Here is a 42336-nt window from a genome sequence, read left to right on the forward strand (position 1 = left end):
GGGAAGTGTAATCTACACGTCCGCACCGTCCAGGCCGCTTTCACTTAGGTGAAATGCTCTTTGGACGGATTCCTCCACCCGCTGTGAAAAGCACTTGATTTTTAACGAAAATTAAAATAGGCCGAATTCTTTTAATTTTAGCAATTTGACAGAAGTAGTAATAAATATTGTAGCAAAAAGTCATTTTGAACGGTAGTCCCGCACTTCAGTGGGGGAGATACTGCTAATTGATCATTGTTAATTGTAAAACTACTGCCTACTGTTTACTTTTTACTGATTACTGATCACTGAACACTACTCAAACCTTCCTATGTGCCAATACCACGGGTGGCTGCCCATTAAAGGGATTCTGCATTCTACCAATGGTCTTGGCGCCCAATCCTGCTGCTCTTATGACGCTCTTATCGCCAAAACGCTCCCTTATCTTATCCAAAGCGGCATAGAGATTCAGTGCCTCCTCGGTATCATCAAAGAGATTGATCTGATAATTTCCCTGTACTAGGTGGCTGAAACGGATACCAATTAATCGCACCAATAATCTTCGGTTATAGAGCGTATTGAACAGGCCTAGGATCTGAGGGATTAGAATATGGTCCGCACTGGTATATGGAATCTTTAATTGCTTGGAATAGGTGTTAAAATCTGAGTAACGAATCTTTACCGATATACAGGCGGTCAGTTTTTCCCCTCTCCGGAGTTGATAGGCCAGGTTTTCCGTCATGGCAATAAGAATACCGCGGAGCTTTGTTATATCTATGGTGTCTTTATCAAAAGTACGCTCGGTAGAGATGGATTTTCGTTCCGAATAGGGGATCACTGGGGTATTGTCCATGCCGTTGGCCCGTTTCCATATTACCCTTCCATTGGCTCCCAATACCCGCTGCATCACATCCATGGGCATCTCTTGGATGGTCTTTATTTGGCGCAGTCCCAAATTCCGTAGCGTTTGGTAGGTCTTATCGCCCACCATGGGGATCTTTCTAATGGATAAAGGTGCTAAAAATGGCTTTTCATTCCCATAATCTATTTTTAATTGATTGTTGGGCTTGGCCTCACCGGTCGCTATTTTTGAAACGACTTTGTTTATGGACAATCCGAAAGAAATGGGGAGTCCCGTTTCCTTGATGATTTTATGGCGGAGTTCCGAGGAGTATTGGTAAGCGCCAAAAAAACGGTCCATTCCCGTAAGATCGGCATAAAACTCATCGATGCTCGATTTTTCGAACAGGGGGACCTGTTCCTTGATAATCTCGGTTACAATATCCGATTGCTTGCTGTAATTGCCTGCGTTTCCCTTTATAATTACTGCTTCGGGACAGAGTTCCTTGGCCATTTTCATGGGCATTCCGGAATGTACGCCAAAGCCTCGGGTCTCGTAACTACAAGCAGCTACAACACCTCTATCGCTAGTGCCTCCGACTAATATGGGCCTATTATTGAGCCTACTGTCCTGGAGTCGTTCTACAGACACATAAAATGTATCCAAATCTAAATGGAGTATTGTTTTGTTCATAGCATATCAAAAAATAGGTATGCTAAATTATGGAATATTTCCAATAGAATGGATTTTATCCAAGTTTAATTTATCGGTAGTTTTAAGGAGTTGGAGTTATTTTAGCTCGGGAGTGGTTAGTTTTATGGGAGGACCGATGCTGTATCTAGGATGAATCTCAGTCGATTATGAGGAGCTTTGGGAGTACATAGTCCTACTGTGTTTACTGAATACAAGGAATTTAAATCAATAGTTAAGCCATTTTTTAAATTCGGAAACCTTGTTTTTGCTAATAATTATGGTTTTACTGGAGGCGGGATTCAATTTAATCTTCAGTTGATTATTACCATATTTAAATATCTCATAAATCCCCTTTACAGAAATTATATATTGTCTATTGGCCCTAAAGAAGTATAGGGGATCCAGGCCATTCATTAATTCGTCCAAGCTGGAGTTGCTGGAATGTTTCTGGCCGTCCAAACAAGTGATGGTGGTCAAGGAAAACTCGGTGTTGATAAAGGCTATATCATCTACCCGGATGGATATAAGCTTGTCTTTGGAATAGGTGAGTAGGCGATTCTTAATTTTGTTGGTGCCTTCTTCCAGACCATTCTGGCTATCTTTTTCTACATTTTTATTTAATTGATTCTTTAAATCGTACAAATCCGAATTCAACTTAGTAAGGCTCAATACCTCTTCGGCCAATTTTTCATTTTTAATTTCTAGGGCCTTTTCATAATAGCTTCCTAAGAATCGGACCATAACTAGGGCCAATAAGGAAATGGTTGCGCTAGCAAGCAGGTAGATCAGTAAGAGATTTAATTTGAGTTCCTCAAATTGCTCATGGATTCGGGCTACATTGGCATGTGCTGCAATGATCCAATCAGAATTTTTCACGGGGTACAGGAAAATAATCTCAGTGCCTATGGTTTTATTTGCTTCAGCATCTTTTTCACCCCCATGAGAGAAATTAGTAACCAGCTCATAAAATTCAGTCGTATGGATTGCGTTTCCTAAGGGTCTTGCATAGGAAGCTTCCAGTCTATTTTTTACACCTATTTCTTGGGGATCGGGATGACAGATACCCGTCCCGGACCAATCTAACATGGAGATAAATCCCTTTTCTAGATTACTACCTTCAATGCTTTTTTGAAGGTTTTGAATTACCACCTCCCTAGAAAGACCATGGCTTAATTGGTTAGACACCAAGGTAGCAATTTCCTGAGCCTCCCGTTTTCCTGAATCGATCTGAAATTGTAAAACCTGATAATTGCTTTCTTTTTCCATATAAACCATAGCAAAATAACCTATTAGGAACACCACCAAGGATATGGCGAGCAATGTAAAGAGATAGAGGTTGTCTTTTTTCAAAGGAGAGGTTGTCTTTTAAAGTTGATTTTTCCGTTTCAGACTATCTAATTTCCCCTTCACGAGGTTTTATTTGAAATTGGAAATTAGTCAGGTTAATTTGACCTTAATTAACTGAAACACACCACAAATTATGAAAAAATTCTATCTCTATTTTATCATAGCTAGCTTTTTATGTGCCAGTTGTAGCAATAACAGCGACGAAGACCCAGTTCCAATGGAACCAGAGCCCAAGGAAAATAGTGTGAAGTTGGCCACTAATGGGAGCTTCGGAAAAATTTTGACGGATTCTAAAGGTGTTTCCCTATATTTTTTTTCACGAGACACCAAGGACAATTCCGAATGTTTGGATGGATGTTTAAATGTTTGGCCCGTTTTCTATTCAGAAACAATAACGGTGGATGCCGGACTAGAATTATCGGATTTTAAGACCATAGACAGAACGGATGGCTCAAAACAGACTACTTATAAAGGATGGCCGTTATACTATTATTCTGGGGACAGTAATGCTGGGGATACTAATGGCGATGCCTTTAATAATGTTTGGTATATAGCAAAACCAGACTATTCGCTAATGTATGTGCAGTCACAATTGGTGGGCCACGATGGTAAAAATTATTTGGACGATTATACCGAGGGCGATGGGAATTCATTTTATATTACAGATATTTCTGGTAGAACCCTCTATATTTTCATCAATGATACCAAGGACACCAATAATTATACTAATGTGGATTTTTCCAATGACGGGGTGTGGCCTGTTGCCGAAATTGACTTGAATAATCTGCCCAGTATTTTAGAATCTTCAGATTTTGGATCCATCGATGTGTTTGGTAAAACCCAAATTACGTATAGAGGTTGGCCACTTTATTATTTTGGTCAAGACAGTGAACGTGGGGATAATAAAGGCATTAGTTTTCCAGCTCCGGGAATTTGGCCTATTGCCAATTTAAATACTCCGATGGCTCCAGAGGCGCAACCCGAGGAAAACAATATTAAAGTAGCCAATAATGCCACTTTTGGAAGTGTTTTAACCGATGCTAATGGAAAATCCCTGTATTTCTTTTCCTTGGATACCAAAGGTACTTCGGAATGTACGGGAGGATGTTTAAATGTCTGGCCGGTTTTTTATATAGAAGATTTAGTATTGGATGATGGATTGGATGCGGCCGATTTTACGACTATTGATCGATCGGATGGTTCCAAACAAACGGCCTATAAAGGTTGGCCTTTGTACTATTATGCCAGCGATACTGCTTCCGGGGATACCAATGGGGATGCCTTTAATAACGTTTGGTATATAGCAAAACCAGATTATTCCCTAATGTATGGACGATCGCAATTGGTGGGTCATGACGGGAAAAATTACCTGGACGATTACACGGAAGGGGATGGGGCCACTTCCTATATAACAGACAGTAAGGGTAATACGCTTTATATATTTATAAACGACACCAAGGATACCAATAGTTATACCAATCCTGATTTTTCCAATGATGGGGTTTGGCCTATAGCTCAAATTAATATAGAAATGATACCTAGTATTTTGGTTGCTGAAGATTTTGGATCTATAGATGTATATGGAAAAACCCAAGTAACCTATAAAGGTTGGCCGCTATATTATTTTGGTCAAGATAGTGAACGAGGGGACAACAAAGGGGTGAGTTTTCCTGTTCCAGGAGTATGGCCTATTGCCAATGTGGATACACCGGTAGCTCCATAGGTACCATAATATTAAGGCAATTATTTAGGGGGGCTTCCCGTTAAATGAGACATTATCTGTATTGATTTAGCTTAGAGGATCACGAACTAAACATTTTAAAATATCCCAGTTGTTAGTAGGGGACTAAAGGCTAAATACATCTGAAAACTTGGCATCATAAAAAATAAACAGATGAAACATATACTTTTACTAGGCGTTATGGTAATGACTATTTCCATTTTGGTATCTTGTGAATACAATTATGAAGTAGAGACACAGGAGATGGGAAGCAATGAATGCGATATTGTTGTGTCCTATTCAAATGTAATAAGGCCATTAATCGATAATAACTGTATGCCCTGCCACAGTGGGGATGGGAATGAACCCTTCGCACCCGATTTAAGAACCTATAATCAGGTAAACGGTATTGCAGGGTTGATAAAGGAAGTTACCCAAAGCAGGCGTATGCCAAAGGATGGAAGCCTATCCAATGAGGAGATTAACGCCATTAAATGTTGGGTAGACCAAGGTGCCGAAAACAACTAAAGATAGGGAAGATGTTGGGTAAAAAAGCATATTGGATCTTGAGCATTATTTTTATAGGCATTATTGCCATCGCGCTATCGTTTTATATGTATAACAAACCTCATATAAACATCCAAAAAACGGAAGCAGCCTATCGCTTAAGCGCCCAAGAACTAATAGGGGAATTTAAGAATGATGAATTGGAAGCCAACACAAAGTTTTCGGACCAACTGCTAGTGGTAGAGGGACAAATACATGAGATCTCTACCCTAAAGGGAAATAAGGTCCTAGCATTAAAACCTGCCAATTCCGCTTCTAGTGTAATCTGTCATATGTTGCCAGAGGAAAGTGAAAAGGTTTTGCAATTAAAAGAGGGACAAACAATAACGATAAAGGGCGTGTGTACAGGGTATTTATTAGATGTTATAATGGTAAGATGTATGTTAGTCCAATAAAAATATGAGAGGATTTTATTTTATTATTATTTATCTATGGATGTTAAACGGTCTTACCGCCCAGGGTAAATACCTTACCAAGGAAGGTTATGTGTCGTTTTTCTCCCATGCCATTGTGGAGGATATTAAGGCAGATAACAATCAAGTGCTAAGTATCGTGGACACCCAAACAGGGGAGATTGTAGTTCAGCTACTTATGCGCTCCTTTATGTTTGAGAAAGCATTGATGCAAGAACATTTTAACGAAAGCTATGTAGAGTCTTATAAATATCCAAAGGCTACCTTCTCGGGGGTCATCAAGAATATAGATGGCTTGGACGACCTAAATTTGGAAACGGAAATTGTGGGTACGCTAGCCTTGCATGGAAGGGAAAAAGAAATTAGTACCAAGGTAGCTATTCGTAAGAAGGGGGATTTGCTTATTTTAAGTGGGGATTTCTCTGTTGAGGTAGCCGATTTTGACATAAAGATTCCCGCAATTGTTGAAAATAACATCGCCAAAACCATTAAGGTAAGCTTTGATTTGCATCATAAACCATATCCATAAAATTATGAGGAACTTTCTATCAATCATTTTAATTGTAACGGTCGTATTTAACACCTTTTCTCAGGACTTGACTGCCATTTTGGAACAGGAAGCGTTGGACACCACCTTTCTTGTAGCGGGTACCTTTAACGGGACTAGATTGTTGAACGGTCATTCTGTGGAGACAAGAAAAGAAGGAATACTAGAGTTTTTGATCTCGCATCGCTTTGGGAGGGTAAACTCAGGAATTGATCAGTTTTTTGGTTTGGACGATTCCAATATCCGGTTTGGATTGGAGTACGCCTTAAATGACCGACTTACCCTAGCTGTTGGGAGAAGTTCTTTTGAGAAAACCTATGACGCCTATGCAAAGTATCGGTTACTGCAGCAAAAATCGGGCGAAAATCCCTTTCCTATTGGCTTAACTGTTCTGGGTACTGCCACGGCAAAAACCATTAAAGACTATCTGCCAGGTCAAAAGCCATCCTTTAGTGAGCGATTAACCTATACAGGACAACTCCTTTTTGCCCGAAAGTTTAATCAAAACCTATCGGTTCAGTTTGCCCCTACGTTTATACATTTTAATACCGCACCAGAATCCATAGACCCCAACGATATTATATCTCTAGGACTGGGGGCGCGAGTGAAAATTAGTAAACGGGTCTCCGTAAACGGAGAGTATTATTACAATATTAATCCGTTTAAATCCCAAGAGCTTAGAAATTCGATAGCCTTTGGGGTCGATATTGAAACTGGGGGACATATTTTTCAATTGATTTTGACCAATTCCGTCTCCATGATCGAAAAGGGGTTCCTTGCCGAAACGGCAGGGGATTTTCTAAAAGGGGATATCCACTTTGGATTTAATATATCTAGAGCATTTCAAATAAAAAAGAAGAATGAGCCCATTACATCCAAGTATTAGGATGATTAATTGTTTATACGCCCATCTCCTGGGCTAATGGAGAAATTTTGCTATGAAAAAAAAAGCCATCCTGTTACGTATGGCTTTTTTTAATCGTTCAACTTAGGCACAAGATACCGTTACAGAATGTGTGTGTCCATCTCCCGCGGTAGAGGTTACCGAAATGGCATTATTGTTCTTTAGCGCGGCAAAGTTGGCAGCGGTTAAGGTAACTGCATGGTCATGTCCAGAACTTCCCTGAATGGAGTAAACCTTTTGGCTTCCAGCATTGACATCCTCTTTGGAGACGGTTAAACTGTGCCCATGATTGGTGCCAATGGAGGTTCTGGTACCATTTTCCACACAATTCCCACTAGGGTTGGGGTTGGGGTTGGGATCTGGATTTGTTCCATCATCTGAACTGGAACATCCGATGAGCGAGTAGGCGGGTATTGCAATTAGTACCGCTCCTGCTGTTTTGCGAATAAATGTTTTTCTATCCATATTCATAACTTTTCTATACAAGATACTGAAAAAACGCGATAAAACCATGCTAAAACGGCTACAAATAAACTGGTTTTCAGATGTTTCTGTAATTGATATAGTATTGAATGTGGATGAAGTATTACGGGATGGTAAGTCCTACCCGATTACTTCATTTTTCGCATCAACCCTTCTTGGGTGACAGAGGCGATTAGTTTTCCCTTTCTATCAAAAATACTTCCCCTAGAGAACCCTCTGGCGTTACTGGCACTTGGACTATCCATCGTATATAAAAGCCAATCGGAAATATTAAAATCGCGATGGAACCATATGGCATGGTCTATACTTGCATAAAAAGTCTTGTCCGCTCTCAGTTTCTCCCGGTGGGGGAGGGAGGCAGTGGTAAGAATATTGTAGTCGGACATATAGGCCAACAGCTGCTGTTGCATAGGTACGCTAACGCTTATAGGGGCTGCGGTACGCATCCACATATGGTTGTAGGGAGGTCCATTTTTAGTGAGTAGGGCACTGAGTCTTTCTACTGGCTTAAACTCGAAAATTGAAGGGTGCGTAAGTTGGATAAACTTAAAGGTATAGGGGTCCATTTGCTCCATCTCCTCTAGCTGATCCAAACTGTTCAATAGTTTTTTGGGGGTTATTACATTGGGGATGGAAATCTGATGGTCTACACCCTCCTCCTTTACTTGAAAGGAAGCTGCCATATTAAAAATAGCTTTCCCATTTTGTTTGGCTACCACCCGTCTGGTGGCAAAACTACCCCCGTCCCTAAGGTTTTCTACCTCATAGGTTATGGGAATGCTGAGATCACCTCCCAAGATAAAATAGGCATGCATGGAATGAGCCATTTTATTCTCTGGTACCGATTGATAGGCAGCATGTAGGGATTGCCCTAATACTTGTCCGCCAAAAACCCTACCCCAAGGTGCCTGATAATTTTGTCCGACATAGGTAGTGTCATCTATACGCTCTAAGCTAAGTAAGTCTATTAAGTCTTCTATACTGTTCATAATTTAACGGTAACTACGGGTAACGTGTTTAAATTGGAATTAACACTGGTTTAAAAAGGTAATAAATAGCGAATTTTGTATATGATTGTTAATCGTTCATCACATCCCATTAGTCAATTTCAACAAGATTATTTTTGGTGCAAAAATCATACGCCAAGTTAATAAAAATAGTTGATTTTATTGGACATCCCTATGAAGTAGGTATAGCGGTTTAAGGTGCTGGAGCTGACATAAATTAGGGGTGGTTATTCCAGAAGAAGAAATGGATAAGGTTGTTCAGGAGGGCTTTTTTTAGCTGGAATCGACTTTCTTTTAATACATGAGCAGCAGCCCAAAGGCGCCACCAAACAAAACCGGCCTTCCATAATTGGAAGGCTGGTTATTACATCTATTTGTCCTTTTTATTTATACTGGCACAAGTGGACAATTGTACTAGTGATCACAACATGTACCTATAGAGGTGCTACTCGTCTTGGGCACATCGTACTTTGTGAGGACACCTCATTATTCATGGGATAGCGGAATAAATTGTGCCGATAAATCAGGGGTTTCCATATCCTTATCCAACGGGAACATGGGCCGCTTTATACGTTTATGGCCAAGACGCTCCAAATCTTGATCAACACCTCCAGGGGTTAATGCCATAATCCAATCGCCACGCATATTGTAGAGTTCGGGAACTAAATATCCAATCTTTACCACCACAATATCGGTATCCCTTGGATTTAAACCTAGATTGGTAAAGTCTTTTTCATAGTGATAGGGCTTGCGTTTTTTGGTTACTATTACGTGCATGCTGCCTACTTTTACTACCACTTCGGTTTCGGCATGTTTGTCGCCGTGCTCTATCGCAGTAATTTTTCCGTTTAAAAGCACTGGGGGTGCATACCGGTCGTCTATAGCTGCCCCGGCCGTAGCACTAATGGTTCCTCCAACACCTATTTCCATCGCTTTCTCAACAAAATCGGGTCCTGGGATAGAGGCATAAATCAATGAAACACCGTCTTCATTTTTAAATTCGTTTCGCTTTAGCAATTCCGCCAAGGTCCAAGTAACGTCACCGGCACCACCTGCGGTGGGATTATCGCCCATATCACTAATCATAAATGGGCGCTTATCGCTTTGTAGGGCTTTTTCCAAGGCTTCCTCCAAAGTGGTTGTCGGTGCAACAAAATCGAACTCCTTCCTTACATCCCACATGCTTTTTGCCAAGTATTCGGCACTTTCGGCCACCTCATTCTTATCGTCGCCCGTAACCATTACCACGGCATGATTTCTAGGTTCGTCTGCCCAAGCGTATCCCACCCAGATAGCGGCATCCACAACTCCCTCTTTTTTGGTTAAGGGATCTACTTTGGCGTATAAACTCTTTCCTGGTTCTATCCGCGTACTTGTTTTTTCGCCTGGTAGTAGGATGGGTACCGGAATCCAAGCTTTGTATTTAGGTTTTCCTTTTCCACTCTCCAAGCGGTCCAGTAAATTATCTACAGCTCGTTTTTTAGATTCTAAGGCATCTTCATGGGGAGCTAACCTATAACAAGTGATGAGGTCCGAATGGTGGGCTAATCGTTCAGAAACATTTCCATGTAAATCCATGGAAGTGGATATCACCGTTTCGGTTCCTACTACCTCTCTGATGCGCTTAATAAAATCTCCTTCGGGATCATCGACTCCCACTACGCTCATAGCGCCGTGTATATCAAAAAACAAACCGTCATAAGGGAGGTTTTCTTCGAGCATTTCTAAGGTTTTTGTTACCATTTCTTCATACGCTTCCCGGGTAGTAATACCTCCTGGAAGGGAACGGCCCCTTAAGGTAGGGAACCATTCTGCCCTTTCCCGATTTTCCTCGCCTTTGGCAAAAAATGGATACGAATTAAAGATAGTATCGCCAGTTACTGGGTGAAAGGCCTCTATATGAGATTGAGCAGGTGAAAAGGTGCTCGACTCAATAGCAATACCGGCTATAGCAATTCTAGGTAGTTGCTTTTCCTTTTCATTTTTACAGGCGACAAATAATAAAATTAATAAGAGATAATAGTAGTGTTTATTCATTGTTTTGGTTACTTAGGATTAAAATTATTTTTTGATGTAATGATTTTCGGAATCTTGGAACGGAGATCGACTCCTAAACGTATCTGTTTACTATTTGCAGGCCTCTAGTTACTACTTTAACAAGTGAAAACCAAAATTTTGGAAAGGGAAAATTTACTCATTAGGTGAGGGTTTAATGCTCCTGTTCCATTCAGGCGGGCCTGCCCGTTCTGTTAGGGCGGGGGTTAAAATGTTAATTTTATAGGGATATCACTATTTCTTTATCTCAAGAACATCCTTTACAAAGGTATATTGCCATGTTTTCTTTTGGGCCGCGTTACCACCTTATTCTCTAAAACCGCAAAACCCTTAATCAGTTTTCTTCGGGTATCTTTTGGCATGATAACTTCATCTATAAACCCTCTTTCTGCTGCGCTAAAGGGGTTGGCAAACATTTCGGCATATTCTTGTTCTTTTTCCTTTAATTTTTGTTCAGGGTTCTGGGCAGCTTTTATTTCTTTTCTGAAAATAATTTCACTGGCCCCCTTGGCTCCCATTACCGCTATTTCTGCACTGGGCCACGCATAGTTTAAGTCGGCCCCAATATGTTTGGAGTTCATCACATCATAAGCTCCTCCATAGGCTTTTCTGGTAATCACCGTAATTTTGGGGACGGTTGCCTCGCTAAGGGCATACAGCAATTTGGCCCCATTGGTAATAATGCCGTTCCACTCCTGATCGGTACCCGGTAAAAACCCAGGGACATCTACCAATACAAGTAGTGGAATATTAAAACAGTCGCAAAATCGTGTAAATCGGGCTGCTTTTTTGGAACTATCTACATCCAGTACACCAGCCAAGCTCATTGGTTGGTTGGCTACTATTCCGATGCTTCTACCGGCCAAACGGGCAAATCCTACCACTATATTTTCGGCATATATTTTATGAACCTCAAAAAAAGTATCCGTATCTATAATCTCTTGGATAATATGCCGCATATCGTAAGGTTGATGGGCGTTTTCTGGTAGCATGGTTTCTAAGCCCTCTCTAGTTTCCGTTTCTAGGGTATAGGGCTGTTTTTTAGGAAAGTCCTCACAGTTTTGAGGAAGGTAGTCCAACAGTTTTTTAATCTGGGCGATACATTCCAAGTCGTTTCCCGCAGTAAAATGTGTGACTCCAGATTTGGTGGCATGGGTATGGGCGCCTCCCAATTCTTCGGAGGTTACCTCTTCATTAGTAACGGTTTTTACCACATTGGGGCCAGTGACAAACATATAACTGGTATTTTCTACCATAAGGGTAAAATCGGTCATCGCTGGGGAATAGACCGCCCCCCCGGCACAGGGGCCCATTATGGCGGATATTTGTGGAATTACTCCGGAAGCCTGTACGTTCCTATGGAAAATATCTGCATAACCGCCTAAGGAACGTACTCCCTCTTGTATTCTTGCCCCGCCGCTATCGTTTAAACCTATAAGGGGAACGCCTATTTTCATGGCCAAGTCCATTATTTTGCAAATTTTCTCGGCGTGGGTTTCAGAAAGGGAACCCCCAAAAACCGTAAAGTCCTGGGCAAAGACACAGACTTCCCTTCCGTTAATGGTACCAAATCCGGTAACCACCCCATCGCCATAAAACTTTTGCTTCTCCATCCCAAAATCTTTGGTCCTATGGGTTACCAAAGTGCCCATTTCCTCAAAGGAGCCTTCGTCCATTAATAATTGGATTCGCTCTCGGGCCGTTAGTTTGCCTTTGGCATGTTGGGTATCGATTCGTTTTTTGCCGCCCCCCATTTTGGCGAGGGCGAGTTTCTCTTCCACTTTTCTAATTTTCTCCTTCATTAAATTTTGGGCTTTATACGCTGTGTGAATCTTATAAATTAAAGGTTGTTTCTTTTTTGGGACCAGTTAGAGGGCTCCCTTTTGGGAATTTTGAGTACCTCCTGCTGCTCCAGATAAAGTTTAAGTCCGACCGCAGCGGCTATTTTTCGTTCTAACGCATACTGCTCTTGCAATACTTCCTTGGTGAAGTGTTTTTTTACGAAATGGGTATCAAAATTTCCGGAGGTGAATGCGGGGTGCTCAAAGACAAATTTTCCAAAGGGAAGGGTAGTTGCTAAGCCTTTAATTTTATAATTGGCAATGGCATGGAGCATTAGTTGTATGGCCTCTTGCCGATTTTTACCATAAGTGATCAATTTAGATAACATGGGGTCATAATAAATGGGGATGGTCATTCCTTCCTTAAATCCATCATCTAGTCGTATTCCAGGCCCATAAGGGCGTTTGTAGGTCTTCAGAGTGCCTATACTGGGCAGAAAATCGTCCATGGGGTCTTCGGCATACACCCTTAGTTCTAATGCATGCCCAGTAATACTTAGGGCGTCTTGGGTGAGTTCTAATACTTCGTTTCTGGCAATTTTGATTTGTTGCTCCACCAAATCTACCCCTGTAATCATTTCTGTTACCGGATGTTCTACCTGTAGGCGGGTGTTCATTTCCAGAAAATAAAAGTTGTGCTCTGCGTCTAACAGAAATTCAACCGTTCCGGCACCCGCATAGTCACAGGCCTTGGCCACTTTTACAGCAGCGTTGCCCATGGCCTCCCTTTTTTCTGGGCTGAGGACAGCAGAGGGGGCTTCCTCTACTACTTTTTGATGCCTTCTCTGTATACTGCATTCCCGTTCAAAAAGGTGTATTACATTTCCGTGATTATCGGCTAGTACTTGAATTTCTATATGCCTTGGGGAGTCGATGTATTTTTCCAAGAAAACCGCTCCGTTACCAAAAGCGGCTTTGGCTTCGCTGATGGCCCGTTGCATTTGCTCTTTTAAGTCGGATTCTTGCTGTACCACCCTCATTCCTTTGCCACCCCCTCCGGCAGCTGCTTTTATTAAAATAGGGTATCCAATGTCATTGGCAATGGATTTGGCCAAAGCAATATCGGTAATAGCCTTGTCTATGCCCGGTACCATGGGAATAGAGTACTCTTTTACTGTTTCCTTAGCAGCTAACTTATCGCCCATCACCCTTATGGCATGCGGTTTTGGTCCTATAAATATCAGACCGTTATCGTTCAGCAGTTGTACAAAATCGGCATTCTCACTTAAGAATCCATACCCTGGGTGCACAGCATCTGCTTGGGAGTCTTGGGCAGCTTTTAACAGCTTTTCCATGTTTAAGTACGACTCCGAAGAGGGGGAAGGTCCAAGATACACCGCTTCATCGGCAAACTGAACATGGGGCGATTCCCTATCTGCTTCCGAAAATACTGCCACGGTTTTTATTCCCATTTTCTGGACAGTACGCATTATTCTTAGGGCAATTTCTCCTCTGTTGGCTACTAAAATTTTATTCATAGTTGTATCGGTCTAAACTTATTCCAATTCAATTAATAGTTGTCCCTTTTCCACCGCATCGTCAATCTGCACCACTAGCTGTTTAATAACTCCCTGTCCAGGGGAAGTGATAATATTTTCCATTTTCATGGCAGATAAAACCAATAGGGGCGTGCCTTTCGATACTTCCTGCCCTATAGAGGCCATAATGTCTATGATTAGCCCTGGCATGGGAGCCGTTACCTCATTTATTTGTTTCGATTTGGTAGCGAACATCCCCATTTTATCTACCATCTGATCTAAGGGGTCTGCTATGGATAAATGATAAGGGTTACCATTCACTTCCAATGAAATCCTTTTGTTCTGGAAATCTGTTTCTACCACTTTAACCTTATATGATTTTAGATCGGAGAGGATATGGTAGTGGGAGTCGTCCGTAGAAATTATATCCAAGGAGTTTAACGCTTCTTTTGTTAGTTCAAAAGTTTCCCCCTCAACGGTAATTAAGTAGTTGGCCATATAATACTATTTTCTATGGTGGAATATTTTCTGGGAACAGATTTTTACCCTTCCCATTACTAAAGATATATAAAAGAATTAATAAATACTGATCTAGCTGTTTCTTACTTCCAGCTTTAATAGGCTAGAAACGATAAAGTGAAACAATTAATGGGTCAGTTGATTTTGGGTATTTAATTGTAAATCAGTTAGATATTATTAAATGGTGTAGTTGCTATCTAACCCAAACCTATAAAAACAACTAAATCGGACTTTAAAGTCCGATATATGATTTTTATCATGTTATATGCTGAGAAGGCATCTTAATTTTGTCCTAAAATAAAGTTAAAACAAACGGATAAGTACCCCAATAGACATTTAGATTTAGAAGTCAACTTATCGCAACAGCAGTATTGCTAACCATTAAAAATAGAAATGAGATGAAATTAACTTTTAAGATTGCAGTAGTTCTTCTCGCAGCCATAACCTTGAGCTGTGGTGGTAAAGAAGAGAAAAAAAAGGACGGGTTTAGTGTAGATAGGACTAAGGCCAAAACAGAAAAACCAGTAACACCGGAGGCTTCCAAGGTGAAGGCTTCCGAAACCGTAGACCTTACCAATAAAGGGGTAGGTCCCATAACTTCTGTTACCCTGGGGGCAGAAATAGATCAGGGGATGGCCCAAATGGGCAAGGAGGTTTACGATCAAATGTGCTTGGCCTGCCATAGGGTCGGTAAAAAGTTTATAGGTCCGGCCCCAGATGGTATCATGGAAAGACGTACTCCAGAATGGGTTATGAATATGATCTTAAACCCGGAAGGCATGGTAAAAGAAGACCCCTTAGCCAAAGCGCTTTTCATGGAGTTTAACGGATCACCCATGGCTAACCAAGGGCTAACCGAAGAACAAGCCAGGGCGGTGGTAGAGTATTTTAGAACCTTATAAGTAAACTAATCATAACTAAAAACTGGTTGCCATCACGAATAGAGATATGTGTACTTGACAGCCGCATAGCAAGTTAACCTACCAACGGTAGGAGAGCCGAGGTATAACCATCATAAAACAATAAACATCTATATATGAAACCAATTGTCAACTTTAAATTATGGGCTATAACATTTTTAATGCTGGGTCTTGTATCCGCTTGTAAAAATGGGGATAAGGCCTCCACTACGGAATCTTCCAATACTACGGAAACGGGAATAAAGGCAAAACAGGGCCAGGCTTTTATAGAGGATGATGGGTCTACGCCCAACGTGCTAAATATTGCTATAGGCTCATCGGACCATACCACTTTGGTGGCGGCCGTGCAGGCAGCAGAATTGGAAAATGTGTTGGTAAATGCCGGACCCCTCATGGTTTTTGCCCCTACCAATGATGCCTTTGATGCCTTGCCAGAAGGCACGGTAGAAGATCTGTTAAAACCGGAAAACAAGGAGACCTTGGCCAATATTTTAAAATACCACGTTACCCCAGGCAATTACAGCAAGGATTTTTTGAAAAAGTTTAAAAAACTTGGTCAGGCAAACAACCAAGACGTTGCTGTGGAAGTAAAAGGGGACGATGTGTTTGTTGGCGGTGCCAAAATAATAGCCAGTATCCCTGCAGGTAACGGAATTGTACATGTAGTGGATAAGGTACTATTACCTACTAAAGATTAATACTAAACAAGAATAATTAAATATTAAACCATTATGAGAAAATATAAATATCTATTTTTTGGACTGCTGGGAGTGTTTGCACTAATGACCGGCTGTAATAACCAAGGGAAAAGCGGAGCCAAAGGGGCTTTGGGATCCAGTGTCGCAGATAGGGTCTACGTTCCACCTGGGGAGTACGACGATTTCTATGCCTTCTTTTCTGGCGGATATACCGGTAACCTAACAGTTTACGGACTGCCTTCTGGAAGAATGTTCAAGGAAATTCCAGTTTTTTCACAGTTTCCCACCAACGGCTATGGCTATTCGGAAGAAACTAAGCCCATGCTGAACACTTCTTTTGGATTTGTGCCATGGGATGATTCCCACCACCCGGATATTTCCCAAACCAATGGGGAATTAGATGGGCGATGGATATTTATCAACGGTAACAATACCCCGAGGATTGCTAGAATTGACCTTACCACTTTTGAAACGGTAGAAATTATAGAAGTGCCTAACAGTGCAGGGAACCACAGTTCTTCCTTTATTACGGAAAACACAGAATATGTGGTAGCGGGTACAAGATTTTCGGTTCCTGTACCACAGCGAGATATGCCTATAAAGGATTATAAAGGAAACTTTAAAGGAGCTATATCCTTTATTAGTGTAGCCCCCGAAACGGGCCTAATGGATATTAAATTTCAATTGATGATGCCTGGGTTCAATTATGACCTCTCGCATCCCGGTAGAAATAAGTCGCACGGATGGTTCTTCTTTACCACCTATAATACCGAGGAAGCCAATACGTTAATGGAGGTGAATTCCTCTCAGAACGACAAGGATTTCATTGCGGCTGTAAACTGGAAGAAAATTGAAGAATATGTAAACAATGGTGGCGGTACCATGATGCCTGCTGAGTATGCCCATAACGTTTATGATGAACATACCCATACGGCTACTTCTACCATGAAGAAAGAGGTATTAACCGTAGATCCTACCAAAGTGCCTGGTGCGGTTTATTTCTTACCAACCCCAAAATCCCCTCACGGTTGTGATGTAGATCCCTCTGGAGAGTATATAATTGGGAATGGGAAATTGTCTGCAGATTTAACGGTGCATTCCTTCACCAATATGATAGATGCTATAGAGAACGAAAAATTTGATGGAGAGGCTTACGGAATCCCTATTCTAAAATTTGAGGAAGTACTAGGAGGTGTAGTTACCCAAGCCGGACTAGGTCCCTTGCATACCGAATTTGATGGAAAAGGAAATGCCTATACCACCTTCTTTATATCCTCTGAGGTAGTGAAATGGAAGTTGGGCACCTGGGAAGTATTAGACAGACAGCCTTCTTATTACTCTGTAGGCCATGGGATGATTCCTGGTGGAAACTCACAAAAGCCTTTTGGAAAATATTATGTTTCCATGAACAAGATTACCAAGGATAGGTACCTACCCGTTGGACCAGAAATGGAGCACTCTGCACAATTGTACGATATTTCTGGAGATAAGATGGAGTTGTTGTATGATTTCCCAACCCATGGGGAACCGCATTATGCAGCTGGTATCCCTGCAGAGAAATTGATTGCTAATAGCAGAAAAATCTATAAACTTTCTGAAAACAAGCATCCTTATGCAGCCTTAACTGCCAATGATACTAAATTGGTACGGGACGGAAAAGTGGTACATGTGTATATGTCTACCATCCGAAGCCACTTTACACCAGATAATATTGAGGGGATTAAAGTAGGGGATGAGGTGTATTTCCATATCACCAACCAGGAACAGGATTTTGACGTACCTCACGGCTTTGCTATGATAGGTGCTACCAATGCAGAGTTGTTAATTGCACCAGGGCAAACAAAGACCTTATTATGGGAGCCTAAAAAAGTAGGGGTATGGCCCTTCTACTGTACAGATTTCTGTTCTGCACTTCACCAAGAAATGCAAGGATATGTAAGGGTTTCCCCCGCAGATTCTGATTTGGAACTTAGTTGGTCCCTTGGAGATTAACCCCAAATAATAGGATAGATAAAAAGCGGGCGATGTTTACGGACTGCCCGCTTTTTTTAGAAAATCTAGAACGTACACCACCCAAAAAAAGACTAGCCATTATTAATGCAAAATGATATGAAAAAAGCAAGTGTATTTATGATCATCGGGCCACTGTTATTGTTGGGACTCTATGCTTTTCCCTTGTGGAATATTATGCTTGGAGCACCCCAATATCCAGAGCCGATGGGAATGAACATATATATCAATGGAATTAAAGGAGTGGAGGAATTTGACATCCAAAACATAGATGGCTTAAATCACTACATAGGGATGAAGACCATCCCTAAGCCAGAAGAAATGTGGGAGTTTAGTGTTTTTCCAATAGTAGTAGGGGCAATGGTATTCTTTGGGGTAATGATAGGCTTGCTGGGGTTTATGGAAAAAGTAAGCTACCGATGGTTTTTTGGTTGGTTTGTACTGATGGCTGTTTTAGGACTTTTAGGTATGTACGATTTTAATGCTTGGATGACCGATTATGGTACCGACCTCGATCCTCGAGCCATAATGAAACTTACCCATCCAGATGGGACGCCCATGACTTATAAACCACCCTTATTAGGGAATGAAAAAATGTTGAATTTCGATGTTACCTCATTGCCCAGTGCAGGAGGCTATCTAATGTTTCTAGGAATGCTGCTCACTTTGGTGGCAGGATACTTAGGGTATAAAAAAAGTAATAAAAAGTAAACCGATATGACTCTGATAAGGCGATCTCCTATAAAAATAAAAAACATGAACCAGTATTTATTTTCCCTATTCTTACTGCTATTGATTACTTCCTGTAGTATTAAGCCACAACCAATAGTCTATGGTACGGATGGCTGCCATTTTTGTAGGATGACCATTGTAGATAGGCAGCATGCGGCACAAATAGTAACGGATAAAGGGAAGGCATATAAGTTTGATGCTACAGAGTGTATGCTAAATTATCTAATGGATATTAAAAGTAAGGATATCGCTCTTTTCCTAGTAAATGATTATTCCAACCCAGGTGCATTAATCAATGCCACCCAGGCCTATTATTTAATTAGTGAAGGGATACCGAGTCCCATGGGAGCATACTTAACCGCCTTTGGAACACAGGAAGGACAGGAAGAGGCTTGGATAACGCATAAGGGAGATAAGCTTAATTGGGAGCAGCTTAAATTTGTGTTTGGAGATTATAGCAATTCTGCTAGTAATATGGAGCAATAATCAATAGGTACACCTTCGCGTAGAAGGCAGTAGTACTTCAAACAGTTATAACAGCATATATGACATACAAGATTAACAATATAATAAGAGATCAAAAGCATCAGCAATTGCAAGTGCAAAAGCTGGTGAAAACGCCTTCGGTTGAAATATTAGGGGTAAGTTTAGAAAAAGGAGCTATTTTTCCCAAGCACACCTCCCCTACGGAGGCACAATTAATTGTCTTGGAAGGAAAAATCAACTTTCATATCGAGGACAAAAACTATGTATTGGGAAAACATCAACTTTTCAGCTTCCCGAAAGAGATAGTACATTGGGTTTCCGCAGAGGAAAACGCTAAATTCTTGATTGTACGATAATGGGGAAAAAGCAGTTGTTCTTTGTTATTATTATGCTTCTGATAGGCGTCAAAACCTGGGCTTCTACCATAACGGTATGTAAAACGTGTCCTATAAAGACCATTCAGGAGGGAATATCACAGGCGTCCGATTTTGATACCGTTTTAGTCAAAAATGGAACCTATAACGAATTTAATCTCAAAATAAACAAACCGTTGACCCTAATGGGAGAAGGCAATCCCATAATTGATGGAGGGGAGCAAGGGGAGATAATTCAGATAATGGCCAATAACGTTACTATTGACGGGTTCGTTATCAAGAATGTGGGCACTAGCTACACCTCAGACTATGCAGCCATACGAGTTATTGGGAGTGAGGATTTTTTAATCCAAAATGTGAAATTGGAAAAATTGTTTTTTGGCATTTATTTGGAAAAATCTAAAAATGGGATGGTACTCAATAACACCATTCAAGGGGATGCTAAAGATGAGTACAACTCAGGAAATGGAATACAGTTATGGTATTCCCAAAATATTGTGGTTGCCAATAATTCCATTCAGAATGTAAGGGATGGCATCTATTTGGAGTTTTCAGACTTTATAACCATAGAACATAATTATAGCGGTAATAATCTTAGGTACGGACTACATTTTATGTTTTCCAATGACGATGTATATAAAGGGAACACCTTTGAGAACAATGGGGCAGGGGTAGCGGTAATGTTTTCTAAAAGGATAGATATGCACGGCAATACCTTTAAAAAAAATTGGGGTACTGCCTCTTTTGGTTTGCTGTTAAAGGAAATAAACGATGCCGAAATATCTGGAAATACTTTTGAGGAGAATACCGTAGGGATTAGTATAGAGGGCTCTAACCGAATAGTCTATAGGAATAATGATTTTATTAGTAACGGTTGGGCCATAAAAGTACGCGGAGCCTGTTATGCCAATACCATTACCAATAATAATTTCCTTTACAATTCCTTTGACCTGGCCTATAACGGAAATCTACACGATAATGTTTTTGAGAAAAACTATTGGAGCGATTATACGGGGTACGACTTAGATAGGGATGGTTTTGGGGATGTGCCCTATAGGCCAGTGAAATTATTTTCCTATATCGTAAATCGGACTCCAGAGACTATAATTCTCTTAAGGAGCCTGTTTATGGATATCATAGATTTTTCCGAAAAAGTATCCCCGGTATTTACTCCGGATAATTTAGTAGATGCAAAACCATTAATGAAAAGAAATAAATGATACAGGTAGAAAACCTACATAAGAAATTTGGGAAAAATCCGGTCCTGACGGGATTGGACCTTAATATTCACGCAGGCAGCATTTTTGCGGTTCTAGGACCCAATGGGTCTGGAAAAACAACCTTGATTAAAACGGTGCTCGGGATGGTAATTCCGGATAAGGGGATTATTTCCGTGATGGACTCCCCCGTAAAAAATCAATGGAAATATCGTCAACAGATAAATTACTTGCCCCAAATTGCCAATTTCCCGGGCAACCTAAAGGTTTTGGAATTGATTGAGATGATTAAGGACATACGGCAAATGCCCAGTGACGAAGCACAGCTTATAGCCCGATTTGGATTGGAGCCATTCTTAGATAAGAAGCTGAGCAATTTATCGGGGGGTACCAAACAAAAGGTAAATATTGTACTGGCCTTTATGTTTAATTGTCCCTTGATTATCCTGGACGAACCTACCAATGGCTTGGATCCTCTGGCCCTCATAAGATTAAAAGAACTGATCTTTGAGGAAAAGGCAAAAGGGAAAACCTTCCTAATAACTTCCCATATCATGCAATTTGTAGAGGAAGTATCCGATGAGGTGGTCTATCTTTTAGAAGGGAAGATTTACTTTAAAGGGAGTATAAACGACTTAAAGGTGAAAACCAAACAGACTAATTTTGAACATGCCATTGCGGCCATATCAACCTACTAGCCAACATGATAAAAATATTAAAATATAGTTTTTACGATTTAATGCGAAGCCGTTGGAGCTACGTATATTTCCTTTTTTACCTCCTATTAGGTTTTGTTTTGTTGTTTCTTAACAACGAGCTATCCAAGGCCGTAATAACCTTAATGAACGTTATAATTGTGCTGGTACCCTTAATTGGGACAATTTTTGGGGTGATGTACTTTTATAATTCCAAGGAGTTTACGGAGTTGTTATTGGCCCAACCCATTAAACGATCCTCCATATTTTTTGGACAATATCTTGGTGTAGCCGGTTCCCTTACCATGAGCTTGGTTTTGGGATTGGGGATCCCCTTTGCACTATATGGGCTTTTTGAAAGTAATGCCATTTGGGATTTCTCCCTATTGCTTATTACAGGCGCATTTTTAACCATGATCTTTTCGGGCTTGGCCTTTAATATTGCCCTGTCTAACGAGAATAAGATAAAAGGATTTGGGTACGCGGTATTGTCATGGTTGTTTTTGGCAGTGATCTACGATGGACTTTTCCTAATGTCCTTGATTGTTTTTGAACAATATCCCTTGGATAACTTTTCCTTGATGGCAACGATGTTTAACCCCATAGACCTATCCAGGACGCTTATTCTCTTAAAATTGGACATTTCTGCCCTTTTGGGATATACAGGAGCCATCTTTAAGCAATTTTTCGGTACTAATCTGGGGGTGGTAATATCGCTGATTATGCTAAGCTTATGGACCTTGATTCCGGTTTGGCGCTTGGGATATAAATCCAAGAGAAAAGATTTTTAAGTGTCGTTATTGTGCTTTTATAGATATCTTTAATTAATAATTGAGGCAATTTCCTATCACAATTGATTTCCATTAAAGCACATATCAACGGGTCCCTAGGCTATTTTTTATTGGCCGCCTTATTGGGGGTGCTGTTGCGTACCTATGTTGTTTCCCCAATACCCATCCCTATCAATTACCGGTATATTGTACATACACATTCCCATATCGCTTTGCTGGGATGGGTTTATATTGGATTAACTTCCCTTTTATTCCATATCTATCTAAGCAACCGGAATCTGGATAGGAGGTATAAAAGGATTTTCTGGTTCACCCAATTGTCTTTGGTGGGGATGCTGTTAAGTTTTCCTTTTCAGGGATACGCGCTGTTTTCCATTATTTTCTCGACGCTGTTTTTAGTGGCCTCCTATTGGTTTACCGGATTTTTTATTAAAAATGTGCCTTCATATATTAAAAAGACCCATTCCTATCGCTGCATTGTTGTAGCCCTGTGGTTTATGGTTGGCTCCAGTGTAGGCCCCTGGGCTTTAGGCCCTATTATGACCCTATTGGGACCCGAATCCATTTGGTATAAATTGGCCATCTATTTCTATCTGCATTTTCAATATAATGGATGGATGATTTTAGCCCTGATCGGTTTATGCCTCTATATTTTGGAAAAACACGGAATTACTATGACCCAAAAGACATTTAAGGCATTTTTATGGACGGTGGTTAGTGGGATGGTGTTGAGCGTTTTTCTTTCTGCCCTCTGGATAGAACCAAGTTGGATTCTATATTTTATGGGAGGTGCAGGGGCTATTTTGCAACTGCTGGCTTTGTGGCTATTGATTCAATTTTGTTATTCGAATAGAAGTACCCTTTATTCAATATTCACCAAAAGTCAATTTAGGGTGTTATTGGTAATAACCCTTCTCTTGGGAGTTAAAATGATATTACAATTGCTAAGTACCTTGCCTTATTTTGCAAACTTGGCAGCCACCATCCTAGACTTTACTATAGGCTATTTACACTGGACGTTTCTGGGAGTAATCAGTATGGGGCTATTTTTTGTGTTGGAGTATTTTAGGTTGATTAAACTCACCAAGTTATCTTTTGCCATTTACCTGATGGGCTTTGTCTTTACGGAGACCCTCATCTTTTACAAGGGAGTGGTAGCATGGATGAGATGGCCCTTATGGGATGGATATTTAACTTATTTGGCGGTGGGAAGTGGTTTAATTCCCCTAGCGATACTGCTAATGTTGTGGCAATCTAACAAGTACAAGAAAAAGCCTATTGTTAAGCAGATCTAAGGGGAGGGGTAGTCCTTTTAAACCCTACTTCTATGCTGATAAATGTGTAAAAACAGCATGGTAGACATTTTGCGGGCCCTATTTTTAGCCACCCAAGCCAGTTCTCCTTCAAAAAGCTCATCTATGGTCTCAAACCATTCGTTTAACCAAAGTCCAAAATGTTCCTGCGTTATGCTATGGTTCATTTTGTCATCTACCTTTTGATGAGCTACAATGGGGTTGCCCATATATTTTCGCTTCAGTAATAGGTGGCCCTCCCAAAAATCGGTGAGCAATTCCAAGTGACTGTCCCAATCCGTAATAATACTATTAAAAATAGGACCTAGGGTTTCATGTCGTCTAATTTTATTGTAAAAGCTGACTACTAGTAGGTTAACATCTTTCCTTTCTTTAATCTCTCTTTTTGTTGTCATGCGTTGTGTTGTTGTATTCTCTTGTCTGCTTCAAATATACAGGGGATCTTCCGAGTGAGGAAATTGTAAACCTAATCCCATTAAATCCATGCCCTTTATTCTAGTCCTGCAAATGCTCACTTACCCTTTTTATTACAAGTTTGTCTAGTGCAGCGTTTAGTGGAATTTGGCATGCTAACCGACTTGCCTTGGTGGAGTCTTCCAATTTGGAAAGTGTGTGCTTTTCCTCTTCTCCCATAGGTTCATGGAGGGTTCCTTTTAATACTTTAATATGGCAGGTGCCGCACCAAGCCCTTCCTTTACAATCGCCCCACTCCTCCATATACTTATCAAATAACAACTCCATGAGGCTGTGATATTCATGGGTTGTGAAATTGGCGGTACATTGGTCTCCAAATTCGTCAAAATAGGTTAGGGAGTACATAGAGGGAGTTGTTTTATGATGGGGCAAAGGTCTTGTATTTCTATAAGGCCACCTAAATAATATTTAAGGCAATGGTGACAATGCTAAATAGTACGCTAATGATTAGTAGGTTAAAGGTTGTTTTCGCTTTTAAATGAGCCAAAACAGCTGCGTTGTAAGCCATACAGAGAATGGTAACCATTAAAACGATGAAAAACCTTATGGCGATGGGCATTTCGTTTTTAAGGGCTAGCATTACTGCAACCGATCCCAGGCAACTTTGACCAATGATGGCGATGGTTGAATATCCTGTTTGCCCCTTTTTAAATTCGGTAAGTAATTCGTTGTAAATTTTCATAAGATTCATATTAGTTGTTTTCTATTTCCAAAAAACATCCGAGGTATTCTCGGTAAACTTGGTGTCTGGGTGTAGCTTAGCAATAGTATCCAATTGGGATGTGGTTGCTATTTGTTGAATTTCGTTGAAAAGGATTCGCTCCTCAAACCTGATATGTGCCTGTAGTTCCTCCTCAATAAGTAGAATGGTTCTCTTTAGATCTACGGAAGTGTTGAAGAGTCGCTCTAACCTTCTGTGCTGGGAAATTGCCTTTTTTACCAGCTCGTGCTCATTGCCCAATATGGGGAAAATGTATTCTTCCTCCGCTTCAAAATGAGGCATTAGATGGGTGGAGAAGAACCAGTTTAAATAGGTTTTTATCCGCTCCACGGAAACACCTTTGGAAAAGCCTGTTCTTATTTTCCAAGACAGCAATAATCCTTGGTGGTGTTCCCTGCTTAAAGGCTGCATTGCCTTATGTCTTTTAATAGGTTTTGCTTTTTCCATGTGATGTTTTTTAGATGTGGACTAGGTTCTTTAGGTTGTTTGACTCTACTTCCAGTTTATTGGGGTTCTTCTAAAATGTGCTGTAACACTACTGCTTGGTTATGTACTGTATCCTTGGCACCGTATAGAAGGGTAAGGGGAGCCTTTTCTGCTTTTTCTCGCAATTCCCTCAGTACATCCTCCTTTCCCTTAAGTTCGCTTCTGTATTTTTCGGAAAATTCCTCAAACTTATCAGGGTCGTGGTTAAACCATTTCCTCAGGGAGTCCGAGGGTGCTAGGGGACGTATCCAATCATCCAATTGTGCGTCTTTCTTACTAACTCCTCTGGGCCAGATCCGATCTACTAGAATACGTTGCCCATCGTTCTCCGATGGCGCATCGTAAATTCGTTTTATTCGTATTTTTTTCATTTCGTTTTAATCCCTTGTATCTCTGGGTTGGGGGAAATAACATTCGCTTTCGGGTGGCTACACCTTAGTACAAACTTTAACCAGACAGACATAGAAGCAAGTACCTTGTGGTAATCATTAAGTAGGGGGAGCTAACTATGGACTGTTGCGGCACGGTCTTAGAACTTAACGGATTGTCGTCCAATAATTTTCTGACCGTGCCACATACCATCAATGTGCTAGACTAAATAGAATGTTATTAGATACAATTTAATCATTTAATTCCTTTTCTAAGATTTCAGCTTTGGGAAAAAGCAGGTTATTCTCCAAATGGATATGTTGGTGCAAGTCTTCTTCAAACTCCTGAAGCAGTGAAAAAGTCACCCTATAGGTGTTGCATGCGTCGGCCGGCGGCGTATAGTTGTCACTTAATTTTTCTATCACCCTAAACCTCTCTCCTTCGTTTTCGTGTTCTTGCATCATCATTTGAATGGGGTTTTTAATAGTGCCAACAGGTATTGGATCTAGCGCAGTCCCGGTTTGCTTTGCTCGTACCATTTTACGGATTGCGGGGAATACTATTAGCTCCTCTTTTTTCATATGCTTGGTCAATTCCCCTGCACTGGTATTAAAATGTTGGGTTATCTCCAATAATTCTGGATGGCGTTCTCCATGCACCCTACAAAGTTTGGATAAATATTGCTTTAAAATGGGGATTTGCGTTTCCACATATCTGTGGTGTTTTTTCTCAATATAATCGGCAAGAAGGTCTAGGGGCCAGGCAGTAAAATCTATTTGGTCCCCATGGGTCTGTTGTTGTACCGATTGTAATTCCTTTAAGAGAAGATTGGCGTCCAGCTTGTTTTTCTCGGCCACCTCCAATACACTTCTGTTTCCCTTGCAACAGAAATCTATTTTATGGCTTTTAAATACCTGAGCCGTCTTATAATTGTCGGCTACTATTTCTCCAATGGGTTTGCTCATTAAATTCTCCATATTATATATAGTTAAAGTTTATTTCAGATGTTGTAGTCATTATGGCAACTGCTTTAAAGTCTTGTAATACACTCAGGTGGTACTCCACAAAAGCAGGGACCAATAGCGTATCACCCTTTTTCAAAAAATGTTTTTCATGTGGGGTGTTTAGGAGTACTTCTCCTTCCTGTACTACTATCACTGCCTCCTTGGTGTTGTGGTGGGCAGGCATATCCATCCCGGCCAAGGCATTTATTTGCATTATTTTTAAAGACTTACCCACCGTTTTATGGGTGAATTCAGGGATGTTCAATACTTCCATGGCATTTGGTTTTAACGTTAGTTCCCCAATTTTTTAATTCGTGCTTTGTCCACAACGTTGGGAAAAATTTACGCTGTTGATATTTTGGGTGTAGATACTTTTTCCATTCCGATCCTCCCGTGGCAGCTTTGTTTTCGCCTTTGCTATTTAGATAATGCTCTGCCGTATGCAGGTGAACCAACGGCCATTCCACATTATATAGGTGATCAAATCTTCGGAGTTTATGTTTTAGTGGGTCCGGTAAGTGGGGGAGGGCTTTAATTTTATTCTCCAAAGTATTACCCCTAAGGGTAAGTGCCGTATCTGTGAGTTTTTGGAGGTATTTTTCCTCAAACAATTGTAATGTCAATGATTTTTCACCTGTTTTTCGATCTATTCCTGCATCTTTCCAATAAATATGATCGAAACATTCCATAAAGTCAGCCTTTGTAGAAAGTTGGTTGGTATAGGATTTACTTTCCAAATTTAATAGGGAGGTACAATGGAGTTCTATCAGCCTAAACTGTGCGCATTGAAACCCGCTTGCTGGGGTAAGGGTATATCTAAAGGTATTGTAGTCCTCGTAGTCCATCCCAGTTCTCATAATGTCAAAAGAATTTATTAAGAGGGAGGTATATTTTATGAGTCGGTCTAATTTAATTTCCAGATAATTAGCGCTAGGCTCTTTTTCCAATACTATTTGTTCCAGCTCATGAAGCATCATTTTTAAAAAAAGTTCCGTTACCTGATGGTACATGATAAATACGGATTCGTCCTTAAAATGGGTCCTTGGCTTTTGAAGGGAAAGTAGGGTGTCTACCTCTATATAGTCCCAATAAGTAATGGGTTTGGCATGTAATAATCCTTTTAAATAGGTTTCAGGGTCTTCTCCCAACTCCCTATACTTTTCTACTATTTTATTTAGGGTACTGTCCATAGCTAACTACTAAATTCGATTTGCTGATTTAAATACTTGTAAGGAGTCAATTCATCTTCTTTATATGGATATTAATACCTTTTTGTCCTTTATTATTTATTGCCAATGTAGCAATCAACATTATATCTTTAATAATTTATCGTTTCAACAAGGTTAACCCTATATCCAGTCCGGAGGCTAACTCATAAACAGTGGTGTTTTGTAGCATTTGGGTAAGGTTTTCTCGGATCACAACAAATTTTTCATGCACCGGACAGGGGTGATTGGCATCGCATTGTTTTAATCCCAATCCGCAACCGTGAAAGATTTGATCGCCATCTATGGCGTGCACAATTTCGTATAGTGTAATGGTATCCATTTTGGTCCTATCCATCTCAAAACCTCCGGTTGGACCCTTGTGTGAATCTACCATACCGCTTCTGGCCAAGGACTGTAATATCTTAGCGGTAAAAGCTATGGGACTATCTATTTCCGAAGCAATTTCCTTAAGGCTTACACGCTGCTGGTGCAAGGATTTTTGAGCAATAAATAGAGTTGCCTTTATACCGTATTCACACGCTTTGGAAAACATACTGAAGAATTTAAGATTGGTACAAATATAGATGAAAATTCTATTTCGGACAAAAATATCCTAATTAAATTATTTCATTTTTTTAGAGTGCTTAATATATAAGTAAGATCAGAAAATATAAGCGGTAGGGAGGAGGGATTAATCTAAGGATGGAAGAGGGTTGGTAGGTAGATAAACATACTAAAGATGAAAGATAGCATCTACTTACATATTATTTATAGAATAACGGGTTTAGGTTTAACTTGCAATCGATATTAATCTAGTTTAATCACTTCATTAAAACAAAAGAGGCTGCCCTATTAGGACAGCCTCTTTTTTATAAATAAATGGGATGCTTAAAACTTGTATCTCACAAAAGCTTCCATAGCGGCATAATGCGCTAATCCCAATTCGTCATACTTCGTGGCAGTTTCACTGTTTCTATCCTCTGCTCGTTGCCAGAATTCTCTGGAATCCGAACCTTGGAAAACAACGCCATCTTTTTGAGACTGGTGTTTAAAGATACCGTATCGCTTCGCAAGAACCTGACTTGGGCTCATTGGTACCGCCATTTCTATATCCTCAATATCCCACTCTTGCCATGCACCTCTGTACAACCAAACCCAACAGTCGTCCATAAAGGATTCTGGTTTTAATCGTTTTAGAGACTCAAAGATAATGTCTAAACAAACCTTGTGGGTTCCGTGTGGATCTGCTAAATCTCCAGCTGCATAGATTTGATGTGGCTGAATCTCCCTAATTAAATCCATGGTGATTTTAATATCGTCTTCTCCCCATGGGTTTTTCTCAATCGTTCCCGTTTCATAGAAGGGAAGGTTGTTAAAGTGAATACGCTCATCGGGAAGACCAACGTAATGACAGGTTGCCTTGGCCTCACTTCTACGGATCATCCCTTTGATCTCCCTTACCTCTGGGATATCTATTTCACTGGTCTTTTTGTTTTGAATAAACTTGTTCGCTTTTTCGTAAATATCTTGGGACTTGTTGTCCTCTAGACCGAAAGTACGATTGTAATCTACCACAAAATTGGAGAACCTTAAGGCTTCATCATCGGCTACCGCAATATTACCAGAGGTTTGGTAGGCTACGTGTACCTCATGCCCTTGGTCGTGTAATCTCATAAAGGTTCCTCCCATACTGATGATATCGTCATCGGGGTGGGGACTGAATATAAGCACACGTTTTTTAGCTGGATTGGCGCGTTCTGGCCTGTTAGTGTCGTCTGCATTTGGTTTACCGCCTGGCCAACCTGTAATGGTATGCTGTAATTTATTAAAGATTCGGATATTGATATCGTATGCATCCCCTACCTCTGTTAATAGGTCGCTCATTCCGTTTTCAATATAATCTGCCTCGGTCAACATAAGCACTGGTTTCCCTAGTTTAGTAGCTAAACCAACCACTGCCTTTTTAATCAACTTGGCATCCCAATTTACTTTCTCAACAATCCAAGGAGAATTTACCCTAGTTAGTAGAGAAGAAGCTCCCTTGTCTGTAACAAAGACGCTATTGGGGTGATCTTGTAGGTAGGAGGCAGGTACCTGCTTGGTAATGGGGCCTTCCACCGCCTTATTAATAATATTTGCTTTTCCTTCTCCCCAAGCCAATAGAACCACTTTCTTGGCCTGCATAATCTGCTTAATACCAATGGTGATCGCAGTCTTTGGCGTATTGTACAAGCCTTGGAAATCCTTGCTTGCAGCAACTCTGGTAATATGATCTAAAGTTACCAAACGGGTTTTGGAGTTGGGTAAGGATCCCGATTCGTTAAAACCGATATGTCCATTCCCACCAATCCCTAAGATCTGGTAGTCTATACCTCCCAAAGCATCAATCTTGGCCTCAAATTCCTTACAGTAATCGGCGATATCTTCCTTGGAAAGGGTTCCGTCTGGGATATGACAGTTTGCTGGGTCAATATCCACTTGGTCAAACAAAAGAGTTTTCATAAAACGCACATAACTCTGTATGGCGTCTGGCTCCATCGGATAGTATTCGTCCAGGTTAAAAGTAATAACATTCTTAAAGCTTAAGTTCTCTTCCTTGTGCAAGCGCACCAACTCCGCATATAATCTTTTCGGTGAAGAACCCGTAGCAAGTCCAAGAACGCACATTTCGTTGGCATCCTGCTTTTCCCTGATCAGTGCTGCAATATCTGCGGCTACTGCCTTGGAGGCAATTTCTGAGGATTCAAAGATTACCGTGTTTACATTTTCAAACCGTTTCTCAAAACTGGTTGCCTTGTCGATTTTACTCTTAATCATTTATAATACGATTTTTTATTCGTTATTGTTTAATCTATAAAAGTACGGTAAACAATTGAAATGCTTAAATTATGACGCCTGTTTTTGACCAAAACAGTAGATAAATAAGGAATTAGCATTATTTGGTTAGGGTTCTAACTAATTTTGCACTTTATACACCTTAAAATTACTCTAATTAGCCTGTAAAATACCCTGGTTGTACCTGGGGTAGAACTATATTTTTAGATCAATAGTCGCATTCCATGATCAGCAGCGATATCTTGGTCACTCAGTTAGGTTATCTATTGGGTATACTTCAATAATTAGCACCTAAGAAGGCGATGGCGAATCAATTTTTAAAGGAAGAATTGCTTTAAAAGCGACTTTTTTTATCCGTTATTTTTGACTTATCTTGGCACTGTCTACTCAAAAGTAATGAACATAGGGGAGTAAAATCCGCCTATTTTAATGGATTTATGGAATTAACATTGGAGCAAACTTGGAGATGGTACGGGCCTAAGGATCCTGTTTCCTTAATGGATATTAAACAAGCGGGAGCTACTGGAGTGGTAAGCGCCCTTCATCATATTCCCAATGGGGAAGTGTGGGCTAGGGAAGAGATTCTGGCCAGAAAGGATATGATTGAAAAGGCGGGACTACGTTGGTCCGTGGTAGAAAGTGTCCCCGTACACGAGGATATAAAGACACAACGGGGCGATTATATGCAATATGTAGAGCACTACCAGACCACCATTGCCAACTTAGCGAGTTGCGGTATAGATACCATTTGCTATAACTTTATGCCGGTGTTGGATTGGACAAGGACCGATCTGGATTATGAGCTAGAAGATGGCTCCACTGCCTTGCGATTTGAAAAAATGGCCTTTGCTGCCTTCGAGCTTTTTCTATTGCAACGGCCAGGGGCAGAAGCAGCGTATTCTGAGACGGAGCAGAAGGCCGCAAAAACTTATTTAGATAGCCTTACGGATGCGGATAAAAAGACCCTGGTCCAGAATATCATAGCGGGACTCCCTGGCGCGGAAGAAGGATATACCCTAAAGGAGTTCAATCAAATATTAGCTACTTATAAGGCTATTGGTCCCAAAGAATTAAAACAGCATTTAATTGAATTTCTGCAGCACATAATCCCTGTTGCCGAAGAAAAAGGGGTGCGGATGTGTATACATCCAGACGATCCTCCGTATCCTATTCTGGGATTACCTAGGGTAGTGAGTACAGAACAAGATGTTGTGGAACTGTTTAAGGCGGTAGATAGCCCCAGTAACGGACTCACCTTTTGCACCGGGTCTTTTGGAGTACGGGAAGACAATGACTTGGTGGGGATGGTAGAACGCTTGGGAGATCGCATACATTTTATGCACCTAAGGAGTACCGAACGGGATGCGGATGGCAATTTTCATGAAGCCGACCACCTAAGAGGGGATGTGGATATGTTTGGAGTGCTAAAAGCCCTAATTGCCGAACAACAAAAACGCAAAGCCGCCGGAAGAAAGGATATACGAATGCCATTTCGCCCAGATCACGGACATAAGATGTTAGACGATCTTAGAAAAGAAACCAACCCGGGGTATTCGGCCATAGGCCGACTAAGGGGACTGGCAGAGCTCCGTGGGCTGGAAATGGGGATTAGACGGTCTGCCGCCCCTAATTAAAAAGGCGGTACCAAGCATGGAAATTGGCAGGGCAGCTACGGGAGTCTATAGGGGCCTTACCTCTTTAATGAGGCCCATAGTGTTCCTTACGGTCTCTTCCAATCCCTTATAATCCTTTTGTTCTAGTACGGTTTTACTAATTAAATGGGAGCCCATGCCCACGCAAGTGGCCCCTGCTTGGAACCAGGCCTTAAGGTTAGACGCTTCCAAGGTAACACCACCGGTGGGCATTACACTTGTCCAAGGTTGTGGTCCCTTAATGGCCTTTATAAAATCGGGTCCGAAATTGGCTCCAGGAAAGAGTTTTATAATTTCACAGCCCATTTCTTCTGCTTTGTTTATTTCCGCCAAGGACCCACAGCCGGGACTCCATAATACTTTTCTACGGTTACAAGCAATAGCGATATCTTCCCTTAAGGAAGGGGTAACAATAAAATTGGCTCCCATTTGCATATAAAGGGAGGCGGCAGCGGCATCCGTTATAGAGCCTACGCCCATGGCCAATCCTGGAAGTTCTTGAATGACAAATTTGTTGAGTTCTGCAAAAACCTCATGGGCAAAATCGCCCCTCGCCGTAAATTCAATCAATCTGGCACCTCCCTTATAACAGGCTTTTAGCACCTCTTTGCCTAAGGCAATATCAGGGTGGTAAAATAAGGGGACAAGTCCCGTTTCGTTCATTAAGGAGGCAATTTCTATTCTGGAAAATTGTGACATGCTGGTTATATTAGGTAGTTATCGGCTTACTATTCCGGAGGTGTTCCCCCCGGCCAATGTTGTAATTTCTTCTAGGCTTGCCAAATTAAAGTCGCCCGAAATTGTATGCTTTAAGCAACAGGCGGCAGTGGCAAATTCAATGGCTAGTTGTTTTTCCTGTGGATTTTTTATCAAACTATAAATCAATCCGCCCATAAAGGCATCGCCACTTCCTACTCGGTCTATTACCGGGTTTACCTCATTGGTTGCTGCTCTATAGATGGTTTTCCCATCATAAAGGAGTCCGCCAATTTTTTGATGAGAGGCGCTAATGGAGTAGCGTAGGGTGGTAGCCGCCCATTTTAGGTTGGGAAAGCTTGTAAATAGTTGGTCGTAGAGCTTCGGTAAAGAGGAGGTGTCTTTATAGTTGGGTTGTTTTTTTTCTTGTCCCGTCATAAAAAAGGCGGTGTCCAAGTCGCCAAGGATAACATGACTGTATTGTAAAAGTTGAGGCATTATATCCTTGGGTTCCTTCCCGTATTTCCACAGTTTAGATCGGTAATTTAAATCAGTAGAAATGGTAAGTCCCATTTTATGGGCCACCTGTACGGCTTCCAAGCAAACGGCTGCAGCATTACTGGAGATAGCAGGAGTTACTCCGCTCCAATGAAACCACTGGGCATCGCCAAATACGGCCTTCCAGTCTATATGCTCCTTTTCAATTTGGGAAATGGCACTATGTTCCCTATCGTAGATCACCTTGCTGCCACGGGAACCTGCTCCAGTTTCCAAGAAATAAAGCCCTAATCGGTCGCCACCAAAGGCAATATGGTCTGTTCCTACCCTGTGTTTTCTAATTTCCTGTAGGGCAGTATCCCCAAGTTCGTTTTGGGGCAAGCGAGTAACGAATTGGGTCGCCAACCCAAAATTGGCCAAGGAAACGGCCACATTAAATTCGCCCCCACCATAGTTGGCGTGAAAATTGGTCGACTGTGAAAATCGTAAATGTCTTTCTGTGGATAAGCGTAGGAGTATTTCCCCAAAGGTGACTACTTTCTTCATTGCAAATTAGTATAAGTCATAAAAATACTAAGGTAAACCCTTATATTAAAAGAAACCTAGACTTTTATTTATTACAACAAATTAGGTGGTAAATGTAAAAGAACTGAAGGTGATTCAGTGGAATTATAAATGCATTGCCCCGTGAAAAAGTCATCAGGACTACATATACCTCTTAATTTAATAGATGCTATTCATCGGATTACAACCGGCCAGTTAATGCCAAATCCCATACCTTTTATTTAATGGGAATTCTATTTTTAGATGACCTCCAATGGTAACGCTTCGCTTCTTACTACAGCCGTTCTTCGGAAGCATTAAAGTGGTATCTTTATTACAAGAAAAGTATGGGGCCAGGAGAGGAGGTAAAACTCCACATTATATAGTTGGGGTAGTGATATAATGGCCTTTCAGCCCCCAGGCACCATAATATCGGTGATTGTGGAGAGATGTTTGAAAATTTGAGGTGTAGCCCTCATATTGGAAATCGCATAGTTCTAGCTATATATGGTATAGACTGGGGCAAGCACTAAAGTCGTGCAAAGTCGAATCCTTGTTCGCAGGGGTCTAAAAACTGAAAAATGAATTTGCGGAAAGAAATCCACCGTCTGTGTGGTACATAATTCAAAAACCTGTATTTTGTCGTGCATAAGCGAATTATCTAAATTTTATTGCCACCAATTAATATGATTACAACCAAACAGCTAATGAGAGTCACTATAAATAATTTGATGTTACCTATGGCTTTTGTATTCTTTTCCTGCTCTAATGGGAAAGGTCAGAACAAAGACCATAAGCATACCAATGACCTAATTCATGAAACAAGTCCTTACCTTTTACAACACGCCCATAATCCGGTAAACTGGAAACCTTGGAGTCCCGCTGCTTTGGAGGAGGCAGAAAAGGAAGATAAATTGGTATTGGTGAGTGTGGGGTACTCCTCCTGTCATTGGTGTCATGTAATGGAAGAGGAAACTTTTGCAGATGAAGAGGTAGCCAAAATAATGAACGAAAATTTTATCAATATAAAGGTAGATAGGGAAGAGCGTCCCGATGTAGACCATGTATATATGACTGCCCTGCAATTGATGAAAGGCAACGGAGGGTGGCCATTAAATGTAATTACCCTTCCCAATGGGAAGCCTATTTATGGCGGAACATACCATACCAAAGAGCAGTGGAGTAAGGTGCTTACTGAAATCAGTAAATTGTACAAAGAAGATCCGGAGAAAGCCAATGAGTATGCCAATATGGTAGCCAAGGGTATTCAGGAGGTGAATCTAATATCGCCTAGTTCGGACTTGGGGGTGTTAACCCAGGATGTGTTAAAGGAGGGCGTAACGAATTGGAAGCCTAATTGGGACCAACGATGGGGCGGCAATAAAGGGAATCAGAAATTTATGACCCCTGTAAACTTAGATTTCCTTTTGGATTATTCCGTTTTGGCCGAAGATCCCGATGCGGAGGCTTTTGTAGAGCTTACTTTGGATAAGATGGCAATGGGCGGCGTGTATGATCAATTGGCAGGAGGATTTTATAGGTATAGCACCGATTCTAAATGGAAAATTCCCCATTTTGAGAAAATGCTGTATGATAATGCCCAATTGTTGAGCCTTTATTCCAAAGGCTACAAGGTGTTCAAGGATCCCTTGTTTAAAAATACGGTTCAGGAAACCATTGCTTTTTTAGACCGTGAGATGAAGAGTCCGGAAGGAGGGTATTATGCCGCAATTGATGCCGATAGTGAGGGTGAAGAAGGGAAGTTCTATATATGGACGGAAGAGGAGTTAAAAGCTGTATTAGGGGATGAATTTCCTTTGTTTGCCGCATATTATGATATAAAACCTTCCAATATTTGGGAAAAGAACGCCTATGTACTATCCCGCACCCTGCACGATGATGAGTTTTTGCAAGAGCATCCGTTAAGTCAAAAGCAGCTAGAGCAACATCGGGAAGAGTGGAAGGAGAAATTGCTTGAGGCCAGGAATAAGAGGCCTCGTCCTCGTATAGACGATAAGATTATAATATCTTGGAATGCATTGTTGATCAATGGTTTAGTAGATGCCTATAATACGTTTGGGGAAGCTTCATATTTAGAAAAAGCCGAAGAGGTATTCCGCTTTCTTAAGGAAAAAGGCCTTAAAGGAGATCATTTAATACACTCTTATAAGGAAGGCAGTAAGGTAGATCATGGATTTCTGGAAGATTATGCCTTTTTGGCCAATGCCTCGCTAAAGTTATATAGCACTACTATGTCTGAAGAATACTTGAAAATTGCGCAGAAACTGACGCAGATTGCCCAAGATAAGTTTAATGACGAAGCTTCGGGGATGTATAGTTATAAGGACGATGAGGAACTTATTTCTAAAATAATAAAGACAGACGACGGGGTATTGCCCTCGCCCAATTCTGTAATGGCAGAAAACTTGATGCTCCTTGGTCATATTGAATATAACAAAGAGGCCACCAATAAGGCGAAGTCCATGCTGTCTTCTATGGTACCTGCAATAGAAACAAATCCTTACAGCTATTCCAAATGGAATTCGCTGCTGCTAAAATCGGTTTATCCCTTTTTTGAGATTGCCGTGGTAGGGGATCAGGCATCCGAGTTAGTGGCCAATTTGCAACGGGAAAATCTTCCCAATACCCTTATTGTAGGAAGTGACAAAGAAAGTGAAGCTCCTTTGTTTAAAGATCGCTATGATGGTGATGGTACCTATATATATGTATGCCAAGACCATACCTGCAAACTTCCAGTGACTACCAAGGAGGAAGCTTTGGAGCAGATGAGGAATTTTTGATGCTGTTATTTTATGTGCTTCAATAAATGTGTCAATTTAATTTTCTTGGGCCTTGTCCGGTAATGAAGTATTAATAACACCAAAGGAATACAGGGAGTTGTACGATTCACTGTATATCCCTTTGTGTTTGTTTGCACATAAATATTTGGAGAATATTGAGGATTCCCAAGATGTAGTGCAAGATGTCTTCCTTAAAATTTGGCAGAAAGAACTATTGGTAAAGGATAAAGCGTCGGCAAAACCATACCTTTATTCCGCTGTTAGGAACAAGTGCTTGGACTTTCTAAAGAGTTCCTATTCACAAAAAAGGGAGAAACATATCAGCGTGGATCATAAGCAGCTAGAAGAAGAAAGCTTTTTCGCAAGGGAGTTTGTGCTCGTAGAGACCTCCGAGATCATCGAAAGAGCATTGAATTCCTTGCCCACGAAGCATAAAAATGTCATACGTTTTGGGATGCGAGGTATGACGAATCAACAGATAGCAGACCGTCTAAATCTTTCTGTGAATACCATAAAATCACAAAAAAAAGTAGCTTATCGTCAACTCAGGTTACTTTTAGAAAAGGACTTACTTCTTATAATTTTGATGTATCTAGTATGAATATCTCAATTTTGTAACTTTTTTTTCACCCACTTCATATTTTTTATCGTCTTATAGTAAGAGGGAGCAATATTCGCTTTCTCGATTTATCAATAAATGCATGCCTGGATTAAAGAAGTTTTTAGGGTTGTCAAAAAGGTTGGCTACTTATATTTTAAAAGGAGAAGATCAAAAAGGTATTGATCTAAAATCGGAATTCAATCAAGAGGATGAAGCCTATATCCTCCATAATCTAACCGATCCCGATAAAATACGCGAGCGCAGGGAATTGCGGAAAGTATTTGAACAGCAAAAGGAGTTGCGCTATCGGAGGATTACTGGGGAGAAGAATACATTGAGGGTTCGCTTACGCCCAGTATTAAAACTGGCAGCTGTATTCCTAGGGGTGATAGGGCTGGCATATTTCATTTATACTAATTCTACTCAGAATAATAGTAAAAACTCAAACATTGAAGTAAATGGAATAACGCTGCGCTTAGAGGATGGTAGTAGCGTAAATGTCAATTCATTGGACAGTATGGAGACCTTATATGGAAATGGAGAGGTAGCTGTGAAGCTGCAAAACGGGAGATTAATATATGATGATAAGGCCGGTATAGAGGAACTAATATACAATGAGCTAATTATTCCTAAGGGAGAGCGCTACGGAGTTCGATTATCCGATGGAACAAGGGTAACCTTAAATGCCGGTAGTTCCTTGAAATACCCTGTTAATTTTATCAAGGGGCGTACTCGCGAAGTCTATTTGGACGGTGAAGCATTTTTTCAGGTTACCAAGGATTCGATCCACCCGTTTTCGGTTGTTTCCAATGGAATAGCGGTGAAGGTTTTGGGAACTAAGTTCAATTTCTCCTCTTATCCCGAAAATTCGGAGATATCGGCAGTCTTAACAGAAGGTTCCATACAACTGTATAAGGTTGAAGAACCTGTAAAAAGCTCTTTGCTGAAACCAGGTCAAATGGCTTCCTGGAATCGCAAAGAGGAAAATATTACTATTTCGGAGGTGGATGTTAGCCTCTATACCGGTTGGATGGATGGGGAATTGATTTTTAAGAGTACCTCATTTAAAACTATTTTGGAGAGATTGGAAAGGAGTTATAATGTGGAAATCATAAATAACGATCATACACTGAATGCGGAAATTTTCACGGCTTCCTTTCATATTGATATCGAGGGCGTTACCGATGTTTTGGATTACCTCAAATTGGAGCGACCCTTTACCTATTCCATCGATGATAATAAAATAATTATAAACCCTTAAAAATGATATGATTATGATTTTAGAATGAAAATTTATGTCAACGGGCGATATCTAGGAAAAAAACGACCATTCCTTGCCCCAAAAAAGTAATTGAATATAGATTCTAAACTGATTAAATAACTGAACTAAAATATGAAAAAGAAGAATCCTAAAGGGCTGCTACCCAGAAGCCTTTTTAACGTTGATCTAAGAATACACCTTACTGCTGTATTATTGTTATTTGCCATTTTTTCTACGCAAGCCAACAACTATATAACAACTACTAAAATATCCCTGCATTTCGAGAATGCCAGTTTAAAGGAGGTCCTAGAGAAAATTGAAGCGGATACTGAGTTTAGATTTTTGTTTCGGGACAAAAATATTGATCTGAATAGAAAGGTAACTATTCAGATTCAAAATAAAAGCATCGAAGTTGTATTGAATGAATTATTCAAGAATTCTAAAACTACCTATGCTGTGTATAATAACAGACAGGTGCGATTAATGCCCAAAGAGAAAATTATATCCAACAGTGACGATTCTGTAGATCGTGAGACCGTACAGAAAGAAATTTCCGGTAGTGTAAAGGATTCTGATGGAATCCCGATTCCGGGGGTAAGTGTTGTAATTAAAGGAACCAATAGGGGAGTTGCGACCGATTTTGACGGTATGTTTACAATAGCGGCTGATGCTAATGATGTATTGGTTTTTTCTTCCATTGGTTATGCCAATTATGAGGTTTTGGTAGGTGATCAAAACAACCTTGAAGTGGTTATGAAGGTGGAGGCATCTTCCTTGGACGAAGTTGTAGTAGTTGGGTACGGTACCCAAAGAAAATCGGATTTAACTGGTGCTGTGGGTGTACTTAGTAATGAAGATCTGCTACAGGCTCCAGTAAACAATTCACTTCAAGGACTACAAGGAAAAGTTGCCGGGGTTAATGTGTTTCTAAATTCAGGATCCCCATCCGGAGCACCGAAAATAGTAATAAGAGGTGTTGGTACCATCAACTCTTCCTCAACTCCGCTCTATGTTGTAGATGGGGTTGCCATGGAGGATATCCAATACTTAAACCCAAATGACATTGAACGTATGGAAGTGTTGAAGGATGCTTCTTCAGCAGCTATTTATGGAGCCCGTGGTGCCAATGGAGTGGTGTTGATTACAACTAAACGAGGTACGCAAACCGGCAGAATGACGATTGGGTATGATGGTTTTGTCAGTGTTGGAAGGATGCAAAACAAGATGGATTTGTTAAATGCTGAAGAGTGGTTGGATGTGGTTAGAATAGGTATGGAAAATACGCCTAAATATAGGCCAGATGGTCCGGTGCCTGTTTTTACCACCAATGACCCAAGGCTTTTTGATTCTTCCGGGAATCCTCTGTATGACACCGATTGGCAGGAGGAAGCTACAAGAACGGCTATTTCCAATAACCATCAACTAAGTATTCAGAGCGGTGATGAGAAATCTTCAATAGGAGCCTTCCTTAATTATTCCCATATGGAAGGAATAATGTTGAACAATGACGTGGATAGAATAAGTGGAAAGATCGCCTATGATATAAACCCAAAAGATTGGTTGTCCCTAGGTATCAATCTAATGGTGAATAACGTTAAGGAAAAAGAATTCGAAGAAGGGGGTGGCGGACAAGTTCCCAGAAGAACGATGATAGAAATGCCTCCTATATTCCCAGTGAAATTTCCTGACGGTACTTACAGTAATAGTTTTGATATTGAAGATGCCTATAACCTGGAGGCTATGGCCAACCCAGTACATGTATTGGAAACTCAGGATAGACTTTGGGAAAGGAATCAAATCTTTGGAAATGCTTTCGCTAAATTCAATATCTTGCCTGGACTGGAATTTAGAACACAATTCGGGTTTGATAAGCGTGTGAACAATAAGCAAGAATATTCACCCCGTGATTTGGTGAATATTTCAGCTCCCAATGGTTTTGCAAGAATTTACAATGCTAAAAGTACCTACTGGCAGCAAGAAAACTACTTGACCTACCAAAAGGAGGTCGATAATCATAGATTCAATGGTATGCTAGGGTTGAGTTGGCAAGAGAATGTATTCGAGTCTTCCGATATTCAGGCCCGTGGATTTAGTGATGATTTCTTTAAATACAACAACATTGGTTCCGCCAGTAATCCAAGTGCCCCGGTTTCCAGCTATAGTAAGTGGGCATTAAACTCTTATTTCTTGAGGGCTGGTTACACGCTAAAGGATAAATATATGGTCACCTTAACAGGAAGGGTTGACGGATCCTCTAGATTCGGGGCCAATAACAAATATGGATTCTTCCCTTCAGCCGGGTTGGGTTGGATGTTGTCCGAAGAAGATTTTTTAAACGAAAGTGAAAAAATCAATCGACTTAAGCTAAGGGCTAGTTACGGAATTACCGGTAACACGGAAATTCCTGCCTACAGCTCCTTGGCTACTGTTTCCTCTGGTACGGTTTTACTCAATGGAACAAGGGTAGCAGCAAGTTCGGTTAATAGATTATCGAATCCCGATTTAGAATGGGAAAAAACAAGTCAATTGGATATTGGTTTGGACCTCGGGGCTTTTAATAATAGGATTAGGTTTGAGTTCGATTATTATTACAAGGAAACAACCGATCTGCTGCTGGATAGACCAGTTCCGTATGCCACCGGGTTTGTTTCGGTTAGGGATAACATTGGAGCAGTTTCCAATAAAGGAGTGGAGGCCATGTTGGTGACGCAGAATATCGCTACTCCTGATCTGAATTGGGAAACTTCCTTCAATATCAATTATAATAAAAACGTAATTGAACGTTTGGGGGAAAATGACGAGGATATCTTACCGGGACCACATTGGGTCTCGGGTAGCCAGACCATCTTGAGGGTTGGGGAATCCTTGAGTTCTTTTTGGGGGTATGAGCGCTTAGGAACCTGGGGTATCGATGAAGCAGCAGAGGCTGCCTTGGTGGGTGCCGTGCCAGGAGAGGCAAAACGCTCTAAAGAGAAAAAGATACTGGGCAAGGGTTTGCCCGATTTTACAGGTAGCTTCTCAAATACCGTAAACTATAGGAATTTTGATTTTACAGCCGACATACAATTCGTAGGCGGGGTGGATATTATGCAGCAGTTTTACCACTCTACAGAAGACCGGTCTGGTATTGCAAATGGACTGGCGACTATTTTATACGATGGGTGGACCGAGCAAAATCAGAATACGATGGTCCAGGAGATACGAAATCAGGCATATGCTGGTCAAAATAGCCATGTAGATAGTCACTGGATTGCGAACGGATCTTATATAAGAGGCAACCTCTTTTCATTGGGGTATAGCTTTTCCGAATCGGCATTGGAGTCTATGGGCTTAAATAGGTTGAGGGTGTATGCAAGTTTGGAAAATGCTTTTGTAATTCACTCTAAGGATTTCCAAGGATATGATCCTGAGGCGACTTCTTGGGGAGGTAATCAGTGGGGGCAGAATATTTTTTTCTTCCAATACCCAAAACCAAGAACTTTTACTCTAGGATGTAGTCTTAAGTTTTAATTGAAAAACAATACTGTCCTAAACGATTTCAGGAAGTTCTAAAACTA

At 40.8% G+C, this 42336-nt stretch carries 40 protein-coding genes; 20 read left to right on the top strand and 20 right to left on the bottom strand.

Translation table 11 applies throughout. The features are described 5' to 3' along the window. Window positions 1–298 precede the first annotated feature (298 nt). Both dinB and BV214_RS10970 read right to left on the bottom strand, forming a co-directional pair. On the bottom strand, window positions 299–1513 hold the full coding sequence (dinB, locus tag BV214_RS10965) for a DNA polymerase IV (RefSeq protein ID WP_086477554.1): 1215 nt from the start codon (window positions 1511–1513) through the stop codon (window positions 299–301). Window positions 1514–1738: 225 nt separating this feature from the next. Further along, window positions 1739–2863 carry a LytR/AlgR family response regulator transcription factor gene (locus tag BV214_RS10970; RefSeq protein ID WP_086477555.1) on the bottom strand — a complete coding sequence of 375 codons (1125 nt, stop codon included), beginning with the start codon at window positions 2861–2863 and terminating at the stop codon, window positions 1739–1741. A gap of 130 nt (window positions 2864–2993) precedes the next feature. On the opposite strand from BV214_RS10970, the gene BV214_RS16910 reads away from it, so the two are divergent. From BV214_RS16910 to BV214_RS10995, 5 genes are all read left to right on the top strand, one after another. After that, a complete protein-coding gene (locus tag BV214_RS16910) occupies window positions 2994–4583 on the top strand; it encodes a hypothetical protein (RefSeq protein ID WP_086477556.1) in 1590 nt (529 codons plus the stop codon). Between the two features lie 171 nt (window positions 4584–4754). Continuing rightward, window positions 4755–5108 carry a c-type cytochrome gene (locus BV214_RS10980; RefSeq protein ID WP_140157751.1) on the top strand — a complete coding sequence of 118 codons (354 nt, stop codon included), beginning with the start codon at window positions 4755–4757 and terminating at the stop codon, window positions 5106–5108. A gap of 11 nt (window positions 5109–5119) precedes the next feature. Next, window positions 5120–5542, top strand: coding sequence for an OB-fold protein (locus BV214_RS10985; RefSeq protein WP_176328503.1), 423 nt, complete (start codon window positions 5120–5122; stop codon window positions 5540–5542). A 4-nt stretch (window positions 5543–5546) separates the two neighbouring features. Continuing rightward, entirely contained in the window at window positions 5547–6089 is a 543-nt protein-coding gene (locus BV214_RS10990; RefSeq protein WP_086477559.1) for a YceI family protein, read from the top strand. Window positions 6090–6093: 4 nt separating this feature from the next. Next, entirely contained in the window at window positions 6094–6993 is a 900-nt protein-coding gene (locus tag BV214_RS10995) for a DUF5777 family beta-barrel protein (RefSeq protein ID WP_176328504.1), read from the top strand. Window positions 6994–7095: 102 nt separating this feature from the next. Here the strand turns inward: BV214_RS10995 and BV214_RS11000 are convergent, their stop codons facing one another. The 6 genes from BV214_RS11000 to BV214_RS11025 form a co-directional block, all read right to left on the bottom strand. Continuing rightward, on the bottom strand, window positions 7096–7476 hold the full coding sequence (locus BV214_RS11000) for a hypothetical protein (RefSeq protein WP_140157752.1): 381 nt from the start codon (window positions 7474–7476) through the stop codon (window positions 7096–7098). Between the two features lie 146 nt (window positions 7477–7622). Continuing rightward, on the bottom strand, window positions 7623–8483 hold the full coding sequence (locus BV214_RS11005) for an acyl-CoA thioesterase (RefSeq protein ID WP_086477561.1): 861 nt from the start codon (window positions 8481–8483) through the stop codon (window positions 7623–7625). Between the two features lie 504 nt (window positions 8484–8987). Next, window positions 8988–10538: a M81 family metallopeptidase gene (locus tag BV214_RS11010; RefSeq protein WP_086477562.1), complete on the bottom strand. Its 1551-nt coding sequence runs from the start codon at window positions 10536–10538 to the stop codon at window positions 8988–8990. 278 nt (window positions 10539–10816) lie between these two features. Continuing rightward, window positions 10817–12358, bottom strand: a complete 1542-nt coding sequence (locus BV214_RS11015) for an acyl-CoA carboxylase subunit beta (RefSeq protein ID WP_086477563.1) — start codon at window positions 12356–12358, stop codon at window positions 10817–10819. Window positions 12359–12396: 38 nt separating this feature from the next. After that, window positions 12397–13875, bottom strand: coding sequence for an acetyl-CoA carboxylase biotin carboxylase subunit (gene accC, locus BV214_RS11020; RefSeq protein WP_086477564.1), 1479 nt, complete (start codon window positions 13873–13875; stop codon window positions 12397–12399). Between the two features lie 18 nt (window positions 13876–13893). Further along, window positions 13894–14373, bottom strand: coding sequence for an acetyl-CoA carboxylase biotin carboxyl carrier protein subunit (locus tag BV214_RS11025; protein ID WP_086477565.1), 480 nt, complete (start codon window positions 14371–14373; stop codon window positions 13894–13896). 419 nt (window positions 14374–14792) lie between these two features. On the opposite strand from BV214_RS11025, the gene BV214_RS11030 reads away from it, so the two are divergent. From BV214_RS11030 to BV214_RS11075, 10 genes are all read left to right on the top strand, one after another. Beyond that, the gene (locus BV214_RS11030; RefSeq protein WP_086477566.1) at window positions 14793–15296 is read left to right on the top strand and encodes a c-type cytochrome; all 504 of its coding nucleotides are present in this window, start codon (window positions 14793–14795) and stop codon (window positions 15294–15296) included. A 134-nt stretch (window positions 15297–15430) separates the two neighbouring features. Beyond that, window positions 15431–16012 carry a fasciclin domain-containing protein gene (locus BV214_RS11035; RefSeq protein ID WP_086477567.1) on the top strand — a complete coding sequence of 194 codons (582 nt, stop codon included), beginning with the start codon at window positions 15431–15433 and terminating at the stop codon, window positions 16010–16012. A gap of 33 nt (window positions 16013–16045) precedes the next feature. After that, the gene (gene nosZ, locus BV214_RS11040) at window positions 16046–18004 is read left to right on the top strand and encodes a Sec-dependent nitrous-oxide reductase (RefSeq protein WP_086477568.1); all 1959 of its coding nucleotides are present in this window, start codon (window positions 16046–16048) and stop codon (window positions 18002–18004) included. A 117-nt stretch (window positions 18005–18121) separates the two neighbouring features. Then, entirely contained in the window at window positions 18122–18733 is a 612-nt protein-coding gene (locus BV214_RS11045; protein ID WP_086477592.1) for a hypothetical protein, read from the top strand. A gap of 45 nt (window positions 18734–18778) precedes the next feature. Next, window positions 18779–19240 (top strand): nitrous oxide reductase accessory protein NosL, encoded by a 462-nt coding sequence (locus BV214_RS11050; protein ID WP_086477569.1) that lies wholly within the window; start codon window positions 18779–18781, stop codon window positions 19238–19240. Between the two features lie 59 nt (window positions 19241–19299). Continuing rightward, window positions 19300–19596 carry a cupin domain-containing protein gene (locus tag BV214_RS11055; protein WP_086477570.1) on the top strand — a complete coding sequence of 99 codons (297 nt, stop codon included), beginning with the start codon at window positions 19300–19302 and terminating at the stop codon, window positions 19594–19596. Then, on the top strand, window positions 19596–20834 hold the full coding sequence (locus tag BV214_RS11060; RefSeq protein WP_086477571.1) for a nitrous oxide reductase family maturation protein NosD: 1239 nt from the start codon (window positions 19596–19598) through the stop codon (window positions 20832–20834). Before BV214_RS11055 ends, BV214_RS11060 begins: the two co-directional genes overlap by 1 nt. Continuing rightward, a complete protein-coding gene (locus BV214_RS11065) occupies window positions 20831–21529 on the top strand; it encodes an ABC transporter ATP-binding protein (protein ID WP_086477572.1) in 699 nt (232 codons plus the stop codon). The genes BV214_RS11060 and BV214_RS11065 overlap by 4 nt, the downstream gene beginning before the upstream one ends. Window positions 21530–21534: 5 nt before the next feature. Continuing rightward, window positions 21535–22317, top strand: a complete 783-nt coding sequence (locus BV214_RS11070) for an ABC transporter permease (RefSeq protein ID WP_086477573.1) — start codon at window positions 21535–21537, stop codon at window positions 22315–22317. Window positions 22318–22379: 62 nt separating this feature from the next. Beyond that, the gene (locus tag BV214_RS11075; RefSeq protein WP_086477574.1) at window positions 22380–23612 is read left to right on the top strand and encodes a hypothetical protein; all 1233 of its coding nucleotides are present in this window, start codon (window positions 22380–22382) and stop codon (window positions 23610–23612) included. A 17-nt stretch (window positions 23613–23629) separates the two neighbouring features. Here BV214_RS11075 and BV214_RS11080 read toward each other — a convergent pair whose 3' ends face one another. The 10 genes from BV214_RS11080 to nagB all read right to left on the bottom strand — a co-directional run bounded on the left by BV214_RS11080 (window position 23630) and on the right by nagB (window position 30709). Further along, window positions 23630–24025: a group III truncated hemoglobin gene (locus tag BV214_RS11080; protein WP_086477575.1), complete on the bottom strand. Its 396-nt coding sequence runs from the start codon at window positions 24023–24025 to the stop codon at window positions 23630–23632. 100 nt (window positions 24026–24125) lie between these two features. After that, window positions 24126–24449, bottom strand: coding sequence for a 2Fe-2S iron-sulfur cluster-binding protein (locus tag BV214_RS11085; RefSeq protein WP_086477576.1), 324 nt, complete (start codon window positions 24447–24449; stop codon window positions 24126–24128). Between the two features lie 52 nt (window positions 24450–24501). Then, window positions 24502–24786: a hypothetical protein gene (locus tag BV214_RS11090; protein WP_086477577.1), complete on the bottom strand. Its 285-nt coding sequence runs from the start codon at window positions 24784–24786 to the stop codon at window positions 24502–24504. 21 nt (window positions 24787–24807) lie between these two features. Beyond that, entirely contained in the window at window positions 24808–25272 is a 465-nt protein-coding gene (locus tag BV214_RS11095; protein WP_086477578.1) for a hemerythrin domain-containing protein, read from the bottom strand. A 56-nt stretch (window positions 25273–25328) separates the two neighbouring features. After that, window positions 25329–25682, bottom strand: a complete 354-nt coding sequence (locus tag BV214_RS11100; protein ID WP_086477579.1) for a DUF488 domain-containing protein — start codon at window positions 25680–25682, stop codon at window positions 25329–25331. 249 nt (window positions 25683–25931) lie between these two features. Beyond that, entirely contained in the window at window positions 25932–26657 is a 726-nt protein-coding gene (ric, locus tag BV214_RS11105) for an iron-sulfur cluster repair di-iron protein (RefSeq protein WP_086477580.1), read from the bottom strand. A 1-nt stretch (window position 26658) separates the two neighbouring features. Then, entirely contained in the window at window positions 26659–26958 is a 300-nt protein-coding gene (locus tag BV214_RS11110; protein ID WP_086477581.1) for a cupin domain-containing protein, read from the bottom strand. After that, the gene (locus BV214_RS11115; protein WP_086477582.1) at window positions 26936–27874 is read right to left on the bottom strand and encodes a tryptophan 2,3-dioxygenase family protein; all 939 of its coding nucleotides are present in this window, start codon (window positions 27872–27874) and stop codon (window positions 26936–26938) included. Before BV214_RS11115 ends, BV214_RS11110 begins: the two co-directional genes overlap by 23 nt. Before the next feature lie 136 nt (window positions 27875–28010). Further along, window positions 28011–28445: an RrF2 family transcriptional regulator gene (locus BV214_RS11120; protein ID WP_086477583.1), complete on the bottom strand. Its 435-nt coding sequence runs from the start codon at window positions 28443–28445 to the stop codon at window positions 28011–28013. A 335-nt stretch (window positions 28446–28780) separates the two neighbouring features. Further along, window positions 28781–30709: a glucosamine-6-phosphate deaminase gene (gene nagB / locus BV214_RS11125; RefSeq protein WP_086477584.1), complete on the bottom strand. Its 1929-nt coding sequence runs from the start codon at window positions 30707–30709 to the stop codon at window positions 28781–28783. A 467-nt stretch (window positions 30710–31176) separates the two neighbouring features. Here nagB and uxuA point away from each other — a divergent pair, with 467 nt between their 5' ends. Then, window positions 31177–32361 (top strand): mannonate dehydratase, encoded by a 1185-nt coding sequence (gene uxuA / locus BV214_RS11130; protein WP_217868710.1) that lies wholly within the window; start codon window positions 31177–31179, stop codon window positions 32359–32361. Between the two features lie 45 nt (window positions 32362–32406). Here the strand turns inward: uxuA and BV214_RS11135 are convergent, their stop codons facing one another. After that, entirely contained in the window at window positions 32407–33078 is a 672-nt protein-coding gene (locus BV214_RS11135) for a bifunctional 4-hydroxy-2-oxoglutarate aldolase/2-dehydro-3-deoxy-phosphogluconate aldolase (RefSeq protein ID WP_086477586.1), read from the bottom strand. 18 nt (window positions 33079–33096) lie between these two features. Next, on the bottom strand, window positions 33097–34119 hold the full coding sequence (locus tag BV214_RS11140) for a sugar kinase (protein WP_086477587.1): 1023 nt from the start codon (window positions 34117–34119) through the stop codon (window positions 33097–33099). Window positions 34120–34856: 737 nt separating this feature from the next. Here BV214_RS11140 and BV214_RS11145 point away from each other — a divergent pair. The 4 genes from BV214_RS11145 (at window position 34857) to BV214_RS11160 (ending at window position 42289) form a co-directional block, all read left to right on the top strand. After that, the gene (locus tag BV214_RS11145; RefSeq protein ID WP_245806780.1) at window positions 34857–36917 is read left to right on the top strand and encodes a thioredoxin domain-containing protein; all 2061 of its coding nucleotides are present in this window, start codon (window positions 34857–34859) and stop codon (window positions 36915–36917) included. A gap of 52 nt (window positions 36918–36969) precedes the next feature. Continuing rightward, window positions 36970–37518 carry an RNA polymerase sigma-70 factor gene (locus tag BV214_RS11150; protein ID WP_086477588.1) on the top strand — a complete coding sequence of 183 codons (549 nt, stop codon included), beginning with the start codon at window positions 36970–36972 and terminating at the stop codon, window positions 37516–37518. Between the two features lie 100 nt (window positions 37519–37618). Continuing rightward, window positions 37619–38779 (top strand): FecR family protein, encoded by a 1161-nt coding sequence (locus BV214_RS11155; RefSeq protein WP_086477589.1) that lies wholly within the window; start codon window positions 37619–37621, stop codon window positions 38777–38779. A 132-nt stretch (window positions 38780–38911) separates the two neighbouring features. Next, window positions 38912–42289 (top strand): TonB-dependent receptor, encoded by a 3378-nt coding sequence (locus BV214_RS11160; protein WP_086477590.1) that lies wholly within the window; start codon window positions 38912–38914, stop codon window positions 42287–42289. Window positions 42290–42336: the final 47 nt, after the last annotated feature.

The organism is Arenibacter amylolyticus (genome assembly GCF_002150785.1).
GTDB classification, from domain to species: domain Bacteria; phylum Bacteroidota; class Bacteroidia; order Flavobacteriales; family Flavobacteriaceae; genus Arenibacter; species Arenibacter amylolyticus.

What these genes read in the sequence shown, in the direction of transcription:
- BV214_RS10980 (WP_140157751.1), top strand. Translation starts at nt 4,755, where the DNA reads ATGAAACATATACTTTTACTAGGCGTTATGGTAATGACTATTTCCATT.
- BV214_RS11145 (WP_245806780.1), top strand. Translation starts at nt 34,857, where the DNA reads ATGGCTTTTGTATTCTTTTCCTGCTCTAATGGGAAAGGTCAGAACAAA.
- BV214_RS11080 (WP_086477575.1), bottom strand. Translation starts at nt 24,025, where the DNA reads ATGACAACAAAAAGAGAGATTAAAGAAAGGAAAGATGTTAACCTACTA.
- BV214_RS11045 (WP_086477592.1), top strand. Translation starts at nt 18,122, where the DNA reads ATGAAAAAAGCAAGTGTATTTATGATCATCGGGCCACTGTTATTGTTG.
- dinB (WP_086477554.1), bottom strand. Translation starts at nt 1,513, where the DNA reads ATGAACAAAACAATACTCCATTTAGATTTGGATACATTTTATGTGTCT.
- BV214_RS11050 (WP_086477569.1), top strand. Translation starts at nt 18,779, where the DNA reads ATGAACCAGTATTTATTTTCCCTATTCTTACTGCTATTGATTACTTCC.
- BV214_RS11000 (WP_140157752.1), bottom strand. Translation starts at nt 7,476, where the DNA reads ATGGATAGAAAAACATTTATTCGCAAAACAGCAGGAGCGGTACTAATT.
- BV214_RS11155 (WP_086477589.1), top strand. Translation starts at nt 37,619, where the DNA reads ATGCCTGGATTAAAGAAGTTTTTAGGGTTGTCAAAAAGGTTGGCTACT.
- nosZ (WP_086477568.1), top strand. Translation starts at nt 16,046, where the DNA reads ATGAGAAAATATAAATATCTATTTTTTGGACTGCTGGGAGTGTTTGCA.
- BV214_RS11100 (WP_086477579.1), bottom strand. Translation starts at nt 25,682, where the DNA reads ATGAAAAAAATACGAATAAAACGAATTTACGATGCGCCATCGGAGAAC.
- BV214_RS11030 (WP_086477566.1), top strand. Translation starts at nt 14,793, where the DNA reads ATGAAATTAACTTTTAAGATTGCAGTAGTTCTTCTCGCAGCCATAACC.
- accC (WP_086477564.1), bottom strand. Translation starts at nt 13,875, where the DNA reads ATGAATAAAATTTTAGTAGCCAACAGAGGAGAAATTGCCCTAAGAATA.
- nagB (WP_086477584.1), bottom strand. Translation starts at nt 30,709, where the DNA reads ATGATTAAGAGTAAAATCGACAAGGCAACCAGTTTTGAGAAACGGTTT.
- BV214_RS11005 (WP_086477561.1), bottom strand. Translation starts at nt 8,483, where the DNA reads ATGAACAGTATAGAAGACTTAATAGACTTACTTAGCTTAGAGCGTATA.
- BV214_RS11095 (WP_086477578.1), bottom strand. Translation starts at nt 25,272, where the DNA reads ATGGAAAAAGCAAAACCTATTAAAAGACATAAGGCAATGCAGCCTTTA.
- BV214_RS11090 (WP_086477577.1), bottom strand. Translation starts at nt 24,786, where the DNA reads ATGAAAATTTACAACGAATTACTTACCGAATTTAAAAAGGGGCAAACA.
- BV214_RS16910 (WP_086477556.1), top strand. Translation starts at nt 2,994, where the DNA reads ATGAAAAAATTCTATCTCTATTTTATCATAGCTAGCTTTTTATGTGCC.
- BV214_RS11085 (WP_086477576.1), bottom strand. Translation starts at nt 24,449, where the DNA reads ATGTACTCCCTAACCTATTTTGACGAATTTGGAGACCAATGTACCGCC.
- ric (WP_086477580.1), bottom strand. Translation starts at nt 26,657, where the DNA reads ATGGAGAATTTAATGAGCAAACCCATTGGAGAAATAGTAGCCGACAAT.
- BV214_RS10985 (WP_176328503.1), top strand. Translation starts at nt 5,120, where the DNA reads ATGTTGGGTAAAAAAGCATATTGGATCTTGAGCATTATTTTTATAGGC.
- BV214_RS11025 (WP_086477565.1), bottom strand. Translation starts at nt 14,373, where the DNA reads ATGGCCAACTACTTAATTACCGTTGAGGGGGAAACTTTTGAACTAACA.
- BV214_RS10995 (WP_176328504.1), top strand. Translation starts at nt 6,094, where the DNA reads ATGAGGAACTTTCTATCAATCATTTTAATTGTAACGGTCGTATTTAAC.
- BV214_RS11060 (WP_086477571.1), top strand. Translation starts at nt 19,596, where the DNA reads ATGGGGAAAAAGCAGTTGTTCTTTGTTATTATTATGCTTCTGATAGGC.
- BV214_RS11120 (WP_086477583.1), bottom strand. Translation starts at nt 28,445, where the DNA reads ATGTTTTCCAAAGCGTGTGAATACGGTATAAAGGCAACTCTATTTATT.
- BV214_RS11015 (WP_086477563.1), bottom strand. Translation starts at nt 12,358, where the DNA reads ATGAAGGAGAAAATTAGAAAAGTGGAAGAGAAACTCGCCCTCGCCAAA.
- BV214_RS11115 (WP_086477582.1), bottom strand. Translation starts at nt 27,874, where the DNA reads ATGGACAGTACCCTAAATAAAATAGTAGAAAAGTATAGGGAGTTGGGA.
- BV214_RS11010 (WP_086477562.1), bottom strand. Translation starts at nt 10,538, where the DNA reads ATGAATAAACACTACTATTATCTCTTATTAATTTTATTATTTGTCGCC.
- BV214_RS11160 (WP_086477590.1), top strand. Translation starts at nt 38,912, where the DNA reads ATGAAAAAGAAGAATCCTAAAGGGCTGCTACCCAGAAGCCTTTTTAAC.
- BV214_RS11140 (WP_086477587.1), bottom strand. Translation starts at nt 34,119, where the DNA reads ATGAAGAAAGTAGTCACCTTTGGGGAAATACTCCTACGCTTATCCACA.
- BV214_RS11065 (WP_086477572.1), top strand. Translation starts at nt 20,831, where the DNA reads ATGATACAGGTAGAAAACCTACATAAGAAATTTGGGAAAAATCCGGTC.
- BV214_RS11110 (WP_086477581.1), bottom strand. Translation starts at nt 26,958, where the DNA reads ATGGAAGTATTGAACATCCCTGAATTCACCCATAAAACGGTGGGTAAG.
- BV214_RS11135 (WP_086477586.1), bottom strand. Translation starts at nt 33,078, where the DNA reads ATGTCACAATTTTCCAGAATAGAAATTGCCTCCTTAATGAACGAAACG.
- BV214_RS11070 (WP_086477573.1), top strand. Translation starts at nt 21,535, where the DNA reads ATGATAAAAATATTAAAATATAGTTTTTACGATTTAATGCGAAGCCGT.
- BV214_RS11035 (WP_086477567.1), top strand. Translation starts at nt 15,431, where the DNA reads ATGAAACCAATTGTCAACTTTAAATTATGGGCTATAACATTTTTAATG.
- BV214_RS11055 (WP_086477570.1), top strand. Translation starts at nt 19,300, where the DNA reads ATGACATACAAGATTAACAATATAATAAGAGATCAAAAGCATCAGCAA.
- BV214_RS10990 (WP_086477559.1), top strand. Translation starts at nt 5,547, where the DNA reads ATGAGAGGATTTTATTTTATTATTATTTATCTATGGATGTTAAACGGT.